Below are 56826 nucleotides of genomic sequence, written 5' to 3'. Positions count from 1 at the left end.
TGTGCTCAGCACGAACAACGGCCCGTTGTTCATCGACCTCGAGACCTGCTGTCGCGGACCCGTCGAGTTCGACCTCGCCCATGTCCCCGAGGCGGTCTGCGAGCACTACCCGAACGTCGACCAAGGCCTTCTGGACGAGTGCCGACAGCTCGTCCTTGCGATGGTCGCCGCGTGGCGGTGGGAGCTTGGCGACCAGTTTCCGAACAGGAGGCGATTCGGAGAAGGATTCCTGCGCGCACTGCACAAGGGTCCTCCTTGGCCGACACTCGACACGATGAACAAGCGACTGAGCGGCCCGTAGAAATCACCGAAGGCCGCGAAGGCCGCGAAGGCCGCGAGAAAGCGGCAAGGAGCCATGCGACAAGACGGTCGCCGTTGCAACCCGGTGCGTGCCAAATATGGGCCAGGCGGTGCCAGCAAGCGTGGCCAGACCGTTGCGAGCCACAGGACGCACAGCCCGATGAGCGCCAACTAGCGTGGCCCGGAACAGGTGCTGACCGAAGTGCCGCCATCCTGCTCAACGGGGCGCGACCGCAGGCATGATGTCAGCCATGACTCACAGTGCCCGCCGCATGTACGAGCTCCTCGAGCCGATCTGCCTGGTCACCTTCCTCGCAGATGAATGCAACGAGGAGCTGGCCGCGCTCGGCCACCGCACCTACTGGGACGGCTACTTCGCCAGCCGCGCCGCGCCGCTGGGGCAGGTACCGGCACAGGTCGTGCACGCGGCCTTCTACAACTTCGCCGATGGGGAGGCCGCGCGGCACATCCCGAGCGCGTGGGAGACGATCCCGCCCGAGGCGTCCCTCGCCGCACGGGAGCGGGGCAGCTTGGCCTCCCTGCGGCGGATCCTCGGCAGCGAACTGGCCGGCTCCCCGGGCCTGGTGCGCGCCGCCGACCTGGCCACCCAAGCTGCGACGAGCGCGCCCACAGAAGGCCGGGTGATGTACGCCGGGATGCGCACCCTTGCGGTGCCGAGCGACCCGGTCGCCCGGCTGTGGCATTCCGCGACCATGCTGCGTGAGCACCGCGGTGACGGGCACATCGCCGCTCTCGTCGGCGAGCGCATCGGCGGCACAGAGGCCCACGTGCTCTCCGCACTGGACATGGACATCCACCCGCCGGAGTCCTTCGGGCGCATCCATCACCTGCCCAAGGAGCGGCTGGCGGCGGTCATGGACGGCTTGCGTGAGCGCGAACTCGTCGACACCGACGGCCGGTTCACCGACGCCGGCCGCGAGACCAAGCAACGCATCGAAACCCTTACCGACGAGCTCGCCGCCCCGCCGTACGGCGCGCTGTCTCCCGCCGAGCTGGATGAGCTGGTCGCCGAGCTCGAACCCATCACCGCGACGCTGGTGGCCGCGGGGTCCCAGTGACGAGCAGCGACTGACCGGACCATGAGCTGTCCGAAGCCCCGGCGGGCACATCTCACCGCAACTGGACGGCACCCGCCGAGAGGCGCTGGGCGCCGCCCGGTTGCTGGTGATGATCAGAGACTGGGCACTGCTCGGCCTTGATCCGCCCGGGCTGACGGAATCGATCTAGTGTGTGTCGTCAACTGGCAGATGGGGCAGGGGAACACAGATGCACCTGGGGTACGACGGATCAGGAGCGCCGTTGGGGAAGAGCGGCACCTCCCAGGCCGCAGAGTGCAAGGCCAAGGAACAGATCCTCGCCGCGTACGAGGGGATGCAGGCAGTGCCGTACGAGGCCTGCCGCACCGGGAGTACGCACGGGGCAAGGCCGTCAGCGGCGCCGTGGCCACCTTGGCCTGGTATGAGCAGCGGGGCCTGAAGGCCGTTGGCGAGCCGCGCACCGTTCCGGAAGTCAACTCGGTTGTCCTGCAAGGTGATACGAGCCCGGAGCAGCAGCTATGGGCCGTACACGATGACGTCGACAGGGATGGGAGAAGAACGCGAGGATGGACATGGCCACGGCAGGCACCAGCGATCCACCGGCTTGGCTGACTGAGGCCGAGGTAGGCATGTGGCAGGCGTTTCGCAATGGGAGCGTCTGTGATCGGCGCACAGGCGACAGGGAGGTCGACGATCCACACGGCGAGCACCCCTGGGGCCCCGAACGCAGCGTGCGCGCACGGGTCGTGGCGTGGCTGCTGCTCCAGGGGCCGCCCGGCCTGGAGGGGAGGGTCTGCTCCCTCAGACTCCGGGGCGTGCAGATCACTGGCGTGCTTGATGTCGCGGGCGGCACCGTCGTCCCGTACGCCGAGTTGAAGCAGTGTCGCTTCGAGCAGGAAGTGTTGATCCCGACGGCGCGCTTCACCACGCTGCGCCTCGTGGACTGCTCGGTGCCGCGCCTGGCAGGGGACCGCGTCTGTACCGAGGGTGCTCTTGACTTGTCCCGCTGCCGCTTCCAGCGAGGCGTCCACCTGACCGGCGCCCGTATCGGTGGGGACCTGCTGTTCAACCAGGCCGTGGTGTTCCGCGACCGGCGCGGCAACTCGATCGCGGGCGACGGGCTTTCGGTCGGGCGGGACCTGCAGGCCGAGTTGCTGGAATCGCACGGCCAACTGAGTCTGCGCGGCGCAATGGTTGGGGACTCTTTCAGCCTGCGCGGCGGCAAGCTCGCCAATCCGTACGGCCATTGGGCGCTCAACGCCCCGCAGATGACCGTGGGACGCACGCTGTACATGACGCCGGCCTCGCTGGCCGAGAGGCTTCTGCCCGGCCACACTCCCGCCTGGGGCTCCCGCGTCCAGGGCTTCGAGTGCCAGGGCGGCATCCGGCTCGACGACGGCCTCTTCGGGGACGCTGTCGACCTGGAGCGGGCGCGCTTCGTCCTGGGGGACGACCAGGAGGTGTCGCTGCGCCGCGTCCAGACCCCCGAGCTGCGCTTCCTCGGGGAGGCCCCGCAGCGCGGCAAGGTCATTCTGTCCGGCGCCAAGGTGGTCACCCTCATCGACAAGTCGACCAGCTGGCCGGGGCCCGGCGGCCTCCAATTGGGCGGCTTCAGTTACGAGAACCTCGTCCCGCTGGGCCCCTTCCCGCTGTCCCGGCGGCTGGAGTGGCTGGCGGCCGCGACCCCCGAGTACGACCCCGAGCCGTACGAGCAGCTGGCCACCGCTCTGCGCAACGGCGGAGAGCATGCCGAAGCCCGTCGGATCCACCGTGCTCAACAGCGGCGCTGGCGCGCGACCCTGCCATGGCCGCAGAGAGCATGGCATGCGGTGCGGGCCGTTCCGGGTATCGCGGTGATCCTGTGGGCCGTCATTGTGATCGCGTTGCTGACGGTGGCCTGGCGCAGCACCCGGGCGGTCCTGCCGGACATCAGCCAGGGTGCCGGACTGGGGCCATCCGACGCGCCTCCCGTGGTAGTTGCCATCGTCAGCCTCATCACCGCTTCCGGAGTGCTCATCGGCGGCATCCTCAACGGACTCGCCAAGTTCGTCAGAGCCCGGGGACAAAACGCCTCCGACATCGTCCAGGTCCGCGGACAGGCCGACGCCGAACTCATCCGCGCACAGGCCGACATGAGAAGAGCCGAAGCCGACATGCTCCGCGCCCGCGCCGGTCTTCCCCCGGCCGAGCTGCTCTCACCTGACCCGGGCAACAATCCGGGGAACGGCCCTCTCGCTCCTCCCGCTCTCTCCGGAAACGACGACGGGGCGCCATCGCCGCCCTGACCGCCTTGGCCGCCTTGGCCGAATCACTCGTCTACCTGGCAGCGCTCGCGACACGCGGTCGGGTGGGGTGATGCGTCCGCGTCCGTGGCAGAAGTGATGGTTGGGTATGCCGCCGTCCCGCATACCGCGCCAGGGCTTGGTCGATCGCTATGAGGGGGGCAAAGGGCGGGGGACGTCGGCGAAGAGCTGCTGCTCGCTGACCTTCCGGCAGCCCCAGGCCTCGTACACGGCCTGGACGGCCGTTCCCAGCGGCGGGGGACCTGCCACGCCACCGGACTGGTCGTAGAAGCCGGTCCGTGCGATCCGGCAACGGCTTCGGCTTCGGCCGCGGTTCTCTTGTCGGCGCCTACTCGTTCGCACTCCCACGCTGTGAGCGGGAGCTCCGGCTTGCGCTGCGGGCCAGATCGCTTCCGATCAACGTCGCCTTGGCCACACCACGTGCCCAGCGAGGAGCGTCGCCCCGGGCCGCCCAGAAGACGCAGGCGCAGCCGCCGATGAAGAGCAGAACGACGACCGAGAATACGAGCGTGAGCATGGTCCCCCCAAGTTCGTGTGATGGTCCGAGTCATCCTCTCAGGCCGCCCTGACCTCCAACAGGCCTTTGCTGTTGCGGCCGATGCGGGCGCGGAGCGGGCCCGCGGTACCCGGACAGGAGGCAGGGAGGAGATCCCTCAGGGCTGTTCGGTGAGGAAGGCCGTCACGGTGTCCAGGAACTCCTTCTGCCCTTCGACGTTGGCCATGTGCACGGTGGGCAGCAGAGTGAACCGTGCGCCGGGTACGGTCGCGGCGAGTTCCCTGCCGTGGTCGGCGGAGGTGACGGTGTCGTGCTCGCCGGCGATGACCAGTGTCGGGCTGTGGATGAGCGTGGCCGTGCGGCGCAGGTCGTAGTCGCGTACCGCGGCCCAGCTCCCGGCCACGCCCTGACGCTGGGTGGTGAGCAGGGTGTGGCGGAAGCCCTCGACGACTTCGTTGTCGCCGTGCAGCATGTGGGCCGGGAACCAGTTGTGCAGGAAGGCTTCCGCGGTGGCCTGCATGTCGGGGGCTTGCAGCAGTTCGGCGATCGGCCGGTCCCACTGATTGGCCGGGCCGAGGTGGGCGGCGGTGTTGGAGAGGATCAGGCGGTCGACGCGGTCGGGTACGTGGATCCCCAGCCACTGCGCGACGATTCCGCCCAGGGACAGACCCAGCACGTGCACCCGCTGCAGGCCCAGGGCATCGAGCAGTTCCACCACGTCGCGCCCCAGCCGGTCCAGGGAGTAGGGGCCGTCGGGGACATCGGAGGCGCCGTGGCCGCGCGCGTCGTAGCGCAGTAGCCGGAAGTGCTCGGTGAGCGCCGACACCTGGCCGTCCCACATGTGCAGGTCGGTCCCGATGGAGTTCGAGAGCAGCAGCACCGGCTTGTTCTCGTCACCGTCGAAGCGGTAGGCGATGCGTACGCCATCGCCGGTGGTGATGGCGGTAAGGGTCTGGGAAGTCATGTCAGCTCCAGTGATCCAGCGGCTATGCGCTCAGCCTATGAACACCCCCTGTCCGATTGCTATTACAAAGATTGGACGATCCCTGTAGGTTTCCTGGACGATGTCGAACTTCACGCTCCACGAGTTGCAGTGCTTCAACGCCGTGGTGCTCGACGGCGGTTTCCAGGCCGCCGCCGAGCGGCTGCACCGCTCGCACCCCTCCGTGTTCGCGGCAGTGGCCAAGCTGGAGCGCCAGCTGGGCCTGGACCTGCTGGACCGCTCGGGCTATCGGGTCCAGCTCACCGAGGCGGGGCACGCCTTCCACCGCAAGGTGCGCTTCCTGCTGCACGAGGCCAAGGAGCTGCAGACGTACGCCGAGCAGCTGGCGATGGGCGAAGAGGCCGAACTGCGCGTGGTGCTCGGAGACCTGTGCCCGCTTCCGCCGGTGCTGGAGATGCTCAGCGGCTTCTTCGCGCAGTGCCCGCAGACACGACTGCACCTGCAGTTCGAGACGGTCACCGGCCCCTGGGAGCGGCTGCTGGAGGACGAAGCAGACCTCATCGTGCACCGTGTCCCCAAGAGCGACGTGCGGATGGAGTGGATCGATCTCGGCCGCGTCGCGCTGGTGCCCGTGGTGGCGCCCGGTTTCCTGCCGTTCCCTGCGGACGCCGACATCACACCGCAGCGGATGCAGGCCTTCACCCAGTGCATCGTCCGGGATTCGGCGCGGCATCCGTCCGAACCAGGCCACTTCCTGGTCGAAGGCGCGCCCCGGAGCTCGGTTCCCGACCACCTCATGAAGAAGGAGCTGATCTTGCACGGCATGGCGTGGGGACACGTGCCGCGGTTCATGATCGAGACCGAGTTGCGTGACGGAAGGCTGCTGTCCATCGCCGGACGGCACTTTCCCGGTGTGGTCGAGGAACTCTCGGCAGCCCGCCGGCGCGACCGGCCGCACGGGCCGGTCGCCGACCGGCTGTGGGACTTCTTGGAGCACCGTGCACCGGTTCTGCGGCCGGCGCTGGGCCGTGTGCCCGGAGCGAAGCAGACACCGGAACACTCACCCCCGCATGGCCCGCGGTCAGTCAACTGAACCGCCGTGCCCGCCGCCGAAGTGTGGGCCAAGGCCCGCCGGCGGGAGCAGGCCCGCGAACAGCCTCGGCCGCACCGGTGGCCCCTGCGTGCGGCCGACGTGTAGTTCGCCCGGTTTGGACGCGACGATGATGGCGAAACCGCTCTCCGGCGTGGCTGGCTATCCCAGAGCGGCGGAACAGCCTAGCGGGGCCAGTCGCCTCGAAGCTGGCCTGCCCCACTGGGCTGTCAGGGTCGGGGGACGTCGTCGACGAGGTAGCCGTCCCGGTCCACACGCCACTTCGGCCGCACCCGCACATCGATGAGTTCACGACGGAGGGTGTACTGGTCCGGGGCCCCATCGACCAACACCGTGTACGACACGGTCTCTCCGGCTCCCAAGCGGCCAGGACCGATACGCAGGACACCGTCCACCACATCGAACGTGGTGGGGTGGACGTCTGGAGGTTCCGTACTCATGGAGACGAGTTCCAGGATCGGCACCCCAAGCACCACCTCGATCGGCTTGCCGTTCTCGAACTGGGCGCTGGAGATGTCTCTCGTCCCACGGCATTCCAGGCGCAAGGTCACCAGCCGTGGATCACTCAGTTCCTGGTCTCCCAGGCTCACCCGCAGCACCCTGGTGCTCATCTCCCGTTGGTGACGTTGGACCAGCGGGTCGGAGGTGAAGGCGTACATGAGTCGGCGGCGCGGATGAGCGGCACGATGGGTGACGTACACGGCGACCACGGCAACGACGGCAGCCGCCGCCGCCCAGAAGGTGCCCGATTCCCAGAAGGGGCCTAAACCCTCCACCAGGTCGGAAGCTTGAGTCTCACCGCGGGTCATGTTCCGGGATCTAAGCAGACACCGGGTGGGCCCGGGACCTTTCCGGCAGAAACAACCGCCCGCCACCCGATGCCGTTGCCCGGCGGACCGCTTGCTTCAGAGATCGCATTTCCCGTACCAAGAGCGGCCGCACGCCGGCGTCTACCGCAGAGTCAGCCACATTCTGGTCAGGCGATGCCGCCGTTGCTGAACAGCACCTGGCCGTTGATCCAGCGGCCGCCGGGCCCGGCGAGGAAGGCGACGGCTTCCGCGATGTCCTTAGGGGTACCGAGCCGCTCCAGGGGCGCGGCGGAGGCGATCTTATTGATCAGTTCCTCGCTCTTGCCCTCGATGAAGAGCGGCGTCGCGGTCGGGCCGGGGGCCACGGCGTTGACGGTGATGTCCCGGCCGCGCAGTTCGCGGGCGAGGATCAGGGTCATGGCCTCGACCGCGCCCTTGGTCGCCGCGTAGCCGCCGTAGGTGGGCTGCTGGAGCCGGGTCACCGAGGTGGAGAAATTGATCAGCGCGCCGCCGGGGCGCAGGCGGCGGGCGGCGAGCTGGGAGACGACGAAGGTGCCGCGGACGTTGACGCGGTGCATTCGGTCGAAGGCGTCGAGGTCCATCTCGGCGAGCGGGGCGAGCAGCATGATCCCGGCCGTGTTGACGACCGCGTCGACTCCGCCGAAACGGCTTTCCACGGTGTCGAAGAGACGGGTCATCTCGTCCGGTTCGGCGACATCGCCGGTCAGTGCCACCGCCGTGCCGCCGGCCGCGGTGACGGACTGGACGACTGCCTCGGCCTTCGCCGCGCTTCCCGCGTAGTGGACGACGACGGTCATGCCGTCGGCGGCGAGGCGGTGCGCGACCGCGCCGCCGATGCCGCCCGAGCCGCCGATCACCACGGCCACCCTGGGCCGACCGGTTTCATTCCGCGTCACCGCACTGGCTGCCGCACTGTTCATGACCGCTCCTGTGATCCGATCCGGCCCCGAGAGGGTGCCCGGCGATGGGTACAACCCTCCGGCGCGGACAACTATTTGTCCAATGCATCAAAAATATGTACGTTATTCAGGTGACGCATATTCAACGGGTCGACCTCAACCTGCTGGCCCCACTGGCCGCGCTGCTGGAGGAGCGGCACGTCTCGCGCGCCGCCGAGGTTGCCGGGATGAGCCAGCCGGCGATGAGCCGGGCGCTGCAGCGGCTGCGGGACACGCTCGGCGACGAGCTGCTGGTGCGGACGCCGCGCGGCTACCGGCTCACCCCGCGGGCCGAGCGCGTCCAGCGCGAGGTGCGGGCGGTTCTGCCACGCCTGGAGAGCCTGTTCTCACCGGAGGAGTACGACCCCGCGACGGCCGCTGAGACCTTCCGAGCCGCCGGGACCGACTACAGCAGGGTGTTCGCCCCGGCCGTGTTCCAGCGCGTCTTGCGGGAGTCGCCGCGTTCCACACTGCACTTGCGCAGCTGGCACGACGCGATCCACGAAGACCTGGACCGGGGCGTCGTCGACCTGCTGTTCTACGCCAGGTCGGAGCCGGTCACCGCGCTGCAAACCGAGCACCTCTTCGACGACCGGTTCGTGTGTGTGCTCAGTGCGGACCACCCGCTGGCCGGGCTCCCGGAGATCACTCTGGACAGGTACCTGGAGGCCACGCACGTGATCGTCGGCACCATCGGTGAGCGCCAGACCGCGATCGAGCGGCGCCTGGAGAAACTCGGGGCGCGCCGCCGGGCCGGGCTGACCGTGCCCTACCACTCCCTGGCCGCGCAGTCCGTCCCCGGCACCCGGCTGATCCTCACCCTGCCCGCACGGCTGCTGACCGAGGAGCGCTCGGACCCGAGTATCCGGATTCTGCCCGCGCCCAAGGAGATCCGCTCGCTGCACTACGAGATGGCCTGGCACCCCCGCCTGGACGGTGACCTGGGGCAGCGCTGGCTCCGGGACACCATCCGGGCCGTGACCGCCGAACTGCCGGTTGTGGAGCGGGAGTTCAAGGGGTGAAGGGATTGGCGGGCTCATCGGGCCCACCTCGGCACCAAGGAATCAGCGCCGCCAGGGTCGTCGGCCGGCATGACTACAGCCTTGATCCGCTTGTCGACCGATCGCGCCGCGCGTGCAGACTCCGGCACCCTGTGACGCCAGCCCTCGCCGGAAGGTGCTTTGAACCGTTGACCAGGACCGAGCGGGTTAAAGGGCCATGAGGGGGCGCAGTTTATGGATCAATGAGGGGGTGAGGGGAGGGAGGGGAACGCTGCCGAGGTCGGAATGCTGGCTTTGGGTGGCCCCGAGATGCTTGCGCGGTTCGTCAAAGGCAAGCGAGGTCGGGGGCCGACGGTGACGCGTCGCCAGGCACGGTTCATTCGCTCGCGGTGTCGTCGGCCTCCCAGCGAAGCAGGTCGCCTGGCTGGCACTTGAGCACCTCGCAGAGCGCGGCGAGCGTAGCAAAGCGCACTGCCTTGGCGCGGCCGTTCTTGAGCACCGCCAGGTTGGCGGGCGTGATCCCTACGCGGTCTGCGAGTTCGCCCACGGACATCTTCCGTCTGGCCAGCATCAAGTCGATGTCGACGGCGATCGGCATCAGATCACCTCGTCCAACTCGGCCTGCATCTGTGCCGCTTCGGCGTCGCGGGCGAGGGCTTGGGCGAGCAGCATCCGCAGTACGAGCACGATGAGCGCGACTCCCAGGACGGCCACGCCGATCCCGCCCATGATGAGGGTGACGCCCGGGTCGTCCCGCTGGCCGGGCGCATTGAGGGCCGTGACCGCGAACCACACAAGAGCAGCCCCAACGATCGCGCCGATGATGACGTCCACGTACCGGAAGGCGGCGTGGGAGAACACGGTTCCGCGTCGCACCATCGTTACCAGTCGCCATACGCAGACCAGCACGACCTGGGCCGTCCCGATGCCCAGGATCGTGATCACGCGCAGCGGGGTCAGCGGGAGCGATCCATCCTCCGGGTCGCTCCCGCTGATCAACGCCCACACCATCAATGCTTGTACGAACACGGTGCCGGTGAGCACCACCACGAGCACGGCGCGCAGCGCGCGCACTGTCAGCTTCCCCATGATCCATCTTTCTATTGAGAGACGATGGGAATCTATCGAGTCTCGATAGGTTAAGCAAGGATGGCTCGGAGAGTGGACGACGGTTTCGCACCGCATCTCCGCGGGTGGGGGAGCAGCTTGTGAGCGGGCGTAGCTGTTGTTGATGAGGTGGGGGGCGATTGGCGATAGACCGGCGGCGGGCTTCGGCGGCAATGCATCGGTGGAGGACGTGACCGCGTATGCGGGATCGACCTTTTGGGCCGAGTCGGATTCAGCTGAGTCGGGCCGCGTCCAGCCGTACGTGGCTCCCGCCGGCTCGCGTCCCGCGGTGCCGTGCGCGTGCCGGGCGAGGACTCAGCCCTGGTATGAGGGGCCGCCCACGGCGCTGCCGCCGGAGGGAGGCTCATCGTGGACGTCACCAACCGCAACTGCCGCCGCAACCTCAGCCGCAGACCTCAAGCGTCGTCACGAGCCCGGGGCGATGGGGATGGCTTCACAACCGCCGGGCACCGCCCGCTGCATCAGCCCCAGGGTGTAAGCCCGTGGGTTACTGCGATCGCGAGTAGGTAACCGGTGGGCCGATGCTGCGGGGGAGGGGCACGTGACAGCGTCGCTCTGTGCCCACGGAATGGCCGTGCGGCTCGGTTGACGACCTGTCACCAGGGGAGGGCCCATGACCACCACGCCGTTCATCAGCCGGAAAGGCATGACGCGCCGCAGCATGATGGCAGCCGCGCTGGGTGCCGGGGCCGCCGTGCCGCTCGGCTCCGTTGCCGGCCCCGCGTGGGCCGACCCGGTCGCTGCCACCCCCGCCGCAAGGCGGCTCAAGCTGCCCGCGCCGACCGGCCCGCACCCGGTGGGCACGGCCCAGCTGCACCTCGTCGACCGATCGCGGCCGGACGGCATCGCGGGCCCCGGGCACTTCCGCGAGCTGATGGCAACCGTCTGGTACCCCGCCCGGAACGTCCAGCGGTACCCGGTGGCGCCCTGGATGCCGGCCGGCGCACTTCAGGCGTTCCTCACCGATGCCGGGTTCAGTGAGCTGGTCTCCATGGGGCCGTTGACTGCGGGCCGCGTGGGTGCTCCGATGCGGCGAACGGGCCGACGGCTGCCCGTCGTCGTGTTCTCGCACGGCGCGCACAGCCATCAGGGCGACCACACGATCACGGTCCAAGAGCTCGCAAGCCACGGGTACGCGGCTGTCACCGTGGCTCACCAGTACGACACCTACACCGAGTTCCCCGACGGTCGGATCGCCGTCCCGCTGTACGACAGGCGGGCGCCGACGTTGCCCGGGGACTTCGCCGCCGACCTGCGCTTCGTCCTCGACTGTGTCGAGCAGATCGCCGCCGGGCGCAATCCTGATGTCGACCACAAGAAGCTTCCGGCCGGGCTGCTCGGCTCCCTCGATGCGCGGCGAGTGGGCGCGTTCGGCTGGTCGAAGGGCGGGACGGCCACCGCCTGCGCCGCGCTCGCGGACGAGCGCATCCGGGCCGGGCTGAGCCTCGACGGCCCGATGCAGATGAACCCGCCGCTGGCGGGCGACCTGAACCGGCCGTTCATGATGATGTCCGCCGAGTTCACCCGCGCCACGGATCCCGAGGCCGCCGCATTCTGGTCGCACCTGTGGGGATGGCGGCTGAACATTGAGGCCCAGGGCGCCGCCCACATCTCGTACGGCGACAACGAGGCACTGTTCCCGCAGGTTGCGAAGCTGTTGGGATGGAACGAGCAGCAGCTCCAGGACGCGATCGGCACCCTCGATCCCGATCAGGCGGTGAAGATCCAGCAGGCGTATCCGCTCGCGTTCTTCGACGAGCACCTGCGCCACCGTCGGGGACACCTGCTCGATGGCCCGTCTCCAGCCTTCCCGGCAGTGACATTCGTGCCGTGAGCGGACCGGATGTTGCTCGCTGGTGGTCAGGCAAGGGTGCGCAGGGAATGACGGGCGTGGGTCAGGAAGGCTCGTGCCGCCGGGCTCTGCGTCCCCGCCGATCGCCACGCCAGAGCGAGTTGGCCGCGCAGGGCAGGTTGGATGAACAGTACTTGCAGCTCCTGCGGATGATCGCGGGCGATCGGCTCGGGCAGGATCGCCACGCCCATGCCGTTCGCCGCGAGCTGAGCCATCACCCTGGGGTCGCTCGCCTCGAAGGCGACGCGCGGTCGGAACCCGGCGGCGGCGCAGGCGGCGTCGATGTCCGTTCGGGTGCCGGTGGCGTGAGTGAAGGTGATCAGCGTCCGGTCCGCCAGCTCGGTGAGCGCGACGTGGTCCCGCCCAGGCCGTGCGAGCGGATCGTCCTGGCTCACGGCGGCCACCAACGGTTCATCGGCGATGACCTGGAGCTCGACGCCGGGCGGGGGCGTGTGGGCCGGGGCGAGCACGGCCACATCAAGTCGGCCGGCGGTCAGGGCCGAGGCCAGCTCGGACGAGCTGGCCTCACCGAGGCTGATGCCCACGGTCGGGTGGCGGCGGTGGAAGGAAGCAAGGACCCCGGGCAGATCGAGCGTCGGCGCCAAGGTCACCGTGCCGACCGCGACATGCCCGCGCAGCAGCCCCGAGTACTGGTCCACCGCTAGCTGGGCGCCTGCCACCGAGGAGAGCGCGGATCGCGCGTACTCCAGCACGGTGGCGCCCACCTCGGTAGGTCGGACCGTGCGGCCCGAGCGGTCCAGCAGCCGCTGGCCCAGCTCGCGCTCCAACTGACGTATCTGGGAACTCACTCCCGGCTGTGTGACGTGCAATCGGGCCGCGGCCCTGGTGAAACTGGCCTCCTCGACCACGGCCACCAAGTATTCGAGCTGTCGCAACTCCATAACTGACAAGCATAGTTGGGCGAAGAAGAAGTACTTGGACTTCTGATCGCCCGCTGGCCGACAGTCAATCCATGGAAACCACAGCCCTTCGCAGCACTGAAGAGACCGGCGTACTGATCGCCGGGTCCGGAATCGGTGGACTGACCGCCGCGCTCGCCCTGCACGCACAAGGCATCAAGGTGAGCGTCATCGAGCGGGTGCGACAGATCACCTCCATGGGAGTGGGCATCAGCCTTCAGCCGCACGCGGTGCGCGAACTGACCCGACTCGGCCTCGGGGACACGCTCGCGGCGACCGGCGTCGCCACTGCCGAGCAGGTCTACGCCGACGAACGCGGGACGCGCCGGTTCGCCGAGGACGTTGGTATGGCGGCCGGGTACCAATGGCCGCAATATGCCATCCACCGCGGCGAGTTGCAGCTCCTGCTGCTCGACGCGGTACGCGAGCGCATCGGCCCGCACGCGGTCCGCACAGGAATGCGTCTTGAGTCCTTCACCGACGAACGGGACGTGGTACGGGTCAGGGCAACCGACCGGGCGACCGGGCTGCCCACGATGATCGAGGCCCAGGCGCTCATCGGCGCGGACGGGGCCCGCTCGACGGTGCGCGCGGCGCTGCACCCGCAAGAGGGTCCGATGCGCTGGTCGGGGGCGTGGATGTGGCGGGGCGTCACACAGACGGTGCCACCGTTCCTGACGGGCCGGTCCGCGATCATCGCCAACGATGAGCGGGACCACCAACTGGTCGTCTACCCGATCTCCGGGCGGCGCCCACTGGTCAACTGGGTGTGCCTGGCGTTTCAGGCAGCGCCGGGACCGTTCATCGAGGACATGGGCTGGAACCGCAAGGGGAGCGCCGATGACGTCCTGCGACACCTGCAGGGCTGGGACTTCGCCGCGCTCGGCGTGGACATCCACGAGCTGGTCACCAGCAGCCAGGACATCTTCGAGTACCCCATGGTGGACCGGGACCCGCTGCCAAGCTGGGGCCGGGGACGGGTGACGCTGCTGGGCGACGCGGCACACCCCATGTATCCGACGGGAGCCAACGGTGCCTCTCAGTCGATCGTGGATGCCCGGGTTCTGGCGACAGAGCTGGGGGCCGGCGGCGGTGTGGCCGCCGCGCTCGCCCGCTACGAGCAGGCGCGGATCGGGCCTACGGGGGACGTGATGCGCGCGAATCGCGAGATGGACCGCAGTATGCGCGCAAGGAAGGGCAGCGATTCGGTAGCAGCGATCACGGACAGGTACCGGCGAACGACGGGCGGGGACGTAATGACGGTCAACGCGAAAACGTGACACCGGGAGACCTCGCCGGGGGAGAAGTGCCTCGCTGGAAGGCGGGTCAATTGGGCGGGTGTTGTTCGGTGGACGGCTTCTTCGATGTGGGTCCGCTGGAGGGCGCTCTGGTGCGGCTGGAACCCTTGGGCGCCGGGCATTTTCCGGACTGGTCGAAGCAGCTCGGAGCGAAGCTGCTCATGCTGGAGGCTACCTTCGAACAGTGGCAGGTCTACCGGGTCCGTTCTCGTACCGACGCCCGTAATGGGCGTTCACGGGCCGCCATCGCCGTCCTGGGGGCACATTTCGACGGGGTGCTCCGGGCGGAGACCGCCGGGTACGACGGAACGATCCGGGACAGCGCGACGTACTCGATCCCCGACTCGGAGTGGCCGGAAGTCCGTAAGTCGCTCGAAGCCTCCCTACGCCGCTGAGGCGTCACCGCGCTGCGCCACGAGGGAGCTGATTTGATGCACCGGGGGCGGCCGTGGAACTTGCCCCTTGTGGGGTTGGTGCCACGGCCTCGATCACTGGCTCTCCGGCTGGACTTCGGGGCCGACCCGCTCGGCGATGAGCCGCCGGTAGTTCAGGCACTGGGTGACCTCCTCGTACTCGCAGTTCAGGCCGCCTTCGATGAGCTTCAATGAGGCCTGGGCTGCCGCGATTGTCGACCGGAGCTCTTCGGCCGCAGGACGCAGGATCTCCTGCCGGGTGGCGCGGTCGACGGTTGCGGACAGGCTCCTGATGGTGTTCAGGCCGAGGCCGGCCTCCTTCAGGACAAGGATCGTCGCCACGCGGGTGAGGTCGTCCGCACCGTAGCGGCGGCGCCCGCCGGCGTCCCGTCCGGCGTGCAGCAGGCCCATCGCTTCCCAATGTCGCAGCACGTGCGTGGCCAGGCCGAACCGTGCCGCGAGAGATCCGATACTCAGCGTGCCGACGGCGCCGTCTTGGCTTGACTTCATGCCGACATTAAGTCGCAGCATGACGTCCATGTTCAAGAATCAGGAAGTGGTGGAAGAGCACCGCGACACCGAAGCCCTGCTGGCCGTCCTCGACGCTGCGGACCAAATGCCGATCGCCAATCGGCTGCGGGCCCGCTCCTACGAATTGCTGTCTCTCGTCCAAGGCTCGACCTTCGTGGACGTCGGCTGCGGCGCCGGACGAGCCGTAGCCGAGCTGAACGAACGTGGCGTTCATGCGGTAGGCGTGGACCCCGACGCACGGATGCTGGCGGTGGCCCGGGAGCGGTGGTCGCAGGCCGAGTTCCGGGAGGCGCGGGCGGAGAAACTACCCTTCGCCGACGGAAGCGTGCATGGCTATCGTGCCGACAAGGTCTTGCACGCACTCCAGGAGCCGGAGCGCGCGGTGGCGGAGGCACGACGGGTTCTTCGCCCGGGCGGCAGAATCGTCCTGGTCGGTCAGGACTGGGACGCCATCATGATCGACTCTGACGACGCGGCGCTCACGCGCACGATCGTGCATGCCCGCGCTGACCTCCTGGGCATGCCCCGTGCCGGCCGCCAGTACCGCAGCCTGCTTCTGGCCGGCGGCTTCGACGATGTCACGGTCGAGGCGCACACCGGTGTGTTCACCGACCCCACGATGCTGTCTCTGGTCACCAGGCTCGCCGAGCCGGCCTGCGCCAGCGGCGCCGTCGGACGTGACCAGGCGGACGAGTGGCTCGCCGAACAGCGCCGACGTGCCGAGGCCAACTGCTTCCTCATCGCCATTCCGTTCTTCGTGGCCTCCGCTTCCGCCTGAGGGCGTGCGCACCTTGAACTCGTCTGTCGACCCAGGCGCTGTGGGCGCTGTCAGTTCTCGACGCCACACCGGGCGATACGCGGAACGATGTTTCGTTCGCGGAGCCATCGACGCAGGCAGGGGTAGGCGTAGCCCATATCGCCGTCAACCCTCCAGGCGGCGGCCGGCAGGGCGCCGAGGCAACCGAGGCTCTCATCGGTGACGCCCGGGCTTTGGTGTCCGCTCTCGCCCAACGCATCGCAGCAGCATCCGTACTGACGATCCTGCACCCGCTGCATTTGCCGCTACGGGGACACGACCGAGGCGCGCCGGATTCGCAAGGTGAAGCGCGTGCCCCGGCACCGGCGAAAGGTGGCCATGCGATCCGGCAGGATGACCGCATGTCCCACACCCCGATACCCCCCGCACAGTCCTTCGACGAGAAGTGGATCGCCCAGGCCCTCAATGGTTTCATCGAAGGTTCCGGACACTGGGGGCCCGGCACGCTCGCCGTGTTCACCGAGGTCGGCGACTACTTGACCGGAAGCGGCGAGGAGGCTCCCGCACGGTACCTGGGCTGGAACTGGTACCGGTTCATCGGCCGGTGCGGTGCCGTGGCCCTGCGGGCGAGCTCCTTCCACGTGCAGGACCATCTGCGCGCGGTCCAGCTGGCGATGCTGGAGGTGTGGGCAGAAACTCCCTTTGCCGACCCGGAGGCTCGCACCCGGATGCGTACGGGTGTCCTTGAACTCGCCGACAAGGACAGGCGTGCCGTGCGGACCCACGACGGTGCGATGGTCGCTCTGCACGGGCTCGGCGCCGGCCGGGACGAGCAGCGATTCGTCGAATTGCGCACCGGCACCCCGCAGCCGCCGACATCCGGTCGGATCACGGCCACCGACCCGGTGCCCGCGGCCGGTTGGGACACACCTGAGCGGCTGCGGCGCTTCGTGCACCTCGTACGGCACAAGGGCCCTGCGCCCTGGGACCGCGCGGCGGCCGCGCTGCTCGCCGAGCGGACCGGGCTGAGCCGGGCCGGTGCCGCGCTGCTGCTCGCCGGAATACCCGATGTGAAGTACGGGTACGCGGGCCTCGATGCCGAGGCGCGCAAGGCGATGGGGCTCAAGCAGTCCGACACCGAGGCCGGTGAGCGGGAGTTGGCGACCCTGCCGGTGGCCGAGCGCCTCGACCTGCTGGCCGACGTGCTGCCCGCGGACCCCGGGCAGCTGTGGCTGGAGGGCGGACAGCTGGCGCTCGCCGAGCGGATCGCCGAGGCCTGGTGCAGGCAGCAGGGCGCACGCCCCGCCGTGCCGGAGTCGACGCTCGCCGTCGCCGCCGAGCACAGCGATATACGGATGGCCCCGGCAGCCGTGTGCGCCGTGTTCGCCGATCCCCCGCGCGAGCCGCGGCTGACCCGCGACCCGGACACCCGGCTGCGGGTGAACAGCATCAGCGGCGGCGGCTGGGAGGGCGAGGAGGGTTTCCGTTTCAGGGAGCTGCTCGCCGTGGTCTGCGACGCCGTCGACTGGGTGTACGCCGAGCTTCCCGAAGGAGATCCCGTACGCCGGGGTGTCCCCGAGACCCTACGGCTGCTGCGGGAACGCCTGGCCCACCCGGGGTTGCTGCTCTCCGCCCGCGGCCGCAGCCTGCGCGGGCGCACCGTGGGGGAACTGCTGCCGGGCTTCCCCGGCGCCCTGCCCTACTTGGACGCCGCCGAGCCGCTTGCCCATCCCACGCTCGACGACGGCCTGGTCGTCGTGTCCGAGGGCGGGTTCGACCGGCGCGGTGAGCGTGAGGCGCCCAGCGTGTACTTCCGGCCCGGCCGCTACGGGGCCGACGAACGCTCGTGGCGCCTGGAGAGCGTGATCGACATGGAGGACTCGCATCTGGCGCTGGTCCGCCGGCTGCGCGGTCCGGAGTTCGAGCGGATCGTGCAGCGCATCACCGAGGGATCTCTGCCGCCGGACGGATACGAGAGCGATCCGCGGCTGTCCGCACCACAGGTGGTCGAAGAGGCGGTCGCCACCACCGGTCTGGATACGGACGCCGCCACTTTGTATCTGCAGCTGCTGGCCCTGCCCGTGCCCACCGATCGCCGTATCCGCCGCTTCAACCGGTGGACTGCCGCGCACCACAAGGCCGTTGCGGCCGTACTCGTCGAGGCCGGCCTGGTGGTCGCCGACCGCAGGGCCCGGGCCGGGCGGGGGGTGTTCCTGCCCGGTGACTGGACGGGCGGGGACAAGTTCTACCCTCCGATGGAGACCTGGAAGGCCGAGCTGCTCGGGGTCCGGACCATCGGGAGCAAGGTCCGCTCCCGGCCCGTCGCCGGCCCCCTGCCCGAACTCTTCGCCCGGGCCTGGCGAACGCGGTCCCACTGAGCGTGGCGGCAGGTTCCGACGGCGGGGCCCGAACACCGGAGGGTGGCCCTCCAGGGCCACGGACTGCGCTGGGCCGCCATCTTCACTACGAGACGGCCGGTCCATGGGTGCCGGCCTGCCGCCCCTGGGCGTTCCGGTTCATTCCGGTTCTCGGCCCGAGGGCCCTTCACGCTGGTTCTACCGGCGGTTGCATGCCGGGGGCGGGGAAGCCGACCACGAGCATGGAGAGGACCGAGCAGGCCCGCGACCGGCTGCGCGTCCTGGCGGAGGAGGTCGGCACGACCATTGCCGCCCGCCGCCCTGGTGGAGGAGCCGGCGCGCTGTCGCGCCTGACCGCTGCTGAGCGTGAGGGGCGTGCCCGCGCGGCCGCTGCGGACCTTGGCCTGGCCTCCACACCCGCGCTCGCGGCCCGGGGCCAGGCGGCGTGGGATCTGGTCGCCCACCACGCCGCGATGCCCGCGAAGGCGAAGCAGGGGTGGGCCTTGTGTTCGTCAGCGGCAGTGGACTCTGCGGTCGCCGCGGTGCACGCTCACCGCCCGTTCGACGGCCTCCCGGTGTCGGCCGAGCCTTGGCCGAGGAGTCACGGAGGGGCATGCGGGAAAGCGATCAGGATTGAAGAAGCACCGGTCGCCGACCACGCCTAGCGTGAAGGACATGACCTCCATCGACTGCATCACCCTCGAGGTGGCCGACCCCACGGCCGCCGAGCGCTTCTACACAGACGCCTTCGGGCTCGACAAGCAGGTACGTCTGCGGGCCTCGGAGGCTCCGACGTCGGGCTTCCGTTGGTTCACGGTCTCGCTCGTGGTCTCCCAGCCGTCGATCGTCGACGGCTTGTTCGGTGCCGCGCTGGCCGCCGGGGCCACGGAGCTGAAGCCCGCGAAGAAGTCCCTGTGGGGCTACGGCGGCGTCGTGCAGGCCCCCGACGGGACGGTCTGGCAGCTCGCGAGCTCGTCGAAGAAGGATACCGGTCCCGACAGCCGGAAGATCGACGAGATCGTTCTCCTGCTGGGCGTCTCGGACATGGCCGCGACCAAGCGGTTCTACGTCGATCGCGGTCTCACCGTCGCGAAGAGCTTCGGCAGCAAGTACGTCGAGTTCGACGGTTCGTCGAGTCCCGTAAAGCTGTCGCTGTACCCGCGTCGCGGCCTGGCCAAGGTCGCCGGTGTCCCCTCGGAGGGCAGCGGTTCGCACCGGCTCACGATCGGCGGCGACGCCGGGACTTTCACCGACCCGGACGGATTCGCGTGGGAGCCCGCAGCATGACGCGAACCCGCCGTTGAGGCCGCCGGGCGCGCGCAGGGATCCCGCTCCGTCGTGAACCGACGGAGCGGGACCGGAGGAGCCGGCGACGATCCGGGCGCCCACACCGCCACCGCGGCCTTCCGCGATTCCCACCGCCCCGCGAACTGGGTGCGGTACAGCTCCGCGTCCCGGCCCTCCACCGCGAGCAGGCGTCGACGCTAGGGAATCGCGACGGTCGGTGAACGAGGCTCCGAAGAAGCGTGGCTACTCGCCCAGCACGCGGACCGCGCTCCAGCGTTCCGGCGGCGGGCACTTGAACTGATGAAGACCGCCGTCGGGGCAGGCGTGGCATCTGCACGTCCATACCCTCTCGCGGGCGGCGCCGGCCAACTCCTCGGGATGGGCGGCGGGGAGCTGCACGCCGCGCTTGACGCCGGGGGCCTCTTCACTGCGGGGGTATCCGACGACATGATCCGACGTGAGTTTCTGCGCATGGTCGCGGTGACCAGCGCCTGGCCAGCATGAGCTACGACGCTGACGGCAGGCACCTTGATCACATGCTCGTGCCGTGGTGATCCACAAGAGTCGCGAGGAGCCGGGCCAACTGCTCGCGTTCCGGCCGGGTCAGCGGCGCCAGTACCTCGTCATCGGCCTTGGCCAGCAACCGGTCCAGTGTCAGTAGCTGTCGGTGGCCCTGCTCGGTGAGGGTGACAGTGTTCCGCCGGCGGTCGGCAGGGTCGGCTGAGCGTTCGACCAGTCCGCGGCCGGCCAACTCGTTGACCACCGCGACGATGTCACTGCGGTGGATCTGTGTCCGGCGGCTCAGTTCCGCCTGGCTGGCGGATCCGAACTCCTCCAGGGTGGCGAGCACCGCGTAATGCCACTTGCGGGCATCCGCGCGCGCCAGCTCCTCGTTCACCAGGCGATCCGACTGGATCGCGGCCAGCGACAGGAGCCGGGTCCCTAGATTCCGCAGCCGCGCGGCAGTGGCGTGTCCGTCGCTCGGGCCCGCCGCGTCGGCCGTGCCGTTATTCATGGGTCCATCGTACGTTGCGTTAGTCCCACTAACAAACTACCGTCACTGACAACAGCGTTAGTGTCACCAACGATGTGGGGATGTCATGCCGCAGACGAACGTGCTGGACTCGACGCTGCACTACGAGGAGGTCGGCGACGGAACTCCCTTCGTCTTTCTACACGGCAATCCCGGCTCATCTCACCTGTGGCGTAAGGTGCTGCCCGCCCTGGATCTTCCCGCTCGCCTGCTCGCCCCCGATCTGATCGGCATGGGCCGCTCCGGCAAGCCCGACGTGCCGTATCGATTCGCCGATCACGCCCGCTATCTGGACGACTGGTTCGATCGGCTGGGTCTGGACGAGGTGGTGCTCGTCGGCCATGACTGGGGCGGCGCTCTCGCCTTCGACTGGGCGGCCCGCCACTGCGGCCGAGTCCGCGCCATAGCCTTTTTCGAGACCATCGTGCGGCCGATGTCCTGGAGCGAACTGGGTGAAGGACCGCGCTCGCGTGCCCAGGCCATGCGCGGGCCGCAGGGCGAGGCGCTGGTGCTGGACGAGAACGTCTTCCTGGAGTCGGCCTTCACCGGTGGGGTGCTGAATCCGGTGAGCGAGGAGGACATGAGGTCCTACCGTGCGCCGTACCCGACGCGGGAGAGCCGTCGCCCGGTGCTGCAATGGGCACGCTCGCTGCCGCTGGACGGGGATCCGAGCGATGTCGCCGAGCGGGTCGACCAGTACGGCACATGGCTTGCGGGCAGCGAGGAGGTCCCCAAATTGCTGCTCACCTTCGACTCCTCGCCCACCTTGCTGATCGGCAAAGAGATGGCCGATTGGTGTGCGGAGAACATCGCCGCGCTGGAGATCCAGCACTGTGGCCCTGCCGGTCACCACGCACCGGAGGATCAGCCCCAGGCCATCGCCGACGCGATCGCCGCTTGGGCCCGGCGGCAGGCTCTGACCGGCGACCGGGATTCTGGCACAGCGTGCTGATACCGCCTTCGAGCCGGTGTCCGACCAGGACGGCAAGAATGGCCTTCGCCCGTTCGGCGCGGGCTCCTGAGCCTCGCTCAGATACTGCCAGCGGTTGAGTAAGTCCGCTGGCCTCTGATGGCGAACCGGCCCTACCTCCTCGCTGCTCTCCTTCCGACCTGACGGCTTCGGCGCACAGTTGGTGGGCGGTTCGAACTGATGAAGCTCCTGGCAGACGGATTCACGACCAAGATCACCCGTGTCGGCCCGGATCCTGGTACACGAGGTCGAGCGACATGTAGGCGCCGCCGCGCGCCGCGGCACTGAATCCGAGGGTGGACACCATGACGGTGCACCCGCCGGCGTCGGGAGCCATGACGCGTCGGCCCAGATCGCTCTGCACGCGGTCGATGAGGTGGTCGCCGAACAGGGTGAAGTAGCCGCCGAGTACGACGGCCCGGGGGTTGAGGAGGTCGGCGAGTGCCCCGAGGCCGAGGCCGAGGCCGTCGATGATGTGCTCAAGTGCGGCCATCGTGGCGGGATCTCCGTCGTCGGCACGACGTCTGAGTTCCGCGAGCCGGTGCTCCAGGTCCACGGTCGCGTCGCGCACCGGATCGTCGGGCGCGGCGGCATGATCGAGGAAGGCGTCCAGGCCGACCATCGTCTCCCAGCAGCCCTGCCGACCGCAGGCGCACGTCTTTCCGGCGGAGTTCAGACGCATGTGGCCGATCTCGCCGGCGAATCCGGCCGATCCGCGAAGGAGCCTGCCGTCAGTGATGATGCCGCCGCCGATGCCGGTCTCGCCGGTCACGTAGATCAGGTCGTGGATGTCGGCGGCGGAGGCGATCAAGTACTCGGCGATGGCTCCCAGTTTGGCGTCGTTCTCCAGTCGCACCGGCGGGAACTTGGGACCGAGGCGTGTGCGCAGCCCGCCGGTCACATCCACGTTGCGCCAGCCGATGTTGGGCGCGTAGGAAACCGTCCCGCTGTCGCGCTGGATCACGCCGGGCGCCGCGACCGTCACGGCCACCGCCTGCGCGCCACGGCCGCGCAATGTCAGGCAGACGCTCTCGATCGCCTCCGCCGCCCGGTCGAGCACCTCGGCCGGACCGTCGGTCCGGGCGTCCAGGGCGACACGGTGCTCGGCGGTGACCTCCCCTCGCAGGTCGAGGGCGATCAGGAAGACGTAGTCGGCGCTGATTTCCAGGCCGATCCCGCAGATGGAGCGTCCGTCGACCTCGACGGTGCGGCTCGGCCTGCCGACGGTTCCGTCGCGCGCGGTCTCTCCCTCACGGATCAGGCCGCGTTCCATCAACTCCGCGACCAGATTGGTGATCGTGGCCTTGGGCAGCCCTGTCTCCGCCGCGATCTGAGTGCGCGGCCGCGGTCCCGCGTCGCGCAACAGGCGTAGGACCAGACCGAGATTGGTTCGGCGCAGCGACGCACGGTCACCTGCCCTGGGCGGTCCGTCCCCGCCCAGGCTCCGTACGCCCGCTCCCCGTAGATCTGCCTTCACGCCGGCCGCTCCTTCGTGTTCCTGCTCGTTTTCCCAGGCCAACGTACGCGGAGCGACGGGTCCGTCTCGAGCGATCGTGCGCAGTGGCGAAAACTTTCTCGCCGCAACCCGTTGACTAGGAATTATTAATTTTGGATCCTAGCCGAACTAATCAAGGCGGCGATGGGGACGATGATGAAGGCGCGCAGCAAGAAGATGCTCGGCGCGGCGGTTGCCGCACTGCTCACGGTGTCCGGGTGTGCGTCTGGCGAGGACGAGTCGGGCACTGAGGGCGGCAAGGTCACGCTGGACTTCTGGGGCTGGGCTCCGGGCTATGAGAAGGCCGTCGACCAGTTCAACAAGACGCACCCGGACATCAAGGTCGACTTCCAGAAAACGGCCTCGGGTTCCAAGGGCGGCTACACCAAGATGCTCACGGCGGCGAAGGCCGGCAACGCGCCGTGTCTGGCGATGGTGGGTTACGAGACGATGCCGAGCTTCGTGGCCGCCGGCGCCCTCGAGGACATCACGGAGGCCGCCGCACCCCACAAGGGCAAGTTCGCGGACTGGACGTGGAACCAGGTGACCGTCGGCGGCAAGACCTATGGTGCGCCGGTGGACACGGCTCCGATGGCGCTGTTCTACCGCAAGGACCTCTTCGCCAAGTACGGCATCAAGAAGCCCCCGGCCACCTGGGACGAGTACCGGGGCGCTGCTGAGAAGGTGCACAAGGCCGATCCGGACGTCTACTTGGGCACCTTCGGCACCGACGCCTACAACTACGCGGGCCTGGCCTGGCAGGCGGGAGCCAAGTGGTTCGACACCACGAGCGACTCCTGGAAGGTCTCCCTCCACAGCGCGGCCAACACCAAGGTGGCCGACTACTGGCAGGGCCTCCTGGACGACAAGCTGCTCAAGCCCGAGCCGAGCTTCGACCCGTCCCTGTACAAGAACATGACCTCAGGCAAGATCCTCTCCGACGTCAACGCCGTGTGGAACGCACCGATCCTCGCCTCGAGCGCGAAGTCCACCTCCGGCAAGTGGGCGGTCGCCCCGATGCCGGTGTGGGACGCCGACAAGCCCGCGTACGGCAATGACGGCGGCTCGGCCACCGCCGTCATGAAGGGCTGCGAACACCCCCGGCAGGCCACCGAGTTCGCGATGTGGATGAGCACGAACAAGGACAGCCTCAGCACCCTGATCAAGGACACCGGCATCTACCCGGCGGCCACGGCAGGGCAGAACCACCCGGTGCTGTCACAGCCCGACCCGTTCTACGGCGGCCAGAAGATCTACGACGTCTTCAAGAAGGAAAGCGCGCAGATCGACACCAGCTGGAAGTGGGGTCCGACGATGACGCAGACCGCGACCGACATCACCGACGGCCTCGGGCGCGCGGGCAAGGACGGCGTCACCCTGCCGGACATGCTCGCCACCGTGCAGAAGAAGACGGCCGACGAGATGAAGCAGCAGGGCATGACCGTTTCCACCCACTGACCGGAGCGCCCCACCGTGACCACCTACGTTCCCCCCGCGAAAGCGGCAGACGCGCCGGATCGCCGCGCCTCGCGGCACACTCGCCGGCGCGCGCGCACCGCCCTGCTGTTCCTTGCGCCCTTCATCGCGCTGTTCCTGTGCATGTACCTCGCGCCCATCGCGTACACGCTCTACCAGAGCCTGTTCCAGCAGAAGCGTGACGGGCTCGGCCTGTCCGAACCCACCACTTCCTTCTCGGGCCTGGCCAACTACGCCCAGGCGCTGGGCGACGAGGGCTTTCGCGGTTCCCTGCTGCGGGTCCTGCTGATCGGCGCCGTGCAGGTGCCGCTCATGCTGGGCGCGGCACTCGCGCTCGCCCTGCTCCTCGACGCCAAGCGCACGATGTTCAAGCGGTTCTTCCGTCTGGCGTTCTTCCTGCCCTACGCGCTGCCCGGAGTCATCGGCGCACTCATGTGGTCCTACCTGGTGGCGCCCGAGCTGAGCCCGATCAGCGCACTCGGAAGGCATGTCGGCCTGCACCTGGACCTGACCTCGGACGGCATGCTCGCCCCCGTCATCGGCAACATGCTGACCTGGGGCTGGACCGGCTACAACATGCTGATCATCTACGCGGCGCTGCAGGCGATTCCGGCCGAGCTGAGCGAGGCCGCCAGGATGGACGGCTGCTCGGCGTTCAGCATCGCCTGGCGCATCAAGATCCCGATGGTGCGGCCCGCGCTGGTCCTGACGACCGTGTTCTCCATCATCGGCACCGCGCAGCTGTACAACGAACCCTCCATCCTGCGGAACGTCGCACCGAACCTGAGCAGCGACTACACCCCGATCTTCGCCGCGTACGGGGCGGTCAACTCGGGCAACTTCCCCTACGCCGCGACCCAGTCGGTGATCCTGGCGCTGCTCACCCTGGTTCTCTCCTTCGGCTTCCTCAAGCTCGTCCAGCGCAAGGGAGCGGACCTGTGACCCTCACCGATACCGTCAGGCGCCAGGAGGCCAAGGACCCAGCCCCACCGCCCCCGCTCGCGCCCACGGCGAAGCCCGCCCCACCCAAGTCACGCTGGCTCGTCCTCGCCGTGATGGGCATGGCTGCCGTCTACTTCCTGCTGCCCGTGTGGTGGCTGCTCGTATCCGCCACCAAGACCAGCTCCGAGCTCACCACCACGAACGGCTTCTGGTTCGGCGACTTCGCGCTGGCCGATAACCTCCGTGCGCTGTTCAGCCAGGAGGGCGGAATCTTCACGCGCTGGCTGCTCAACACCGCCCTCTACGCCGTCGGCGGTGCGGTGGTGAGCACGCTGATCTCCTCGCTCGCGGGCTACGCCCTTGCCAAGTTCGCCTTCCGCGGACGGGAGTTCACCTTCAACGCGGTGCTCGCCGCGGTGCTCGTGCCCCAGCCGCTGCTCGCCATCCCGCTGTACCTGATGTTCTCGCAGATCAACCTGGTCAACACCTACTGGGCAGTGCTGCTGCCGAGCCTGGTCAGCCCGTTCGGGGTCTACCTCGCCAGGATCTACGCCGCCGCATCCGTACCCGACGAGGTCATCGAGGCCGGACGCGTCGACGGCGCGGGCGAGTTCCGCATCTTCGCGACGATCGGCATGCGCATCATGGCACCGGCCCTGGTCACGATCTTCCTGTTCCAGTTCGTGACCATCTGGACCAACTACCTGCTGCCCGTGCTGATGCTCGCCGACGACGAACTGCAGCCGGTCACCGTCGGCATCGTGGGCTGGCAGGCCCAACAGGGGATCGGCACGGCGGTGCCGCACAACATCATCATCACTGCCGCCCTCATCTCGGTCATCCCCTTGGTCGCCCTCTTCCTCACCCTGCAGCGCTTCTGGCGCTCGGGCCTGACGGCAGGGAGCGTCAAGTGACGCCCCACGCCCGCCGACGGGCGCGCTACCACCTGCGCTTCCAGCTGCGGCCCGGCGACGACATCGCAGAGCGGGCGGGAAACCTGACCAAGGTCTGCCAGGAGAACGAGGTCGCGGAAGTCGTCCTGCTGATCGGAGCCGAGGAGGCGTACACCGGCCACCTGGCCGCAGAGCAGGAGCTGAGCTGGTACGAGACGGTGGCCCAGGCGCGTGAGGTGCTGAGCGCCGGGGGAGTGGACGTCAGCCTCAACCCGTGGGTGACCGTCGGACATGCCGACCGCGGCCGTAGGGACCGCCTTGGCTTCGCGCCCATGGTCTCGCCGACCGGGAAACCCGCCGCCGCCCAGGCCTCCTTCGCCTGCCCGACATGGCGCAGTTGGCTGTACGCACACTACGGACGCTTCGCGCAGCTCGGCTTCCGGGTGCTGTGGGTGGAGGACGACTTCCGCTTCCACAACCACGCCCCGCTCGACTGGGGCGGCGGCTTCGAACCACTCATGATGGAGCGTCTGTCCCGGCTCGCGGGGCAGGAGGTCACCCGGGACGAGGTGGTCGCCGCCGTCACCCGGCCCGGTCCACCGCATCCATGGCGTGCGCTGCTCCAGCAGGTGTGGCACACCGCGCAACTGGAGGTCGCCGAGGGCTTGGCGCAGGCCGTACGGGAGCATTCCGCGGGCAGATCCCAGCTGGGCCTGATGAGTTCGAACCCTTCGGCTCACTCAGTGGAGGGACGCGACTGGGACGCGCTGTTCAATGCCCTGTCGATCGAGCGACGTGTCACTCAGCGGCCGCACTTCGCACCGTACTCGGACGCTCCGGCCAGGTCCCTGTCCGCCGCGCTGTGGTCCCTGGAGGCGCAGCGCGTGCTGCGTCCGCCCCATGTGGCCTGCGAGCCGGAGATCGAGAACTGGCCGCACACCGCCTGGTCGAAGTCGGACACCCAGACCTGGTCGGAGATGGTCACCGCGCAACTCTGCGGCTCCGACGCGCTGTTGCTGAACGTGCACCCCAGCTCGGCAGAGCGAGCCGAGCAGTTCCCGCGCGTCGACGCTCTGCTGCGCCGCTCCCGGCCCGCACTGGACTGGTTTGCCGCGCGTCGCACGGAACAGGCGGTCCCGATCGGTGTCGGTCTGCCCTGGCGGCCGGACACGGCCGCACACCTGACAACCGTCGAGGGAACCTTGCAGGAGCTTGCGGCCGACCCGACGGCGACCGCGGACTACCTGCTTGGCTACGGCGTTCCGGTCACCGCCGGACCGTCCCCGGTCCAGGCCCTGTTCGGCCGGTGCACCGACGCCTTCAGCGATGACGAACTGCACACCATGCTCCGCGGCGGGCTGCTCCTGGACGGCGAGGCCGCCCTCCGCCTCACGGATCGCGGATTCGCCGACCTGATCGGCGTACGGGCCACACAGCTCTGCGCCCGGGACGAGCAGGCCCGACCTGGACCGTATGCGGTCGAGCAGGTGACGGCAGAGGCGACCACGGACGCGGGCGCGTACTTGAGCGTCGACGTCCAACCGGCGCTCGCCCGGCTGGAGTCACAGCCGGACGCCCATGTCGTCACCCAGATCCTGACCCCGGAGGGCCACGCGTGGGGCGTGGGCCGATGCCACTTCGTCAACGCACTCGGGGGTCGCGTCGCGGTCCTGGCCGCCACCGCTCCGGCGCAGCTGGCCCGCAGCGACAAGGGGCAGCGCCTGCTCCACGCGACGGTGCGCTTCCTGGAGGGCGACCGCCCCGGGCTGCCACTGGTGCACGGTGCGCCCCACCTCATCCCGCACGCGGCGCGTACCGGGGACATCCTGCGGCTCGCTGTCGCCAACGGCAGCGCCGATCACTCTCACCCCCTGATCGACCTCCCCGCCACCCCCGACACGATGCGGGCCACCCTGCTCGCACCGCTGGCCGACCCGGCCCCGGCCACCACCACCGAGGTCGACGGACTGCGGCGACTCGAACCCGCCCTGCCGCACCGAGGCTGGGCGGTCCTCGAATGGCGAGCCGTCCCCGGGCGCTCGCCGCTCACCACTCCCTCCACCCTCTCCTGAAGCGAGGAGTACCTGTGCCATCCCATGCGAGAGCACGAACCGTCGGCGCCATCGCCGCGGCGGTCGCCCTGTTGGCCGGTGCCGTCATGTCATCACCGGCAGCAGCTCAGAGCGACGACCCGACGTACTCCGTCAGCGTCGGTCAGAGAGGCGAGTGGACCAACCCGGACGACACCCCCGCCTCCACGTACATCGACAAGGACGGCACGTTCCACTACCAGTCCGCGCACGCGCTCTACAGTGCGGACGACCCGCGCAAGTGGTCCTTCTACACCGGCAAGGACTTCGACTCGGCGAAGCCCGACGCCAAGCTGAACGGTGCGGTGAACCCGGCCAACTCAAGCGACCGCAACGACGACACGACGTGGCGCTGCAACAACAGCCCCACCGGGCGCGAGTCGACGTACGCACCTGACACCTCGCACTACGCGCAGAAGAACTACTGCGATCTCCTGGGAGTCTGGGTCGACCCGGACACCGGCGACTGGTACGGCCTGGTGCACAACGAGTTCACCCCCTCGCCCTTCGGCGACGGACTGCACTACGACGCGATCGACTACGCCGTGTCCAAGGACCAGGGCAAGACGTGGGACATCAAGGACCACGTCCTGACCTCGCCGTACAGCACGAAGCGCGGCGACGACAAGACCTTCCCGAACGACCTCTACCACTACGGCAACGGTGATCCGCGCCTGTTCGTGGACACGGCATCCGGCTATTTCTACGTCTACTACAACTCGCGGGCCATCCCGAAGGGCGGCGTCTCCGGCGGCTGGACCGACGGCAGCCGCGGCCATGTGGCGCGCGCTCCGATGTCAGGGAAGATGGCGCCCGGTTCGTGGAAGAAGTGGTACGACGGCGCCTGGTCGCAGCCCGGCATCGGCGGCCTGGAAAGCAACATGGAACCGGTCGACGCCGACAACCCGAACGGCTACACACCGGTGGAGCACGACTACGACCCGGCGAACGAGGGCAACGTCGCCGAGCAGGTCGCGGCCGGTGAACTGCCCGCCAAGTCAGACCTGTTGACGATGAACATCGTCTACAACGCCCATCTGGGCCTGTACATCGGCCAGCCCGAAGCCATCGTCCAGGACAGCAAAGAGCCGCAGCGCTTCTACGCCACCGACAACCTCGCGACCCAGAAGTGGAAGCTCATCGGCGACACCGGTGACTACCACTCCGGGTCCTGGTACCGCTGGATGCTGGACTCGGTGAACAAGAGCGGCAGCACCATCGTCGGCAAGAACTTCCGTAGCTACTGCTCCTTCCAGTGCTCGGGTGGCGGCGACGGCGAGTACTACAACACCGCGATCGAGACCGATTCCCCGGCGGCGCCGGTGGAGGCTGGCGCTGCGTACAAGATCGCCAATGCTCGCGGCCGCGTCCTCGCCCAGGCCGCGCAGGGAAGCGGCACGACGTCGCTGCCCACCGCCGGCGGATCCGCCCGCGGCAAGTGGGTCTTCACGCCGAACGGCGACGGCTCGTACCGCGTGGCCAACGCCGCGAGCAAGGGCCTCCTTGGTGTCGACTCCGACAAGGTGGCGGGCCGCGCCTGGGCGGCGAAGCCGACGGTGACGTCGGCGCCGAAGGGTGGTCCGACGGTCGGGCAACAGTGGTTCGTCATCCCGGGCAAGGACGCGAGCGGCCGCTCCACGGACACCTTCAAGCTGGTCAACCGCTACAGCGGCCTCGTCGTCGCCATGTCGGGAGCCGAGCGGCGTTCCGCTGAGACGACACCGACCCGGGCCTGGACCGACACCAGCGGATCAGCCGTAGGGGGCGCAAGGACCGCCGCCGAGCAGACCCTGAAGCTCACGCGCACCCACTGACCCAGCCGTCGTTCCCCACCGCGTGTCCACCGTGCCCCAACACGGCGGACACGCGGTGATCGTGTCTCGCGGCCACCCGGCGTCACGGCATGCCCGCACCGTGACGCCCCAGCTGCACACCGCGGACGGGCTACGTCATCAACTCGATGTGCGGATGCTCGGGCTCCGCCGGGCAGACGAACAGGTGCTGTCGGTAGCCGCTGCCTATCTGGACACCGGTCGCGTTGTAGCCGCGGTGGCCGGGGTACGGACCAGCACCTGGGTGGGGGTGCGGAGACCAGCTGTTCCCGGCGTCGTCCCCTTCCTCGAACGTGGCGACGGTCATCAGGACCTCCATGCCGGTGCCACACTCGGAGCAGGACTGCGAGCTGGGGTCGGTGGAGTTCCAAGCGGGCCAGCCGCCGACCTTCCAGCCGGGTGCGTTGGACAGCACACAGTCGTAGTACGTGTCCGGGTCCATGTCTTCCTCTGCTGCCTGCGGCACACTCCATTGCTTGAGCTGCTCCCGCAGTTCTTCGCTCAGCTCCAGATGGTCGGGGTACTCGGTGATCTGCTCCGGTTCAAGCACGCACGGTTCTGGTAGATAGCCGTCGAACTGCACTGCGGGCGGCTCGGGGGGCGTGTCGAGGATGTCGGTGACGGCGGCTGCCGAACGCCAGAAGAGCAGGGTCCTGGGCATGATCGGATGATCGAAGGGGCACCACAGAACCTGCAGCAAGTCCGTGCCCTCCGGCGGGCTCAGATCGGGCACATCCCGTACGTACAGCTGCGCGACGGGCAGCATCGCCATGGGGCCGTCGTACGCCTGGACCGTCATTCTCACCGGATACGTCCGAGGGGGCCGGAGCCGCTGGAGAGTCTCCCGTTCCTCCGGAGTCAGGTCCCGGCCGTGCGAGGCGGCGAAGATCCGTCGTTCCAGCCGCAGATCCGCCGGGGACTGGGCTGGGTTGATGCCATGCACCACATGCTGTTCCTCGCAGTGCGGCCACGGCTCCTCAGAGGGCCACAGCAGTGGCCCGCCGATCGAGCTGCCGTGCCATGTCGGCACCCCAGGGCGGGGGTGCAGGCGGGTCGCCGTGCGGGCCAGCGGAGCCAGTTGGGGAAAGACCGTGACAACGTCGATCGGCCGTGGCGGAGTGACAGGAGTGACGTTCATGGCCGCAATCTTGCCAATCGCCTCTGACAGCGGCCCTCGTGGCCGCCCCACGCAGCGTTCCGGCACGGGCATCACATGGGAGAAGTTGAGCATCTCGCCGATGGTGAGGTACTCAGACGGCCTTGGTGCCGCCCCAGAGAGAGGGCGGCACCAGGGCTGACCTATGGATAACCCCGGCGCTGAAGTGCTGGTCAGGGGCGGCGAAGCGGCAAGCCGGGCTGTTCGCGTGAGGCGGGGACTTAGGGCTTGGTGGTGATCGAGGATGCCCCGTTCAACTTGCCGCCAGACCTCGGGTCGCCGGACTTTCGGTGCTCAGGTGCGGGTGAGTAGGTCGGCGACCCGTGTGATCATCTGGCTCTCCTGACCATTGCGGGCGGTCGTCGGGTTGTAGGAGAGCACGAAGCGCCGTTGTTGGTCACGAGTGGAGAACGCGGCGTTCTTATAGCCATACGTCTCGCCGGTTTTGCCCCAGAGAGTTACACCGTTGACGGTGGCCTGCTGAAGCCCGGCGCTGTAGCGAGCCGGAGAGCCGTCCAGCATGCGCACGTCGTCCGGTGGCAGGGTGAACATCAGCTGGAGTAGCTCCGGTGGGAGCAGTTCGCCGGAGAACAGGGCAGCGAGCATCCGGTCGAGGTCACGCGTGGTGGAGATCATGTCACCCTCACCCCGAGCGGACGATTGGTCGTATGCGGTGATGTCCCGCAGGCCGCCGTCGGCCATCGTCAGGTATCCACGCACGTGGCGGCCCCGAATATGCAGATCGTTGCCGGGTACGACCGTGTGGGCCAGGCCCAGCGGGCGCAGGATGCGGGCCTTGATCGCCTCTCCGTACGGACGGCCGGTCACCTTGTCGATGATCAGTGCGGCCAGAGCATAGTTAACGCCGCGGTACTCCTGTCCAGCGCCCGGGGCGAACTTCAGCGGCCCGTGTGTCACCGTCGCCACCCACTCTTGCGGCGACCAGTGGTCGAAGCGGTGGCGGAAGACATCCTCTGCGGATACCGGTTCGGGGATGCCGACGTGATCCGGCAACCCGCTGGTGTGGTTCAGCAGATGCGCCACGGTGACGGGCGAGAACCGGGCTGGCAGCAGCCCCGGCAGGACGCGCTGCACCGGTGCGTCCAGGCCGACCCGGCCTTCACCTATGAGTTGCAACACCACCGTGGCGACGAAGGCCTTGGTGATACTGCCGATGCGGACCTTGTCATATACCGTGACCGGCCGCCGCGTCTCGACGTCAGCCACACCCGAGGCACCACGCCAGTAGCCGGCCGTACCGCCGACTCGCAATTGGGCTGCGGTCGAGGGCGGACGCTCCAGATCGTCGATCGCCGCCCGCAGCGCGGCGGCATTCAGTGGTGGGAGAGGAGCGGAAGACACTGGAGACGCGATGGCCCGGCGCGTGGGTAGAACCGTAGTGGCGGTCAGCGCCGCCGCTCCTGACAGGGCAGCGCCCGCAAAGGCCCTTCGTGACATGCGTGTTGGTTTCATGTTCCTCACGCTGCCAGCGCGTATACGACCGCGCATCGGGGACGCCCCGGAGCGATCCCTGATTGCACCCTGACCCTTCTCGCACACGAGTGACTCCCTGGCGCATGGCACCTTCGATACACGCCCCAACTTGATCTTTAACTTGTGCGGCGTGGTCGTGGGGTAATTGACGTCTTCAGACGCTGTTTCGCTGCCGGTGTCGTGCGGGGTGTGTACACGTCAGATCATGTTCACGGGGCAGGAGTCATGCGACAGCCTCAAGAGGCGCCCGCGCGGAGCCGTCAGAAGGTGTAGCGGGTGTGGCTGAAGACCTGGCCGTTGTGCCCGAAGCCGTATGCCGTGCCGGGCTCCACCGCGAACAGCAGGTCGTTGCCGTTGCGGATGCTGTCGCCGAAGCCGTGGAAGACGCCCTGCGCAGAGGTGATGTGGTCCCCGTACTGCGCCTCGAACGCGGCGATGACCTCGTTCTGCCGCCCCGGATCCGTCACCCGCTCAGCCGTGCCCTCGATCACGATGTCGAGGCCTTCGGAGAGAGTGTTGTGCCCTGTGGTGAGTACGCAGTGCGCATCGCCGGCCAGGTTCTTCGCCTTCTGCTCGCCGGGCCCGGTACTGAAGTACAGCGCGCCGTCGTGCCAGGCGGCGATCAGTGGGGTGACGTGCAGTCGGCCGTCGGGCCGGACCGTGGTGATCCAGAAGACTTCGGCATCTTCCAGCCGGCGCTGGGTCTCGGCCCAGTCGGTGGCGGTGACGCTCTCGGCGCCCGGCCGCGGGTTGAGCGCGGAGCTGTAGCGGGCGTCGAGGTCGGTCCTGGGCTGCTTCGGCGTCATGGGGATCCCTTTCCCTCTTCTCGTCTCGAAGGCTACGCAAGGCGGCCGGACTGCGCCCGGTCCAGATTCCGGCGGCGGTCAAGGCGCATGGAAACGGCGTATGCACCAAACGGCGGCGGTCTCCGAAGGCGCTCCTGGCGACGCGGTGCCCTGAAACGGTCGGTTCGTCAGGTGCGGTCGAGGGACCATGCCGGGGCGTGGCCTCCGTCCCGGCAAGCAGGCTACTGGAGCGTGTACGCGGCCCGGCCGATCCGGAGGTGCGCGTCGACCAACCCCTGCGAGGTCCGTGTCGAGCGCCGGCGGGCCGGGCATGGAGTCAAGTGGTCAAGGCGGTGACTACGAGGGGGATCTGATGATGCTGAAGGTGGGAGCAGGGGCGCTGTTCCTGTTCTGCTACGTCGACGTCATTGCCGTGCTCGCCATCGGGGACTGGATCACCCAGGTCAGCCGTCCTCTGCTCTACGGCGGCCCGATAGCCTTCGTCGCCGGGTGTTTCGCCCCCGCTGTGCACGAGGCCTATCTGCGGCGCGCTGGATGATGGAGAGTCGCGGCCGCCGCACGCCGGCCTGCCCCGGCTGCTGGATGGCAGTGGGTGGGGCGGCCGTGCATGCGGTGGAGTGCCCCACGTCGTCGCAGGCCGGATAGCGCCCGTGGTGCTACTCGTCACTACCCGGGGTGCCGCCCCGGCGAGGCTGAAACGTGGCGGCGCCTGTGGCCCACGGCCAGGGTGGTGAGGGCAGCTACCGCGAAGGAGAGCAGGGAGGCGCTCATCCACGGCTGGACGGTGAAGCCCACGGCGTCCTGCAGCCAGGCCCAGAAGTCGGACCAGCCGGCGATGTTCGTCGGTGCGATCAGTTGGTAGGTGGCGAAGCCGAGTGCCCAGGGCAGCAGCATGACCCAGCGGGTGGGGGCCTGTTCGGAGACGTCCCAGGTGCGGTGGCCGCCGAGTACGAAGAAGTCCACGACCAGGACGGCGAACATCGGGATGAAGACCGCGCCGATCAGGTAGAGGAAGCTGGCGTAGCTGTCCATGTTCACCAGAAGGGCCAGGACGGTGGCCAGGGTGCCGCTGATCAGGCACAAGATGCGGCGATCGGCCCGGGGCAGCAGGTTCTGGGCGGAGACGGCGGTGGAGTAGACGTTGGCGAAGGACTGGTCGACCTCGCGCAGGACGAGGACACCGAAGCAGATCACGCCGACGCTGGTGGCGGTGAACGGATCGAAGACCCTGTACGGGTCGGTGGTGTCGAACGCGATCATGGCGAGGGCGGCCACGCCGAGGACCGAGCCCGCGACGCCCGCGAGGGTCTGCCCGACGACCAGGCCGCCGAATGCCTCCTTCTCGCTGCGGGAGTGCCGCGAGTAGTCGGCGACCAACGGCAGCCAGGAGATCGACACGGCGATCACGCTGTCGGCGGCGAACCAGAAGTCCTTCCAGGAGCCGCCCTTCATCGGAATGCCGCGGCCGGCCAGGTCCCAGCCCAGGTAGCAGATGGCCAGGACGACGGCGATGGTGACGTAGCGGCGGATGATGCGCAGGGCGCCGAGCGGGCGCAGGGTGAGCGCTGTCGTCACCGCGCCCGCGACGAGTACGTACAGCCAGCCGGGTCCCGGTTCGCCGAAGGTCTGGCGGGCCAGGATCTTCAGTCCGGTGGAGATGACCACCAGCTCGAAGACCGCCCAGCCGACCATCTGCAGCACGTTGAGGACGGTGGGCAGGTAGGACGCCTTCGCGCCGAACAGGCCGCGCAGCAGGACCATCGAGGGCGCGCCGGTGCGGGCCCCGGTGATGGCGGCGAGGCCGAGGGCGACGGTGCCGATCAGGGTGCCGACGACGGACGCGGTGACGGCCGCTGCGAACGACAGGGTCGGACTGCCGGTGCCAAGGGGGTCGAGGACGACCAGCATGCCGCTGAAGCCGAGCAGGCTGACGCCCAGGTTGGCCCAGAAGGTGCCCTGGTCCAGGCCGCTCAGGACCTTGGGTGTGGGCTGGTCGAGGGTGAGCGGCGCCTCGTCCGCCGGGACCTGTCCCGGGGTGGTGGGTTCGGTGGTGGTCGTCACTTCGCCGGCTCCGAAATCTGGACAGGAGCGGCGCCGACGGGCCAGGACTCCATGCGCCAGGCGGCGTCCCAGAACATCCACTCCCAGGTGGACGCGGTGGTGAAGACCGTACGCATCCGTGCGCGGGTGGCCGGGTCGGCCTGCTCCGCAAGCCGGTTGACGATCTGTCGGGCGTGCTCGGTGGCGGCTTCGAACTCCTCGTCGGCGTACGTGCCGATCCAGTCGCCGTAGGGGTGGGCGGCGAGGTCGCCGGCCAGCCCGAGGAGCTCCCGGCCCACCTCGGCGTAGATCCAGAAGCAGGGCAGGACCGCGGCGGCCAGCTCCGGATAGCCCTGGGTGTGCGCCACGGAGAGCAGGTAGGAGGTGTATCCGGTGCAGGTGGGCGAGGGCGTCCAGGCATCGACGTCGACGACGTTGCTCTCGTGCAGGGAGCTCTCGACGATCACGGCGTCGTGGGCGGACTTCGCGAAGAACGCGATGTCCTGCGGCCGGTCCGCCTTCGCGGCGGCGCTGGCCAGCGCGCGGGCGTAGCCGCGCAGGTAGAGGGCGTCCTGGGCCAGGTAGTAGACGAACTTCTCCCGGTCCAGGGTGCCGTCGCCCAGGGCGATGACGAACGGCAGCTTGTCGATGGCCGCACGTATCTCGGTCGTGGTCGTCCACAGCTCGTCGCAGAACGTCGTGGTCATGGGGGATCAGCTCCAGTACTGGTGGAAGTGGTGGACGGGTCCGTGGCCGCGGCCGATGTGCAGGGTGTCGGCCGCGCGCAGGGCCCCGGTCAGGTACGCCTTCGCGGCACTGACGGTGGTGTGCCAGTCGTCGTGCTGCGGGCGCAGGGCGGCGATCGCGGCGGAGAGGGTGCAGCCGGTGCCATGGGTGTTGCGTGTGTTGACGCGAGGTGCCGACAGCTCGCGGACGCCCGCGGCACCGGTGCCTGTGGCGTGCGTGGCGTCGACGAGGATGTCCACGGATTCCGCGTCGTGGGTGTGGTGGCCGCCCTTGAGGAGGACGCGCCTGGCCCCGGTTGTGAGGAGTGCGTGGGCCTGCTCGATGGCTTCTGCGCGGTTCTTTGCGGCGGCGGTGCCCAGGAGGTCGCCGGCCTCGGGGAGATTGGGGGTGATGAGGTCGGCGAGAGGCAGGAGACGGTCGCGTAGCACGGTCACCGCATCGGCCTCCAGGAGGCGGTGGCCGCTGGTCGAGACCATGACGGGGTCCAGGACGACGTATCGGGGGCGGTGTCGCTCCAGGGCTTCCGCGACCGCTGCGGCGATGCCGGCGTCGGCCAGCATCCCGATCTTGACGGCGTCCACCGGGACGTCGGCGAACAGCGTGTCGAGCTGCTCGATGACGAACGCCGGGGGGATGGCGTGGATGCCGGTGACGCCCAGAGTGTTCTGTGCGGTCAGGGCGGTCAGAACTGCTGTTCCGTAGGCGCCGTTGGCGGAGAACGCCTTCAGGTCGGCTTGTATCCCGGCGCCGCCGGAGGGGTCGCTGGCGGCGATGGTGAGGGCGATGGGCGGGCTGGTCACGCGGGGATCTCCTGTCGCAGGGTCAGAGTGCGAACGAGGGACTGGGCTGCGGCCTCGGGGTCGGGCTGCCCGCAGACCGCGCTGACGACGGCGATCCCGGCCACGCCGCTTCCCATGACCGCGGCGGCCTCGGACACGCCGATCCCGCCGATGGCCACGCAGGGCAGTGGGCTCTGCCGGACGATCCGGGCCAGGCCGCCCAGACCGAGCGGGGTGTCCGCGTCCGGCTTGGTGGACTGCGGGAACACCGGACCGACACCGAGGTGGTCGACGGTGTCCGGCACGTGCGCCAGCTGCTCGGGACGGCTGATGGACAGGCCGATGTACGCATGGGGACCGAGCCGGCGCCGGGCGCTCTCGGGGGAGACGTCCCGCTGCCCGAGGTGGACGCCGTCCGCGTCCAACCAGGCCGCCACGTCCAGACGATCGTTGACGATCAAGGGGACGCCCGTGCAGGCGAGTTCGGTCTGGATCGCCCGGCCGAGCGAGAACAGCGTGCGGTCGTCCGCGTCCGGATCGCGCAACTGGACGGCGGTCACGCCGCCCTTGACGGCCGCCGCGACGGTGGCGGCGACACCGCGGTGGCCGCAGAGTCTGGTGTCGGTCACGAGATAAAGGGACAGATCGAGAGGAGGTCGCACGGGTTACTCCTTGGGGTCTCCCGGCCGGGAAAGGTGTGGCAAACACATCGGGAGGTACGGGGAAGGACGGCCCTGACGTACAGGGACCTTGAGTTGTTCACAGGGACGAGCTGGGGGGGACAGGGCAGCAGGAACCGGTGTCGGGGGCGCAGTCGCAGGGCGGGCGGGAACTGTGCAGCGGGTGGCATCCAGGCCACCGCTTATGCAGGACCCCGCAGCACGCGCATGCTCAGCGCAGGTGGAGAGCCTCGGCGAGCCGCTCAGGACTGAGCTCGTACAGCGCGTCGATCAGGGCGACCGCGAACGTGCCGGGCGCCGCGGAGCGGGTGGCGGCGTCCTCCGCGGCCACGGTGAGCAGGCCGGTCGCGGCAGCGGCGGCAAGCAGCGCGTCGCCGGTGACGGCCGTGCAGGCGGCCACCAGGGCGCCCAGTGAGCAGCCCGTTCCCGTCACCAGAGCCAGCAGCGGGTGCCCATTGGCCAGGCGCACCACTCGCGCCCCGTCCGTGAGAACGTCCACCGGACCGCTCACCGCGACCGCGCAGCCATAGCGCCGGGCCAGCGCGCCCGCCGCGGCCAGCGCCGCCTCGGGGACGTCCGTGCTGTCCACGCCGCGCCCGCCTGTGCCGCCGTCCAGCGCCAGGATCTCGGAAGCATTGCCGCGAACGACCGCCGGGGGTGCGCTCTCGAGCAGTTCGTGGGCGAGTTCGGTGCGCCAGGGCAGCGGGCCGACCGCCACCGGGTCGAGCACCCACGGCCGCCCGGCTCCGGCCGCTTCTGTGACCGCGACACGCATCGCCGCCGCCGTCACGGACGTCACCGTTCCCAGGTTGACCAGAACACCCCCGGCCACCCGGGCCAGCGCCCCGGCCTCCTCCGCGCTGTGCACCATCGCGGGGGCAGCCCCCGCCGCGAGCAGCACGTTCGCGGTGAACTGCGACACCACGACGTTGGTCAGACAGTGCACAAGGGGTGCGGAGGTTCGCAGGGACGCGATCACATCCGCCACGGCGTCACGGGACACGGCAGTGCCGTGCTGGGCAGGTACGGAGGCAGTCTCCATCGTCAACACCCTTCCTACGCCGGCATTACCCGGTCCAGGTTCATGCGGTCGGCGGAAAGGGGATCAAGTCCCGTCCGCCCTCTCAGCCCGGCTACTCCCGAGCTCCCGCGGTGGTCGCTACGCAATGTACCTCCTTCAGGAACAGGAGTTCGCACTCGGGTACCTCACGAAACGACGTGGATCACGCGCGGCAAAGGGGCCTGCGCAGCCAGCGCCGCTGTGGTGCAGGGCGCGCAGAAGCGATCAAGGTCCGATTTCCGCCGGGAACAGCAGCTCCCCTTAACCAGAATCGGCTGCATGAAGGACACAGACGACACGTTGCTCAGCTACTTCGACACTGCGGCGGGAGGTTTCAGTGAACGGCTACGGTCGGTGCCGGATACGTGCTGGGAGAAAGCCACGCCGTGCACCGAGTGGAACGTGCGTCAACTGGTCAACCACATGATCCAGGGAAGCCGCATTTACACCTCGCTACTGCGTGGCGGCAGCAGTGTGGAGTTCCTGGCGAACCTGGACCACGAGACGTTCACAGGCGATCTGGTGACCACCTACCGGGACGCGGCTGCCGAGTGCCGGGCTGCGTTCCATGCCGTGGGCGCGCTCGACCGCATCGTCGACTACCCGTTCGGTCCTGTTCCTGGTCGACAGCTACTTGGCCTGTACGTCGTTGACGCGATCACCCACACGTGGGATCTCGCCCGTGCGGTACAGCTCGACGAGCGACTGGACGCGCGCACGGTGCACTGGATCCTCGACAACTTCCAGTGGATCTATCACGGCGTGAGTGAAAGCCCGATCACGGACAGCAGCACCTACTACGGACCGCCGACCAAGGCGCCCACGTCGGCCACCTCCGAGCAGGTGCATCTTCTTCACACCATGGGACGCAGGTTGTAGACCCGGCAGCACACGGAATCGTGAGAGTCCAGAAGGGCAAAGTGCGGTCGCGCAGCTCCCATCGGGCGGTAGCGGCTTCCACCGTGGTCTGCGCGGCGTGGGTGATCGATCCGCTCGTGTCGAAACGGAGCTCTGGGTGTCCGGCGTGCAGCTGGTGCGTGTCATGCAACGGCTCGGCGCCGGATTCACTGCCATGTATGGGGGCAGGGGAAGTGGGACACGACATCGCCCAAGCGAGGAGCCGGCATGACCACGTTCGTCATCACTGTCCCTGGCACTTTTCTCAGCGACATCAATGACTCGGCATGCGTTGCTCTCGAGCGGGAGCTGGCTTCTCGGCACACTGACGTGAGCGAGAGTGAAGGCGTCGACCTGTTGACGTTGAACGAAGGCGGTACCTTCTCGGTCCGCCTCGAAGTGGATGCTGCAGACCGCTACGAGGCTGAACTGCAGGCCGCGAGGCTTGTCGCGGCCGCGTTGAAGGAGGCGGGCATCAACGAAGCTGATGCTCCACTCGGCCCACCGGCGGTCACCGGTATTGACAGTGAGCTGTAGTCAAGCTGGGCTGCGTACCGCGGTCCACCGGGCGTTCGGCGAGGTCGGGGGATAGGCCTGGGATTCGGCGAATCGGTCCGGGCCCTGCGCGCACTTCACGGCATCTGAGGTACCCGGAATCGTCGCCGGTACTCGTTGGGCGTCGTGTTCAGACGGCGTCGGAACGCCCGCACCAGCGTGTCCACGGTGCCGAAACCGCAGGCAGAAGCGATCCGTTCGAGCGTGGCGTCGGAGGACTCCAGTTCGTGGCGTGCCTTCTCCACGCGCACCGATTCGATGTACGCGTGCGGGGTAACGCCCAGTTCGGTCTTGAACAGGCGCGTCAGGTGTCGGTCGCTGACATGCGCGTACTCGGCGAGTTCAGCCACGGTCAACGGTTCGGCGATGCGGCGCAGGATGTGGTGGCGCAGGTCCTCGATGCGCCGTGTCGTGGAGACCTGGGTCAGCGGGACGCTGAACTGGCTCTGTCCGCTGGGGCGTTTGAGGTACATCACCAGCTGGCGGGCCACCCGTAGCGCGACCGCTTCGCCGAGATCGTCGGCGATCAGAGCCAGGGAGAGATCGAGGCAGGCGCTGATGCCGGCTCCGGTCCACACGTTGTCCTCGCGGATGAAGATCGGGTCGGAGTCGACCTCGACGGCCGGGTGATCGGCCGCCAGCTGCTGCGCGGTCGACCAGTGCGTGGTCGCCCGCTTGCCGTCCAGCAACCCCGCCGCGGCGAGCAGGTGCGCGCCCACGCACACGGAGGTGATCCGGTGCGACCGTGCGGCGAGTACCTTCACCCATCCAACGAGATCGGGATCGACGAGCGGGTGCACGCGGCGCTCTTCATCCATCTCCACGGCACCAGGCACCAGAAGGGTGTCGATGCTGCGGCGTGCGGCCTCATCGAAAGTGAGGTCGGGCAGGATGCGCACTCCCGCCCCCGTGGTGACCGGGTCCATGGTCGCGGCGGCGAGCACGACCTGGTAGCCCGCAGCCTCGTCGGTCTCGCGCAGGGCGAGCGAGAACACCTCGGGGGGCCCGGTGACGTCGAGCAGGTCGACGCCCCCGAAGAGCACGATGACGATGAGCCGTCTGGCGACGGCGGTGTCCGGCACGGTTCTCTCTCCCCGGTCAGCTGAGCGGCAGTCATGTCGGTATCTGCAGGTTACATGTCATTGCCGACGTCCTGGCTCGGTCCTAACGTGGTGGACACAGCTCGAGGAACGCCGCGAGCTGCTCAAATCCCACGTATCTCCGAAGGTGGTTTCCCCATGTCCAAAACGACGCTGCGTGAGCTCAACGGCTTCGACCAGGCGCCAGCGAAGCTGGCCGACTCGACGCTGATCCTCATCGACTTCCAGAACACCTACACCCAGGGCGTGATGGAACTCGACGGCTGGGAGAAGTCCCTCGACGCCACGGTGCAGCTGCTGACACGGGCCCGCCAAGCCGGCACCAAGGTCGTGCACGTCATCAACGACGGCGGCCAAGGCACCCCCTATGACATCCGCGCCGAGATCGGCCACATCCACCCCAAGGCCGCGCCCCTCGACGGCGAGCCGGTCATCGTGAAGCAAGTCCCGAACGCATTCCTGGGCACCGACCTCGACACACACCTCACAGCGGGCCAAGACGTCGTCATCGCCGGCTGGATGACCCACATGTGCGTGCTGTTCACCGCGCAGGGCGCCTTTCTGAACGGCAACCGCCCCACCGTCGTCGCCGAAGCCACAGCGACCCGCTCGCTCCCGGTCACGGGCACTGACCTCGACGCCCGCCAAGTGCACTACGGCGCCCTCGCCACCATCGCCGACCTGTACGGGGTCGTGGTTCCCACGCAGAAGGACATTGTCTGATGAAGGCCAAACTGCTCCGTTCGGCTGCCGCCCTGGGCGCCGCCGCCGTACTCGCCACCACGATGACTGCGTGCGCCGGAAGCTCCGAGGCCGCCACACGAACCGACAGCCGCGACCACCGCCACGAGAAGGACTACGCCAAGGACACGACGACGCTGCGTCAGCTGATGGAGCTGGATGAGACCCCCGCGAAGCTGGCCGACTCGACACTGATCCTCGTCGACTACCAGAACGTCTACACCGACGGCGCGATGGAGCTCACGGACTGGCGCGACGCGGTCAAGAACACCAAGACGCTCCTGGAGCGGGCCCGCAAGGCCCACACGCCCGTCATCCACATTGTGGAACGGGGCTACGACCTCAAGTCGAAGGCGGGCCAGATCATCCCGGCGCTCAAACCGGCGAAGGGGGAGACCGTCGTCGAGAAGGCCGTACCGAACGGCTTCCACGACACCAACCTCAACGCCGAGCTCAAGAAGACCGGCCGAAAGAACGTCATCATCTCCGGCTTCATGACCCACATGTGCACCCTCTTCACCACCGAAGGCGCCGTGTACAACGGCTACAACCCGACCGTGATCGGAGACGCCTCGGCGACCCGTCCGCTCCCGGTCAATGGCAACCCCCGCGGCATCCCCGCCAAGCAGGTGCACGAGGCCGCCCTCGCCACGATTCAGGACCGCTTCGGCGTCGTGGTTCCCAAGCAACGCGACCTCACATAGCGCCAGCGCACTTCGGTAGGGAAGCAGCACGGGCTCTTCCCTACCACTTTGCAAGCTCCCACCTCGCCCCCCACGGAGAGATTCGCCCAAGCTTCCGGTGCGAACCGGTAGTCCACGGAGACCACGACCGCACCGAACTTATCGAGGCGTTCCGGTGGGAATCGGCAACTTCTTCGCGATATCCGCTGCAGCCCGTACGAACTCACCGACGTGCTCTGTGGTGTTCCCCTCCAGCCAGACCGGCCCCCGTTCGATCGGCTGTGCGTCGTGCAGTGGCACGTAGGCCACGTCCGGTCGAGGGTAGTAACGCCGGGAATGTTCTCCGACCGGCAGGATGCCCCTGCCCATGGCGACCAGCGTGAGCATTTCGGAGAACGAACCTCCGGTCGGCCCCTTCGGGACTGGCCTGCCCGACGGGGTGTAGTCCGGTGTGCGATCCCGCTTGAACCCCGCTGAGGTCATCTCCGGATACTGCACCACGGGGTGTTCCGCGAGCACTTCGAGCGACACCGACTCCTCGTCGGCGAGTGGATGCCCGGCCGCTGTGGCGAGCACTCGTTCCTCCGTCAGCAGTACTGGCCCACAGGCCATCCCATCGAACGGGTACGAAGCGATGAGGACGTCTATCGAGCCGTCGAGCAGGCTCGCACGGGAGTTGGACAGCTGGACCTCCCGTACATCGACCCTGCAGCCGGGATGGCGCTCGCTGAACAGACCCACCACCTTCAGGAGTGCGGGTGCCGTCCACTCGCCGAGGAAGGCGACCCGCAGTTCTCCTGTCGCACCGCGACTGGCCTGAGTGGCCCTTCGGAGTGCCTCCTCCATTCCGGTGACCAAGGGCGCCAGATCATCGGCCAACTGCTGGCCGATCGCCGTGAGCCGAACCGTTCTGCTGGTCCGCTCAAACAGCATGCCGCCGACCCGCCGTTCAAGCTTCTTGATCACCTGACTGACCCGGCCGGTTGTGACGCACAGACACTCGGCGGTACGGCCGAAGTGCAGCTCCTGGGCAAGCGTCAGGAAAGTCTCGATCTCCACTCGTTCCAGCACTATGCCCCCGTTCGTTTAACCTGACTCAACGATCGTATTCTGATCCTGCCTTGATGGCGGAACCCCCTCAGCGGATCGTGGAAGGCGCACACCTGGACTCCCACCATCGAAGGAAGCCCCCATGAACGTCTCGGACATCACTACCGGCCCGGCCCGGACCGACGAGCCCTTGTGGGAAGACGGCCACCCTGCACGCAGCCTCGGTGGCCAACTCAGGTCGCCCTCGCTGCGCGTGAAAGCATTCGACCATCTGGTCCTCAACGTCGAGGATGTCGAGCGGTCCCTGGATTTCTACTCCGGGCTCCTCGGCCTGGAACCGGTACGCGTTGCCGAGTGGCGAGCCGGCGAGATCCCGTTCCCATCGGTGAGAATTACCGCTGAGACCATCATCGACCTGGTCAGCCGCCCTCGCGGAGAGTCCAACGTCGACCACATCTGTCTCACGGTGGAACCGCTGGACTGGGACGAGTTCATCGCTTCGGGAGCCTTCACCGTCCTCGAAGGCCCCGTCGACCGCTTCGGCGCGCGGGGTACCGCCACGTCGGTCTACGTCCAGGACCCGGACGGCAACACTGTGGAACTTCGCTGGTACCAGCAGGACACCGCGGCCTGATTGCGCTCAAGCTCTTCCAGGCGGCTCGGTCCATGAACAACTTCCTAATAGCGCGCGTCAATCAGCTGCGGCGTCGTGCAAATGAGCGGGCTATCTGTCACTTCTGAGCGTCCTAGTTATCACTCCGTGCGACACCGCGATCTGAACTGGGCCCTTCCGGCGGCAGCCCGCCTCAGCGCCGGATCCGCAGCCCGAGAACCCAGCCAGCGCCGAGTGCGCCGAGCAGATCGCGGCCATCGAGACGCAGCTGGCCAAGGCCAAGGAGGAAGACACAAGCGACGGCGTGCTGGCCTACTCGCGCGCCCAGACCGACATTGAGGACGACTGCCGAGACGAGCAGCGCCATCACTTCCGTGGCGATCGGTGAGCCGCAGCATCTGGCTCACCGCAGCGGCAGGGCTGGCTAAGCGTGTATCCAAAAGTCCTGCGCGTAACGGCAGTGAGACTTAGCGCTACAGTTGGCCCCTTAGCGCCGTGGTTTGCCCGGCTGTGCGTGGTGGTTGGCCCGTCCCAGCGGCAGGTGTTCGTTCTCACTGAAGGTGTCGCGTTCTCAGCGAAGGTGTCCGGGGCGGGGGTCTTGTCATTGAAGGTGTCTCGTTCTCATCGAAGCTGTCCCGGTGGTGCTGCAGGTGGGACGGCTGCCGAGTCGGCGCGGAATCCGGTGGCGAGGACACGTCCGAAGCTTCGTGGCGCGGCCTGCCGATCAGGCGGCCGGTCACCGGATCGAGATGACCAAGAGTCCGGAAGGTGCCCTTCCGCGACGCTGAGCTGCGAGGATTGCGCGATGGTGAGGCTGAGAAGGCGCGTGTTCACAGTCGCCGCGGCGGTCGTGAGCGTCATGTCCCTGGCGTTGACCGCGTGTGCGCAGAGCGACTCCGGGGTCGGCAGCGGCGACCGCGAGGCGGCGTACAAGCGTGTCATCAAGGACCCGCACCCGAGTCCTGACGCCGTCATCGAGGCGGCCGGCGCACCGACCGGGGTGGCGCGGGCGGGCGACGGCTCCCTGCTGCTGTCGTACAACGCGCGCTACATCGGGGACGACGAGGGCCCGGCGGCCGCCGCCTGGCGGATCGTCTCGCCGGCCGGCCGCACGGTCGCGCAGCAGGCGTGGCACGCGAACGTGGAGGATCAGCCGGACCAGTACATCGGCGTGCGCGACGGCTTCGTCCGCTGGCACCGCAGCAGCCGAGGCGCGGAGAGCGCGTACGCGCTCGACGTACGCGGCAAGCGGCACAAGGTCACCGCGTCGGACCGCGCGCTGAGCACCCACCCCGACGACATCGTCCTCCACGAGGGGATGCCGGCTCGCTTCTACCGCCCCGCCAACCGCACCATGGCTGCCCCGGCCGGCGCACCGGAATACGTAGACTTCGCGCTGGACGAGCGCGGCTCGGTCTGGTTCGTGGACCAGTCGCGGATGCCTAACCGCGTCGTGCAGCAACGCGACGGCCGCACCCTCACCTCCATGCCGATGCCCAAGCCGTACACCAACGGCGGCGCCGTCACCGCGGCGGGCGGCACGACGGCGTTGGCCTTGCTCCTCGGCGGCCCCAACGGCACGGTCCGAGGCCTGATGGTGACCGCGGACGACGGCGCTCACTGGCGCAGTCTCACCGGGAACGGCATCCCCTGGCAGGACCTCAAGCTCGAATCGGTGTCCCTGGTGCTGCGGGCGCTGCCGGACGGGCGGCTGCTCGTCGGCGAGAAGGGGGGCCGCTGCTGGCTCGCCGACGACCGCTCGAACCGAGCCTTCCACCAGCTCAAGACCCCGGTGCCGTTTGCCTCGTTCACCGCCCGGGGCAAGACGCTGTACGGCATCGCGGACGCGACGAAGCCGACGTACGACCTGGTGAAGGGCGAGGGGCTGTACGCCTCGGACGACGGCGGGCACACGTGGCGGCGGCAGGGGAAGCGCGGCTGACTTGTCGGGGGGCGTTGTTACGTTGGCCCGATGATGGCCGACATCCGTTCTCAGTAAAGGTTGACGGTTCTCGCTGACCTTTGTCGGCGCCACCGCGCGCCATCCCGTACCAGTTCACAAGAAAACACCGCAGGTCACAGCCCTCACCGCTACCCTGCGGGCCAACCGAAACGCTCAGCCGGGCCAACCACAGGGCTCAGGGGCCAACTGAAGCGCTCAGTCACAGGTAGTTGAGGCTGATTGCTGCACGAGGCGTTGACATGGCTCTCGCCGGGCGTTCGATCGAAGTATCAGCATCGTCCGTCCACCCGGCGAGGTTGTGGTCAGTGTGCGCCCGCCCACCGTGTTCGCCAACGCCTCCGGCCGTGAGTGCGAGAGGTTGCGCGGCCAGCTGCGCGGTCCTGGCCGCTCGATGGTTCGGGCGGTGATGGTGTTGCTGTCCCTGCATGGCCTGCCTCCCGCGGAGATTTCCTCGCTGTTGGGGTACGACCCGGCCACGGTGCGGCGGTGGATCGACCGCTTCAACGCCCATGGTGTGGCCGGCCTGGAGGACCGGCCCCGCAGCGGACGGCCGCGGCTGGGCGGGCGCCGGCTGACCGGGCGGATTGCCGCACTGCTGGAGCGGCCCTGGCCGTGGACGGTGCGTCGGCTGCACCACTACCTGGGCCGACCAAAGGTCAGCAGCCGCACCCTGTACCGGCGCCTGCGCGAGGTGGCCGTGTGGCGGCGGCCGAAGCTGATCGCCCGCGGTGATCCACACCGGGACGCCAACCTGGCCGCCCTGCGCCGCCGCATGGCACTGCTTCCCGTCGGCGCGAAGGTCTTCACCGCCGATGAAACGCATGTGCACCTGCTGCCCCACGTCCGTGCCCGCTGGACCCTGCCCGGCCACCGCCCCGAAGTCCTCACCCCGGGCAGGAATCGCCAGGTCACCGTGCTGGGTGCGCTGGAGGTGACCTCCGGCACCTTCTTCTACCGACTCGGGCGCCGCTGTGCGGCCGACTTCCTCGCCCTGCTTCAGCAGCTCCTGGCCGCCTATCCCGATGCCCCGGCCCTTGCCATCGTGTGTGACAACGACCAGATCCACCACGCCCGCGCGGTCCGCGACTTCATCGCCGACCACCCCGGCGTGCACCTGTGGTTCAGCGCCCGCTACAGCCCGCACGACAACCCGACCGAACGGATCTGGGCCGCCCTGAAGACCTTCATCGCGAACACCGCAGCGTCCTGGCCCGGCCGCAAACGACAGATCCATGCCTTCTTCCGCAGCCGATCACCGGATCAGAACCTGGCCACCGCCGCACCCTGGACAAGCCCCTGGTTCCCCACGAGATACCCACAGGACTTCTGGAAAGCCGCTTAGTTGCTTTCGCCCGCTGCCTTCTCGCATGCCGGGCTGTTCCGCAAGGCGAGCAGCGACAGATAGTCGTCGCCATCAGGGGTGCGGTGGATGACTTGAAGGACCCAAGACCCCTTGGTGAGCGATGTCAGTCTGGCCTGCTCATGAGTGCGCCGCTCGGTGACCTTCCACCGCTGCTCACGGAGCGAGCTCACGACCGCGTCGACTTGCGCGTCTGGTGCGGGGGAGAACGTTGCCCAATCCGCCGCGCACCCCTCCATGCCCTTATCTATAGGTACTTCATCCTCTGGGCCCACGCCTGCGTCCTTTGCCGCGGCCACCAGGTCTGCATGAATAGCCGACTGGGTCCAGTCCTTCGAAGACGCGTTCGGCGACTTGGCCTCAGCCTTCGGCGCTCTTTGAGCTGCGCCATCGCCGCACCCCGCCGCGAGCATGAGAATCACAAGGGATGTCCCCACCCCCGCGCCCCGTCTCCTGAGCCTGCTGCACATAGTCTTCCCCACCCCTATCCGACGCCCCATGCATCCTGCGTGGGGCGCCACGGAGTGTTGCACAACGCCGACAAGGTCATGCACTCTCGTCTGGACACTCTCGCTGGCTACACACAGATGGCATGGGGCCATCCCGATGACGGGCCCGGCTACCCGTCCTATCGGCCCTAACGTCCTCTCAGCGCACCGCCCGCATAGCAGCATTGCTCGCCGTGCCCGCGGCGCTTTCCCTGGCCGTGGCGACGCCCGCGTTCGCGCGCGAGGGACACCACTCCTGAGCCTCGAGGACGGGCTCGATCGATCAGACCTACCAGATCAGGGGGGCGTGAACGTTGACGGATTCCTTGGTCAGTGGTGAGTCGCGGATACCGCCGCGTGCGTCTCGGCCCGCAGAACCTCGGCGTCGGGCTGTTCGCTGGCCCAGGCGACATGGCCGTCGGGACGGATCAGCGCGGCACGCACGGTGGACCAGGCGGGGCGTGGGTCGGGCCGATGTGCTGTGTGCGTGATGACGTGGGGAGTGAGGGGCGGTGCCGGGGTGTCGGTGAAGTGCAGCAGGACGTGGCGGCCGGTCCGCAGCAGTGTGAAGAGGTCGGTGCTGTTGGCGAGTTCGAGGTTGGGGGCGCGGTGACCGGTCAGGGGGTGGTGGTGTGCGGGGCTCGGGTAGGTGACGGCCAGTGCGGAGAGCCGTTCGGCCAGGCTTCGGGAGAACTCGGGTACGGTGGCGATGAGTTGGCTCAGGAGCGTGCGCAGGTCCTGGCCCTCCGCCGAGTAGGCGTTCATCAGCGCCGTCTGGGCGCGGGTGCTGAGCAGTAGGTCGGCACCGACCGGGTGGCGTTCGGCGTGGTAGCTGTCCAGGAGCCCGGCGGGGGCGGTGCCTGCCACTGTGGCGGCCAGTTTCCAGCCGAGGTTCGTGGCGTCCTGGATGCCGACGTTGAGGCCCACGCCTCCGGCCGGGTAGTGCATGTGCGCCGCGTCGCCCGCGAGGAGGACGCGGCCCCTGCGGTACTCGGCGGCCTGGCGGGTGGCGTTGCCGAACCGGGAGAGCCAGCTCGGGTCACGCATGCCGAAATCCGTGCCGGCGATCCGGGTCACCTTGGCGCGCAGGCCGTCGAGGGTGAGTTCGCCGGGGTAGCCGGTACCGGTACTGTCCGGGTCACCGCCGACGATCCGGTGGATGCCGCCCGGCATCGGGACAATCATGATGCCGCCGGTCGGGCCTGACACGGCCGGCACCGCTTCCTGTGGCGGGTTGTCCAGGACGACGTCGCCCAGGAAGCCCCAGGTGGTGGCGTCGTTGCCGGGGAAGTCGATGCCCGCCGCTTCGCGCACGGTACTTCGGGTGCCGTCGCAGCCGACGAGGTAGTCGGCGCGCAGCGTGTACGGGCCGTCGGGGCCGGTTGCCTCAACGCTCACCCCGTCTTCGTCCTGGGTAAGACCGGTCACGTGGTGCCCGCGCCGGATTTTGGCTCCGGCCGCATGGGCGTGCTCCTCCAGGAGCTCCTCGGTGCGGGCCTGCGGCAGGGCGAGTGTGAAGGGGTAGGGGGTGTCGAGGACCCCGAAGTCCATCCGGTCGTCAAGGCCGCCGAAGTGGCCGCTGGGGATGCGCCGGCCTTCCTTGAGGAAGGGCTCCAGCGCGCCCCGGGTGGCCAGGGCCTCCAGTGTGCGCGGATGGAGGGTGAGGGCCTTGGAGTGGGGATCCCGCTCGCGGCGAGTTTCCAGGACAGTGACGGGTGTCCCGCCCAGCCGCAGTTCGGCGGCCAGCCACAGCCCGGTGGGGCCGCCTCCTGCGATGACTACGTGCTCGTGCTCCATGGCAGCTCCTCAAGAAGGTCTTGGTCAGTGACCAAGAAGGGGTACGCCCAGTAGACTAGGTCGGTGACCAAGAAGCAAGCAGCGGATCTCACCCGGACTCGGCTCGACCCGGGGGCGGTGGTGCGAACGGCCCTGGAACTCCTCGAGGAGAAAGGCGCGGACGGGGTCTCGATCCGCGGTATCGCGGACCGACTCGGCGTCCGGATGAACACAGTGCTCTGGCATGCGAAGACCAAGGCGCGGCTGTCGGAGTTGATGGCGGACGCGATCGTGGCCGGGGCGCCGGTGGACGGACTGCCCGAGCCCTGGGAACCACGGGTCCGCGAACTGCTCCACCGCTACCGCCGCGCCCTGCTGGCCCACCGGGACGGGGCCAGGATCGTGGCCGGTACGTACGCCGCCGAACCCGCCACACTCCGCTTCGCCGACCTGATGACCGAGGCGCTGCTGGCCGGCGGTCTCGCGGAACGCGAGGCGGTCTGGACCGGCTGGAGCCTTGTCTACTTCGCCTTGGGGCTGGCTCAGGAGGAACAGGCGCTTCCTGACGCGATGGGCCCGGCGTTCGCGCGACGGCTGGACACGGGCGAATACCCCTCACTGTCCCGAGCCGCCGCGTACTTCGAGGACACCTCCTTCGACGAGCGCTTCGACTACGGACTCTCCCGCATCCTGGGGGTGTGAAACGGAACGGCGCCCCAACGGGCGGGCTTTCCACCGTTGCCTCGGTCGGAGCGAGGGTGGAAGCGGTTGGATGACCCGATGGTCCTCAATGGGATCGTCTGAAGGGTTCGAACGGGCACGGCCCGGCGGGACATGCCGGAGCGGTACGGATCCCAGGCCACGGCGCACAATGTCCGGTCGGCGAGTGCCCAGCTGGTCCGCTCAAGGGGCGACCCAGCCGTCGGCGCGTACCGCACCGCCCTGATCGTGCCGGCCGTCATCGGGCTCGTCGCGGCGGAGTTGCTTCCCCGAAGGGTGCGCTAAACCCGCAGCCGGGGAGAAATGCCCTGCCCAGGCGGACACGCCCGCCCTGTCTGTTCGGGCAGCGGAATCTGCCCTGGCGGCTCTCGCGAAGATTCGATGGCCACGAATAGCATCGAACTGCGCGCCTACGAATTGGTTCGGAGCTGGTTCTCGCCCGTTCCGAAACAGCCCGCCCATGACCGGGGTGGCCTCGTAGCCGTGACTGTCCTTGAAGAGATCGAGGGGGATTCATGTCAGAGGGTTTTCAGACGCCAGTCCTTTTCGTCGCCTATCACCGCACAGACTTGGCTCCTGTCCTGATGGACCGAATCCGGGAGGTGCGGCCGGCCAAACTGTTCATCGCCATGGACGGGCCGAAGTCCGATGTCCCGGGTGATGATCTCGCGGTCGCCGAAGTGCGTCGGATCATCGAGGAGAAGATCGACTGGCCTTGCGAAGTCCAGCGCAGATACGGGGACAAGAACCAAGGCTGCAAGGTGAACGTGGCCGGTGCGATCGACTGGTTCTTCGAGCATGTCGAAGCCGGCATCATCATCGAGGACGACACTCTCGCGGATGTGTCCTTCTTCTCCTTCGCCGAGGAGCTGTTGAACCGTTACGCGGACGACAGCGAGGTGATGCATATCGGTGGCACCCACTACCTTGAGCCTCATCTCCGGCCTGAGTCGTACTACTTCTCGAAGTACAACACCATCTGGGGTTGGGCCACGTGGCGGCGTGCTTGGCAGCATTACGACATGTGGATCTCCGACTGGCCCGAGATCGTGAAGAGCGGAGTGCTCGCAGAGCACTTCCCCGACCCGACGGAACGCGAACTGTGGGAAGGGCGTTGGGGTCGCATTTATGAGGGAAAGGGGCAGGACGACTGGGATTACCAGTGGTTCCTGATCTGCCTCCTCCGCGGCAAGGCGATCATCCCGACGGCGAATCTGGTCACCAACCTCGGCTTCCGGGCGGACGCGACGCACACCGCGGACCCCGGCCATGAGTTCGCGGCACTGGCCTGCGACGAGCTGAAGTGGCCGCTGACCCATCCCGCGACCAAGGACAGGGACCGGGATCTCGACGAACGGATCTTTGAGCAGTTGGTGGCCAGGGCGCCGTTCGTGCAGGAGATGCGGCGGCTGAATCAGGCCGCCGGTCGTTGATGTCCAGCCATCGGCCGCAAGCCCGCCATGCCGCTCGTATCGGGGGAACCATGCCGCCCAGGAGAACTTTCCAGCGCGCGGTCGTCACCGGGGGAGCGGGGTTTCTCGGATCGCACCTGTGTGATGCCCTCATCGCCTCGGGGTGCGATGTGTTCTGCGTGGACAACTTGTGCACCGGATCACGGGAGAACATCGGCCACCTGCTCGGCCACCCGCGTTTCACCTTCGTCCGCTCGGATGTCAGTGCCGCGCTCAAAGTGGACGGCCCCGTCGATCTCGTACTGCACCTGGCCTCACCGGCCTCGCCCGTCGCCTACACCCGGCTGGCGATCGAGACACTCCAGGTCGGCAGCCAGGGGACCTCCAACGCCTTGGAGCTGGCGGGCGAGAAGGGCGCCCGTTTCATCCTCGCCTCCACTTCCGAGGTCTATGGAGATCCGCTCCAACATCCCCAGGCTGAAAGCTATTGGGGCAACGTCAACCCCGTCGGCGAGCGCTCGATGTACGACGAGGCCAAGCGGTTCGCCGAGGCGCTGACCGTCGCCCACGCCACGCGCCGCGGTGTGGATGCCGGAATCGTACGGATCTTCAACACCTATGGCCCGCGCCTGCGGTCGGGGGACGGACGCGTCGTTCCGAACTTCATCCGCCAGGCGCTCGCGGACGACCCCATGACCGTCCACGGGGACGGCACCCAGACCCGGTCGCTGTGCTACGTCGACGACACCGTGGACGGAATCCTCCACCTCGCGGCAAGCCCGCACCTCGGCCCCGTCAATATCGGCAACCCCGAGGAACTCAGCGTCACGGAACTGGCCCACCGGATAGGCGGGTTGGTCGGGTCCGCGTCGCCGCTGCGCCACCTGGGCCTCCCGGCGGACGATCCGAAGTGCCGGTGCCCTGACATTTCCCGGGCCGACGCGCTGCTCGGGTGGAAACCGTCCGTCTCGTTGGAGGACGGACTGCGCCGGACGATCGCCTGGTTCTCGAATAACCAGGAAGCGCAGGACCAGGAAGCGCAGGACCAGGGAGTGCCGGACGAGGAAGCACCGGAATTCGAACCGGCGGTCACGAGATCTCCCCGGGGCTCGAAAGAGAGGAGCGTTCCATCATGAGCGAGAGCCGGAGGGAACGCCGGGCGCGCCAGCTCCAAGAGTTCGGCGAGTTCGGCCCAGGTGCTCTGCCCTCCGTCACCGAGGTGCCTCGAAATCCGGTTTCCGTATCCTGCGAAGGTCCGGGTCCCGCCGTGGTCGAGCCTGCGGTCGACGATGTCGACCTGGCGGGTTGGTGTGCGACGGAACCCGAATCCATCAGATCCCTTCTCCATGAGTACGGGGGAATCCTGTTCCGGGGGTTCCGTCCGCCCGGAAGCGAACTATTCCAGCGGTTCTTCGCCGCCGTATGCCCGCACTCCATGGATTACCAGGACCGTTCCTCTCCCCGGTCCGTCGTGGGTGACCGGCTCTATACATCGACCGATCATCCGGCGGATCAGACCATCGCGATGCACAGCGAGCTGTCGTACTCGGCAAGTTGGCCCACCTTGCTGGCCTTCTACAGCGACAAGGCGGCTGACACCGGCGGCGAAACGCCGATCGCCGACACCCGGGTCGTGTTGCGGAACCTCTCCGCCCCGACGCGCGAGCGTTTCATGCGACTGGGCGTCCGTTACCGGCGCGAGTTGCGCACCGGCGTCGGCCTTTCCTGGCAGGAGGTACTCGGAACGCAGTCGAGAGACGAGGCCGAGCGGACCTGCCGCGAACTCGAAATGCGCCACGAGTGGATCGAGGACGGCCTTCGTGTCGAATGGACCCGGCCCGCGATACGGCAGCACCCCGTCACCGGAGAGCAGGTGTGGTTCAACCACGCTTCCTTCTTTCACGCGGAGTCGGTGGAACCGGGCCTCGCCGACGCTCTCGAGGCGGCCGAAATGTCGCCGTTCACCACCGCCTTCGGTGATGGCTCGCCCATCACCGGAGAGGTCGCGACGGAGATCCGGAGCGCGTACGAGCGGGCGCTCGTGGTCCGGCCGTGGATCACCGGCGACATCCTCCTGCTCGACAACATGCTGATGGCGCACGGCCGCCTGCCCTACCAGGGAGCACGCAGGCTGCTCGTGATGATGGGCGGGCCGGCCTCGCCGTAGCCCCCGCACGTCACCCAGCCGCGTCGATCCAGACATCACACCCTCCCCGAAGATGGAGACCGAGGTGCGTCTACACGGGCTCTCCGCCCAGCAACGCCGGAGCTGGCTCCGCGATCCGGAGACGCTCCGCACGAGCGAGTGCGTCCTATCTCTTCCGTACGCCATCGGCATCGACGAGGTGCGCCGAGCCCTCACCACGCCCGCCGTGCGTGAGGGGGCCGCTCGGCGATTCGTCAGGCAGCCGGACCGGATGGTCCCGGTCCGGCTGAACGAAGAGCCGCAGGTCCCCACGGTGACGACCCAGGAGGACGGGCACGGGCGGGCGGCCGTCGAAGGCGCGGGCAGCGCTGGGGTGTCACGGGTTCCGGTCGAGGAATGGGGCGTCACCGTCCGGATACCCGGCGGCGGGCATCGGCTCGTCGTATCTGCACCCACCCTGACCCACGACGCCACATCGCTGCTGTTATGGGCGCGCGACCTCACGGCAGCGCTCGCCGACCCGGACGGCGCGGGCATCGCAGGATCCGCGGACGGGCCCGACTACCTGCACTACACGCGCTGGCAGGACGCGGTGCTCTCGGACATGGACCCGGAGGAGCGCGAGTACTGGCAGGCGAAGCGGGACGATCTGACGCGCTGCGCGTCGCCCCTGAGCACGACCGCACGCTTGGAGCCCGGCCGCGCATGGGAGACGCTCCCGGTGGAGACCGCGGGCCCCGACCTGGACGACCTCCTGCGCACCGCCGAGAAGCTGGACGAGGAGCCCGAAGACCTGCTCCTCGCCTGCTGGGGCTACCTCGTGGCGCAGAACGCGGGCCTCACCGACATCTGCCTGGGTGTCACCTTCCCCGGCCGGGACGCCGAGAGCTTCCACACGCTCCGCGGCCCGCTGGCCAGGACACTGCCGATGGAGTTCACCAGCACCCCGAGCCTGCGCGATGCGACCCGCGCCGTGCGGAAGTCGCGTACCGAACTGGCCGAGTGGCAGGAGTGCTTCGACTGGGGCCTCGAGCCCGACGACCCGGTCGTCTTCCCCGCGGGCTTCCGTGCCCTCACGCTGCCCGCCGAGCCGTCATCCGACCTCCCCGGCGGCGCCCACGTGGAAGGCCTCGTGAACGCGGACAACGCGGCCACTGTGTTCTGCTCCGTGCTGCGTATCGGTAGCAGGCTCCAGCTCCAGCTGGACTTCGACCCGGGCGTCCACGATCCGGCGGCCGTACAGTCCCTGGCCGGTCAGTTCCAGGTCCTGTTGCGGCATGCCGCCCAGGAGCCGGAAGCCCCGCTGCCCGAACGTCTGCTGCACGAGGACGACTTCCACCGAGCCGTGTCCACCTTCGCCGGTCCGTCCAGGACCCGTCCGGACAGCGGTGCCGCCGAGCTGTTCCGGGGGCACGCCCTGCGCGCGCCCGGTCATCCCGCGCTCGTCGACGGCGTACAGACCCTGACGTACGCCCAACTCGACGCCTGGGCGGGCAGGATCGCCGGGCGCCTCGCCGGTCACGACGCGGATCACGTGGGTCTGCTCCTCGGCCCGGGTGCCCCGCTCATCGCCGCGATGCTCGGCTGCCTCTACTCCGGGAAGACCATGGTCCTGATGGATCCCGGCCATCCGGACAGCGTGCTGCGTCACATCCGCGACGACAGCGGCATGGGCGTACTGATCACGGAACGTTCGTACGCCGAGCGGGTCGGCGACTGGGACGTGGCGGCGTTCTTCGCCGACGAGGAACGCTTCGGAGAAGGAGCGGCTGCCGCCCCGGTGCCCGCCGGGCAGGCCGGCCCCGCCTACGTCATCTACACCTCCGGCACGACAGGGCGGCCCAAGGGGGTCGTCGTCCCTCAACGGGCGCTGGTCAACTACGCCCTGTGGCTGGGCGAAGACCTGGGGTTCGACGACCGCGACCGACCGGCGCTCCTCACCTCCGCCGCGTTCGACCTGGGCCATACGGCACTGTGGGGCGCGCTGCTGCACGGCGGCACACTCGTCCTGCCCTCGCAGGACACGCTCGGCGACCCGCACCGCCTCCTGGACGAACTGGTACGGGAGCGCGTCACCGCGCTCAAGCTGACCCCTTCCCTCCTGCGGCTGCTCCTGGACACGGACTCCGGGCAGCTCGCACGACTCGCGCCGCGTCTGCTGGTCGTCGGTGGGGAGGCCGTACGTCCTGCCGACCTTCAACGGCTGCACAAGGCAAGCCCGGCGACGGTGATCGTCAACCACTACGGTCCGACCGAGACGACGGTGGGCTGCATCGCGGAGCGCGTCCAGCCCACCGAACTCGCGG

At 68.5% G+C, this 56826-nt stretch carries 52 protein-coding genes and 1 riboswitch (2 of these 53 running past the window's edge); of the genes, 31 read left to right on the top strand and 21 right to left on the bottom strand.

What is annotated here, in order from left to right; translation table 11 throughout:
- From ACFUPX_RS16760 to ACFUPX_RS16750, 3 genes are all read left to right on the top strand, one after another.
- A protein-coding gene (locus ACFUPX_RS16760) for a phosphotransferase (protein WP_383322069.1) crosses the window boundary here: on the top strand, positions 1–301 show its end. 566 nt of this gene lie to the left of the window's left edge; the window shows 301 of its 867 coding nt (coding positions 567–867); the start codon falls outside the window, past its left edge; it ends in the stop codon at positions 299–301.
- Between the two features lie 250 nt (positions 302–551).
- On the top strand, positions 552–1379 hold the full coding sequence (locus tag ACFUPX_RS16755; protein WP_383322065.1) for a MarR family transcriptional regulator: 828 nt from the start codon (positions 552–554) through the stop codon (positions 1377–1379).
- Between the two features lie 545 nt (positions 1380–1924).
- The gene (locus tag ACFUPX_RS16750; RefSeq protein WP_383322063.1) at positions 1925–3643 is read left to right on the top strand and encodes an oxidoreductase; all 1719 of its coding nucleotides are present in this window, start codon (positions 1925–1927) and stop codon (positions 3641–3643) included.
- 671 nt (positions 3644–4314) lie between these two features.
- Here the strand turns inward: ACFUPX_RS16750 and pcaD are convergent.
- Entirely contained in the window at positions 4315–5121 is an 807-nt protein-coding gene (pcaD, locus tag ACFUPX_RS16745; RefSeq protein ID WP_383322060.1) for a 3-oxoadipate enol-lactonase, read from the bottom strand.
- Positions 5122–5221: 100 nt separating this feature from the next.
- Here pcaD and ACFUPX_RS16740 point away from each other — a divergent pair, with 100 nt between their 5' ends.
- A complete protein-coding gene (locus ACFUPX_RS16740; RefSeq protein WP_383322057.1) occupies positions 5222–6193 on the top strand; it encodes a LysR family transcriptional regulator in 972 nt (323 codons plus the stop codon).
- 227 nt (positions 6194–6420) lie between these two features.
- Here the strand turns inward: ACFUPX_RS16740 and ACFUPX_RS16735 are convergent, their stop codons facing one another.
- Positions 6421–7020, bottom strand: coding sequence for a hypothetical protein (locus tag ACFUPX_RS16735; protein ID WP_383322054.1), 600 nt, complete (start codon positions 7018–7020; stop codon positions 6421–6423).
- Between the two features lie 167 nt (positions 7021–7187).
- Positions 7188–7961, bottom strand: coding sequence for an SDR family oxidoreductase (locus ACFUPX_RS16730; protein ID WP_383322051.1), 774 nt, complete (start codon positions 7959–7961; stop codon positions 7188–7190).
- 110 nt (positions 7962–8071) lie between these two features.
- On the opposite strand from ACFUPX_RS16730, the gene ACFUPX_RS16725 reads away from it, so the two are divergent.
- Entirely contained in the window at positions 8072–9001 is a 930-nt protein-coding gene (locus ACFUPX_RS16725) for a LysR family transcriptional regulator (RefSeq protein WP_383322048.1), read from the top strand.
- Between the two features lie 355 nt (positions 9002–9356).
- On the opposite strand, the gene ACFUPX_RS16720 is transcribed toward ACFUPX_RS16725, so the two are convergent.
- Both ACFUPX_RS16720 and ACFUPX_RS16715 read right to left on the bottom strand, forming a co-directional pair.
- The gene (locus ACFUPX_RS16720; RefSeq protein WP_383322045.1) at positions 9357–9578 is read right to left on the bottom strand and encodes a helix-turn-helix domain-containing protein; all 222 of its coding nucleotides are present in this window, start codon (positions 9576–9578) and stop codon (positions 9357–9359) included.
- Entirely contained in the window at positions 9578–10069 is a 492-nt protein-coding gene (locus ACFUPX_RS16715; RefSeq protein ID WP_383322042.1) for a DUF2975 domain-containing protein, read from the bottom strand. The genes ACFUPX_RS16720 and ACFUPX_RS16715 overlap by 1 nt, the downstream gene beginning before the upstream one ends.
- 652 nt (positions 10070–10721) lie before the next feature.
- On the opposite strand from ACFUPX_RS16715, the gene ACFUPX_RS16710 reads away from it, so the two are divergent.
- Positions 10722–11942 (top strand): alpha/beta hydrolase family protein, encoded by a 1221-nt coding sequence (locus ACFUPX_RS16710; protein ID WP_383322039.1) that lies wholly within the window; start codon positions 10722–10724, stop codon positions 11940–11942.
- A gap of 26 nt (positions 11943–11968) precedes the next feature.
- Here the strand turns inward: ACFUPX_RS16710 and ACFUPX_RS16705 are convergent, their stop codons facing one another.
- Positions 11969–12862: a LysR substrate-binding domain-containing protein gene (locus tag ACFUPX_RS16705; protein ID WP_383322036.1), complete on the bottom strand. Its 894-nt coding sequence runs from the start codon at positions 12860–12862 to the stop codon at positions 11969–11971.
- A 71-nt stretch (positions 12863–12933) separates the two neighbouring features.
- Here ACFUPX_RS16705 and ACFUPX_RS16700 point away from each other — a divergent pair, with 71 nt between their 5' ends.
- Together ACFUPX_RS16700 and ACFUPX_RS16695 are read left to right on the top strand one after the other, a co-directional pair.
- Positions 12934–14160, top strand: a complete 1227-nt coding sequence (locus tag ACFUPX_RS16700; RefSeq protein ID WP_383322033.1) for an FAD-dependent monooxygenase — start codon at positions 12934–12936, stop codon at positions 14158–14160.
- A gap of 68 nt (positions 14161–14228) precedes the next feature.
- Positions 14229–14573 carry a GNAT family N-acetyltransferase gene (locus ACFUPX_RS16695; protein ID WP_383322031.1) on the top strand — a complete coding sequence of 115 codons (345 nt, stop codon included), beginning with the start codon at positions 14229–14231 and terminating at the stop codon, positions 14571–14573.
- 93 nt (positions 14574–14666) lie between these two features.
- Here ACFUPX_RS16695 and ACFUPX_RS16690 read toward each other — a convergent pair whose 3' ends face one another.
- Entirely contained in the window at positions 14667–15101 is a 435-nt protein-coding gene (locus ACFUPX_RS16690) for a MerR family transcriptional regulator (protein WP_383322098.1), read from the bottom strand.
- Between the two features lie 28 nt (positions 15102–15129).
- Between ACFUPX_RS16690 and ACFUPX_RS16685 the strand changes: the two genes are divergently transcribed.
- The 3 genes from ACFUPX_RS16685 to ACFUPX_RS16675 all read left to right on the top strand — a co-directional run bounded on the left by ACFUPX_RS16685 (position 15130) and on the right by ACFUPX_RS16675 (position 19523).
- A complete protein-coding gene (locus ACFUPX_RS16685) occupies positions 15130–15900 on the top strand; it encodes a methyltransferase domain-containing protein (RefSeq protein ID WP_383322028.1) in 771 nt (256 codons plus the stop codon).
- A gap of 380 nt (positions 15901–16280) precedes the next feature.
- Positions 16281–18257 (top strand): hypothetical protein, encoded by a 1977-nt coding sequence (locus ACFUPX_RS16680; RefSeq protein WP_383322025.1) that lies wholly within the window; start codon positions 16281–16283, stop codon positions 18255–18257.
- Positions 18258–18911: 654 nt separating this feature from the next.
- Entirely contained in the window at positions 18912–19523 is a 612-nt protein-coding gene (locus ACFUPX_RS16675) for a glyoxalase (RefSeq protein WP_383322022.1), read from the top strand.
- Positions 19524–20055: 532 nt separating this feature from the next.
- On the opposite strand, the gene ACFUPX_RS16670 is transcribed toward ACFUPX_RS16675, so the two are convergent.
- Complete coding sequence (locus tag ACFUPX_RS16670) at positions 20056–20538, bottom strand: MarR family winged helix-turn-helix transcriptional regulator (RefSeq protein ID WP_383322020.1); 483 nt, start codon at positions 20536–20538, stop codon at positions 20056–20058.
- A gap of 85 nt (positions 20539–20623) precedes the next feature.
- On the opposite strand from ACFUPX_RS16670, the gene ACFUPX_RS16665 reads away from it, so the two are divergent.
- Positions 20624–21508, top strand: coding sequence for a haloalkane dehalogenase (locus ACFUPX_RS16665; protein WP_383322017.1), 885 nt, complete (start codon positions 20624–20626; stop codon positions 21506–21508).
- A gap of 232 nt (positions 21509–21740) precedes the next feature.
- Here the strand turns inward: ACFUPX_RS16665 and ACFUPX_RS16660 are convergent, their stop codons facing one another.
- Positions 21741–23003: an ROK family protein gene (locus ACFUPX_RS16660; RefSeq protein ID WP_383322014.1), complete on the bottom strand. Its 1263-nt coding sequence runs from the start codon at positions 23001–23003 to the stop codon at positions 21741–21743.
- A 162-nt stretch (positions 23004–23165) separates the two neighbouring features.
- On the opposite strand from ACFUPX_RS16660, the gene ACFUPX_RS16655 reads away from it, so the two are divergent.
- The 5 genes from ACFUPX_RS16655 to ACFUPX_RS16635 are packed head-to-tail and all read left to right on the top strand — an operon-like array spanning position 23166 to position 30236.
- Positions 23166–24479 (top strand): ABC transporter substrate-binding protein, encoded by a 1314-nt coding sequence (locus tag ACFUPX_RS16655; protein ID WP_383322010.1) that lies wholly within the window; start codon positions 23166–23168, stop codon positions 24477–24479.
- Positions 24480–24494: 15 nt separating this feature from the next.
- Positions 24495–25439 carry a carbohydrate ABC transporter permease gene (locus tag ACFUPX_RS16650; protein ID WP_383322007.1) on the top strand — a complete coding sequence of 315 codons (945 nt, stop codon included), beginning with the start codon at positions 24495–24497 and terminating at the stop codon, positions 25437–25439.
- Complete coding sequence (locus ACFUPX_RS16645; protein ID WP_383322004.1) at positions 25436–26353, top strand: carbohydrate ABC transporter permease; 918 nt, start codon at positions 25436–25438, stop codon at positions 26351–26353. The genes ACFUPX_RS16650 and ACFUPX_RS16645 overlap by 4 nt, the downstream gene beginning before the upstream one ends.
- Complete coding sequence (locus tag ACFUPX_RS16640; RefSeq protein WP_383322001.1) at positions 26350–28404, top strand: hypothetical protein; 2055 nt, start codon at positions 26350–26352, stop codon at positions 28402–28404. Before ACFUPX_RS16645 ends, ACFUPX_RS16640 begins: the two co-directional genes overlap by 4 nt.
- A gap of 14 nt (positions 28405–28418) precedes the next feature.
- A complete protein-coding gene (locus ACFUPX_RS16635) occupies positions 28419–30236 on the top strand; it encodes an RICIN domain-containing protein (protein WP_383321998.1) in 1818 nt (605 codons plus the stop codon).
- A gap of 130 nt (positions 30237–30366) precedes the next feature.
- Here ACFUPX_RS16635 and ACFUPX_RS16630 read toward each other — a convergent pair whose 3' ends face one another.
- The 3 genes from ACFUPX_RS16630 to ACFUPX_RS16620 all read right to left on the bottom strand — a co-directional run bounded on the left by ACFUPX_RS16630 (position 30367) and on the right by ACFUPX_RS16620 (position 33710).
- Positions 30367–31392, bottom strand: coding sequence for a hypothetical protein (locus tag ACFUPX_RS16630; protein WP_383321995.1), 1026 nt, complete (start codon positions 31390–31392; stop codon positions 30367–30369).
- 312 nt (positions 31393–31704) lie between these two features.
- A complete protein-coding gene (locus ACFUPX_RS16625; protein WP_383321992.1) occupies positions 31705–32883 on the bottom strand; it encodes a serine hydrolase domain-containing protein in 1179 nt (392 codons plus the stop codon).
- Positions 32884–33164: 281 nt separating this feature from the next.
- Positions 33165–33710 carry a pyridoxamine 5'-phosphate oxidase family protein gene (locus ACFUPX_RS16620; RefSeq protein ID WP_383321989.1) on the bottom strand — a complete coding sequence of 182 codons (546 nt, stop codon included), beginning with the start codon at positions 33708–33710 and terminating at the stop codon, positions 33165–33167.
- 352 nt (positions 33711–34062) lie between these two features.
- On the opposite strand from ACFUPX_RS16620, the gene ACFUPX_RS16615 reads away from it, so the two are divergent.
- Positions 34063–34248 (top strand): hypothetical protein, encoded by a 186-nt coding sequence (locus tag ACFUPX_RS16615; protein ID WP_383321986.1) that lies wholly within the window; start codon positions 34063–34065, stop codon positions 34246–34248.
- A gap of 128 nt (positions 34249–34376) precedes the next feature.
- Here ACFUPX_RS16615 and ACFUPX_RS16610 read toward each other — a convergent pair whose 3' ends face one another.
- The 5 genes from ACFUPX_RS16610 to thiM all read right to left on the bottom strand — a co-directional run bounded on the left by ACFUPX_RS16610 (position 34377) and on the right by thiM (position 38998).
- The gene (locus tag ACFUPX_RS16610; protein ID WP_383321983.1) at positions 34377–35771 is read right to left on the bottom strand and encodes a purine-cytosine permease family protein; all 1395 of its coding nucleotides are present in this window, start codon (positions 35769–35771) and stop codon (positions 34377–34379) included.
- Positions 35768–36457 (bottom strand): thiaminase II, encoded by a 690-nt coding sequence (gene tenA / locus ACFUPX_RS16605; RefSeq protein ID WP_383321980.1) that lies wholly within the window; start codon positions 36455–36457, stop codon positions 35768–35770. Before tenA ends, ACFUPX_RS16610 begins: the two co-directional genes overlap by 4 nt.
- Before the next feature lie 6 nt (positions 36458–36463).
- Entirely contained in the window at positions 36464–37297 is an 834-nt protein-coding gene (gene thiD / locus ACFUPX_RS16600) for a bifunctional hydroxymethylpyrimidine kinase/phosphomethylpyrimidine kinase (RefSeq protein WP_383321976.1), read from the bottom strand.
- The gene (thiE, locus tag ACFUPX_RS16595) at positions 37294–37905 is read right to left on the bottom strand and encodes a thiamine phosphate synthase (RefSeq protein WP_383321973.1); all 612 of its coding nucleotides are present in this window, start codon (positions 37903–37905) and stop codon (positions 37294–37296) included. The genes thiD and thiE overlap by 4 nt, the downstream gene beginning before the upstream one ends.
- A 262-nt stretch (positions 37906–38167) precedes the next feature.
- Positions 38168–38998, bottom strand: coding sequence for a hydroxyethylthiazole kinase (thiM, locus tag ACFUPX_RS16590; RefSeq protein WP_383321970.1), 831 nt, complete (start codon positions 38996–38998; stop codon positions 38168–38170).
- A riboswitch (TPP riboswitch) is annotated at positions 38992–39117 on the bottom strand. Its footprint overlaps the gene before it by 7 nt.
- A 178-nt stretch (positions 39118–39295) precedes the next feature.
- Here thiM and ACFUPX_RS16585 point away from each other — a divergent pair.
- Together ACFUPX_RS16585 and ACFUPX_RS16580 are read left to right on the top strand one after the other, a co-directional pair.
- On the top strand, positions 39296–39895 hold the full coding sequence (locus ACFUPX_RS16585) for a TIGR03086 family metal-binding protein (protein ID WP_383321967.1): 600 nt from the start codon (positions 39296–39298) through the stop codon (positions 39893–39895).
- Between the two features lie 246 nt (positions 39896–40141).
- Complete coding sequence (locus tag ACFUPX_RS16580; RefSeq protein WP_383321964.1) at positions 40142–40450, top strand: hypothetical protein; 309 nt, start codon at positions 40142–40144, stop codon at positions 40448–40450.
- A gap of 95 nt (positions 40451–40545) precedes the next feature.
- Here the strand turns inward: ACFUPX_RS16580 and ACFUPX_RS16575 are convergent, their stop codons facing one another.
- Entirely contained in the window at positions 40546–41550 is a 1005-nt protein-coding gene (locus ACFUPX_RS16575; RefSeq protein WP_383321961.1) for a GlxA family transcriptional regulator, read from the bottom strand.
- Positions 41551–41706: 156 nt separating this feature from the next.
- Between ACFUPX_RS16575 and ACFUPX_RS16570 the strand changes: the two genes are divergently transcribed.
- Positions 41707–42291 carry a cysteine hydrolase family protein gene (locus ACFUPX_RS16570; RefSeq protein ID WP_383321958.1) on the top strand — a complete coding sequence of 195 codons (585 nt, stop codon included), beginning with the start codon at positions 41707–41709 and terminating at the stop codon, positions 42289–42291.
- Positions 42291–43013, top strand: coding sequence for an isochorismatase family protein (locus ACFUPX_RS16565; protein ID WP_383321955.1), 723 nt, complete (start codon positions 42291–42293; stop codon positions 43011–43013). Before ACFUPX_RS16570 ends, ACFUPX_RS16565 begins: the two co-directional genes overlap by 1 nt.
- Positions 43014–43151: 138 nt before the next feature.
- Here ACFUPX_RS16565 and ACFUPX_RS16560 read toward each other — a convergent pair whose 3' ends face one another.
- Positions 43152–44051, bottom strand: coding sequence for a LysR family transcriptional regulator (locus ACFUPX_RS16560; protein WP_383321952.1), 900 nt, complete (start codon positions 44049–44051; stop codon positions 43152–43154).
- A 238-nt stretch (positions 44052–44289) separates the two neighbouring features.
- Here ACFUPX_RS16560 and ACFUPX_RS16555 point away from each other — a divergent pair, with 238 nt between their 5' ends.
- The 4 genes from ACFUPX_RS16555 (at position 44290) to ACFUPX_RS16540 (ending at position 47960) form a co-directional block, all read left to right on the top strand.
- A complete protein-coding gene (locus ACFUPX_RS16555; RefSeq protein ID WP_383322095.1) occupies positions 44290–44676 on the top strand; it encodes a VOC family protein in 387 nt (128 codons plus the stop codon).
- A 226-nt stretch (positions 44677–44902) separates the two neighbouring features.
- Complete coding sequence (locus ACFUPX_RS16550; protein WP_383322092.1) at positions 44903–45043, top strand: hypothetical protein; 141 nt, start codon at positions 44903–44905, stop codon at positions 45041–45043.
- 438 nt (positions 45044–45481) lie between these two features.
- A complete protein-coding gene (locus ACFUPX_RS16545; RefSeq protein ID WP_383321949.1) occupies positions 45482–46597 on the top strand; it encodes a hypothetical protein in 1116 nt (371 codons plus the stop codon).
- Between the two features lie 328 nt (positions 46598–46925).
- The gene (locus tag ACFUPX_RS16540; RefSeq protein WP_383321946.1) at positions 46926–47960 is read left to right on the top strand and encodes an IS630 family transposase; all 1035 of its coding nucleotides are present in this window, start codon (positions 46926–46928) and stop codon (positions 47958–47960) included.
- Here ACFUPX_RS16540 and ACFUPX_RS16535 read toward each other — a convergent pair.
- Both ACFUPX_RS16535 and ACFUPX_RS16530 read right to left on the bottom strand, forming a co-directional pair.
- Positions 47957–48151, bottom strand: a complete 195-nt coding sequence (locus ACFUPX_RS16535) for a hypothetical protein (protein ID WP_383321943.1) — start codon at positions 48149–48151, stop codon at positions 47957–47959. The two genes, ACFUPX_RS16540 and ACFUPX_RS16535, sit on opposite strands and share 4 nt — an antisense overlap.
- A gap of 645 nt (positions 48152–48796) precedes the next feature.
- Complete coding sequence (locus tag ACFUPX_RS16530; protein ID WP_383321940.1) at positions 48797–50263, bottom strand: FAD-dependent monooxygenase; 1467 nt, start codon at positions 50261–50263, stop codon at positions 48797–48799.
- Between the two features lie 63 nt (positions 50264–50326).
- On the opposite strand from ACFUPX_RS16530, the gene ACFUPX_RS16525 reads away from it, so the two are divergent.
- From ACFUPX_RS16525 to ACFUPX_RS16505, 5 genes are all read left to right on the top strand, one after another.
- The gene (locus ACFUPX_RS16525) at positions 50327–50944 is read left to right on the top strand and encodes a TetR/AcrR family transcriptional regulator C-terminal domain-containing protein (protein WP_383321937.1); all 618 of its coding nucleotides are present in this window, start codon (positions 50327–50329) and stop codon (positions 50942–50944) included.
- A gap of 533 nt (positions 50945–51477) precedes the next feature.
- Positions 51478–52395, top strand: a complete 918-nt coding sequence (locus tag ACFUPX_RS16520) for a hypothetical protein (protein WP_383321934.1) — start codon at positions 51478–51480, stop codon at positions 52393–52395.
- Positions 52396–52445: 50 nt separating this feature from the next.
- On the top strand, positions 52446–53510 hold the full coding sequence (locus ACFUPX_RS16515) for a UDP-glucuronic acid decarboxylase family protein (protein WP_383322089.1): 1065 nt from the start codon (positions 52446–52448) through the stop codon (positions 53508–53510).
- Positions 53507–54541, top strand: a complete 1035-nt coding sequence (locus tag ACFUPX_RS16510) for a TauD/TfdA family dioxygenase (RefSeq protein ID WP_383321931.1) — start codon at positions 53507–53509, stop codon at positions 54539–54541. Before ACFUPX_RS16515 ends, ACFUPX_RS16510 begins: the two co-directional genes overlap by 4 nt.
- A 52-nt stretch (positions 54542–54593) precedes the next feature.
- Positions 54594–56826 carry the 5' portion of an amino acid adenylation domain-containing protein gene (locus tag ACFUPX_RS16505; protein ID WP_383321928.1) on the top strand. The gene runs 3074 nt beyond the window's last position, so only the first 2233 of its 5307 coding nucleotides appear in the window; the start codon lies at positions 54594–54596; its stop codon lies beyond the right edge, outside the window.

The sequence above is a fragment of the Streptomyces sp. NPDC057302 genome (assembly GCF_042667685.1).
Lineage (GTDB): Bacteria > Actinomycetota > Actinomycetes > Streptomycetales > Streptomycetaceae > Streptomyces.
Note: the sequence above shows the minus strand (reverse complement) of the source record. Positions and strands in the feature narration are given on the sequence as shown.

Excerpts from the sequence above, each read along its gene's own strand:
- ACFUPX_RS16685 (WP_383322028.1), top strand. The coding sequence starts at position 15,130 with ATGTTCAAGAATCAGGAAGTGGTGGAAGAGCACCGCGACACCGAAGCC.
- ACFUPX_RS16510 (WP_383321931.1), top strand. The coding sequence starts at position 53,507 with ATGAGCGAGAGCCGGAGGGAACGCCGGGCGCGCCAGCTCCAAGAGTTC.
- ACFUPX_RS16720 (WP_383322045.1), bottom strand. The coding sequence starts at position 9,578 with ATGCCGATCGCCGTCGACATCGACTTGATGCTGGCCAGACGGAAGATG.
- ACFUPX_RS16710 (WP_383322039.1), top strand. The coding sequence starts at position 10,722 with ATGACCACCACGCCGTTCATCAGCCGGAAAGGCATGACGCGCCGCAGC.
- ACFUPX_RS16620 (WP_383321989.1), bottom strand. The coding sequence starts at position 33,710 with ATGACGCCGAAGCAGCCCAGGACCGACCTCGACGCCCGCTACAGCTCC.
- ACFUPX_RS16520 (WP_383321934.1), top strand. The coding sequence starts at position 51,478 with ATGTCAGAGGGTTTTCAGACGCCAGTCCTTTTCGTCGCCTATCACCGC.
- ACFUPX_RS16580 (WP_383321964.1), top strand. The coding sequence starts at position 40,142 with ATGACCACGTTCGTCATCACTGTCCCTGGCACTTTTCTCAGCGACATC.
- ACFUPX_RS16700 (WP_383322033.1), top strand. The coding sequence starts at position 12,934 with ATGGAAACCACAGCCCTTCGCAGCACTGAAGAGACCGGCGTACTGATC.
- ACFUPX_RS16665 (WP_383322017.1), top strand. The coding sequence starts at position 20,624 with ATGCCGCAGACGAACGTGCTGGACTCGACGCTGCACTACGAGGAGGTC.
- ACFUPX_RS16675 (WP_383322022.1), top strand. The coding sequence starts at position 18,912 with ATGACCTCCATCGACTGCATCACCCTCGAGGTGGCCGACCCCACGGCC.
- thiM (WP_383321970.1), bottom strand. The coding sequence starts at position 38,998 with ATGGAGACTGCCTCCGTACCTGCCCAGCACGGCACTGCCGTGTCCCGT.
- pcaD (WP_383322060.1), bottom strand. The coding sequence starts at position 5,121 with ATGACTTCCCAGACCCTTACCGCCATCACCACCGGCGATGGCGTACGC.
- ACFUPX_RS16690 (WP_383322098.1), bottom strand. The coding sequence starts at position 15,101 with ATGAAGTCAAGCCAAGACGGCGCCGTCGGCACGCTGAGTATCGGATCT.
- ACFUPX_RS16730 (WP_383322051.1), bottom strand. The coding sequence starts at position 7,961 with ATGAACAGTGCGGCAGCCAGTGCGGTGACGCGGAATGAAACCGGTCGG.
- ACFUPX_RS16515 (WP_383322089.1), top strand. The coding sequence starts at position 52,446 with ATGCCGCCCAGGAGAACTTTCCAGCGCGCGGTCGTCACCGGGGGAGCG.
- ACFUPX_RS16750 (WP_383322063.1), top strand. The coding sequence starts at position 1,925 with ATGGACATGGCCACGGCAGGCACCAGCGATCCACCGGCTTGGCTGACT.
- ACFUPX_RS16755 (WP_383322065.1), top strand. The coding sequence starts at position 552 with ATGACTCACAGTGCCCGCCGCATGTACGAGCTCCTCGAGCCGATCTGC.
- ACFUPX_RS16565 (WP_383321955.1), top strand. The coding sequence starts at position 42,291 with ATGAAGGCCAAACTGCTCCGTTCGGCTGCCGCCCTGGGCGCCGCCGCC.
- ACFUPX_RS16705 (WP_383322036.1), bottom strand. The coding sequence starts at position 12,862 with ATGGAGTTGCGACAGCTCGAATACTTGGTGGCCGTGGTCGAGGAGGCC.
- ACFUPX_RS16530 (WP_383321940.1), bottom strand. The coding sequence starts at position 50,263 with ATGGAGCACGAGCACGTAGTCATCGCAGGAGGCGGCCCCACCGGGCTG.
- ACFUPX_RS16655 (WP_383322010.1), top strand. The coding sequence starts at position 23,166 with ATGGGGACGATGATGAAGGCGCGCAGCAAGAAGATGCTCGGCGCGGCG.
- ACFUPX_RS16615 (WP_383321986.1), top strand. The coding sequence starts at position 34,063 with ATGATGCTGAAGGTGGGAGCAGGGGCGCTGTTCCTGTTCTGCTACGTC.
- ACFUPX_RS16630 (WP_383321995.1), bottom strand. The coding sequence starts at position 31,392 with ATGAACGTCACTCCTGTCACTCCGCCACGGCCGATCGACGTTGTCACG.
- ACFUPX_RS16625 (WP_383321992.1), bottom strand. The coding sequence starts at position 32,883 with ATGAAACCAACACGCATGTCACGAAGGGCCTTTGCGGGCGCTGCCCTG.
- ACFUPX_RS16585 (WP_383321967.1), top strand. The coding sequence starts at position 39,296 with ATGAAGGACACAGACGACACGTTGCTCAGCTACTTCGACACTGCGGCG.
- ACFUPX_RS16715 (WP_383322042.1), bottom strand. The coding sequence starts at position 10,069 with ATGGGGAAGCTGACAGTGCGCGCGCTGCGCGCCGTGCTCGTGGTGGTG.
- ACFUPX_RS16735 (WP_383322054.1), bottom strand. The coding sequence starts at position 7,020 with ATGACCCGCGGTGAGACTCAAGCTTCCGACCTGGTGGAGGGTTTAGGC.
- ACFUPX_RS16570 (WP_383321958.1), top strand. The coding sequence starts at position 41,707 with ATGTCCAAAACGACGCTGCGTGAGCTCAACGGCTTCGACCAGGCGCCA.
- ACFUPX_RS16740 (WP_383322057.1), top strand. The coding sequence starts at position 5,222 with ATGTCGAACTTCACGCTCCACGAGTTGCAGTGCTTCAACGCCGTGGTG.
- ACFUPX_RS16670 (WP_383322020.1), bottom strand. The coding sequence starts at position 20,538 with ATGAATAACGGCACGGCCGACGCGGCGGGCCCGAGCGACGGACACGCC.
- tenA (WP_383321980.1), bottom strand. The coding sequence starts at position 36,457 with ATGACCACGACGTTCTGCGACGAGCTGTGGACGACCACGACCGAGATA.
- ACFUPX_RS16680 (WP_383322025.1), top strand. The coding sequence starts at position 16,281 with ATGTCCCACACCCCGATACCCCCCGCACAGTCCTTCGACGAGAAGTGG.